This window comes from Calidifontibacter indicus (assembly GCF_003386865.1).
GTDB lineage: Bacteria > Actinomycetota > Actinomycetes > Actinomycetales > Dermatophilaceae > Yimella > Yimella indica.
This window is the reverse complement of record NZ_QTUA01000001.1, coordinates 1,246,046-1,301,844: the sequence shown is the minus strand read 5'-3', so window position 1 is coordinate 1,301,844 and position 55,799 is coordinate 1,246,046. Positions and strand designations below refer to the sequence as shown.

Sequence of the window (55,799 nt, the reverse complement as noted above, 5' to 3'; positions counted from 1 at the left end):
TCGTGGGCTCGGGTGCGGATGCGTTCGGGGTCGGACAGCACGACGTGGGTGTGCTCGGGCAACACGTCGAGCAGGGTCTCCATCTTGTCGCCGAGCAGAATCGGCGACAGCGACTCCATGCCCTCGACGGCGATGCCCTCGCCGACCTTGTGCAGCATGTCGGCGACGCCTGGCAGCTGCTCGGCCAGCACCTTCGCCCGTTCACGCACCTCGTCGGTGATCAGCAGTTCGCGGCATGGCGGCGCCCACAGGCCGTGCTCCGCGATGTCGGTCGAGCGTTGGTCGGCCACCTTGAACCAGCGGATCTCGTCGACCTCGTCGCCGAAGAAGTCGACCCGCAACGGGTGCTGCTCGGTGGGCGGGAAGACATCGAGGATGCCACCGCGGACGGCGAACTCACCGCGCCGCTCGACCAGGTCGGTGCGGGTGTAGGCCGCTGCTGCCAACGCCGCGACGACGTCGTCCAACACGGCTTCCTGCCCCGTGCGCAGGCTCACCGGCGCGAGGTCGCCGAGCCCCTTGGCGATCGGCTGCATGACGGCGCGCACGCTCGCGACGAGCACCTCGATCGGGCCGTGGGTGGAATCGGCGGCGTCGGGGTGCGCCAGCCGGCGCAGCACCGCGAGGCGGCGGCCCACGGTGTCGGAGCGCGGGCTGAGCCGCTCGTGCGGGAGGGTCTCCCAGCTCGGGAACTCCGCGACCGCGTCGTCGCCGAGCAGGGTGCGCAGCGCGGTGACCAGGTCGCCGGCGTCGCGCCCGGTGGCCGTGACCACGAGCAGTGGCGTGCGCTCGCCCGTCGAGTCGCCGTCGGTGCCGCCGTTCATCAGGGCCAGCAGCGGGGCGCGCAGGCCCGGCGCCGAGGCGATGTCGACGAGGTTGGCGTTGCGACGGTGCGCGAGCACCCGCCGAACCGCCTCGTCGCGACCGAGCAGATCGAGCATCGGTTGCAGAGCACTCACGCGCGCAGACCCTTCGACAGACAACACAGAGCACCCCGGATCGGGATCGACCAGGGGTTACGAATGAGGATTCTACGCGCGGCGACCGACAACCGCCGTCCGCCGGAGTCGTTGCAGCCGAGCGGTTCGGTCAGCGGGCGTGCACCTTGTTCTGTGCGTCGGTGAGCCCGAGGTCGACGAGTGTCTGGACGGCGTCTGCGGCGTCGTCGACGAGGAACGGAAGGTCCTTCTTCTCGGTCGAGTTGAAGTCCTTCAGCACGAAGTCGGCTGCGTCCATGCGTCCGGGCGGGCGGCCGATGCCGACGCGCACCCGCAGGTAGTCCTTGCTACCCACCGACGACGTGATGGACCGCAGACCGTTGTGGCCGCCTTCGCCGCCGCCCCTCTTGAGCCGTACGTCGGCGAAGTCGATGTCGAGTTCGTCGTGCACGACGACCAGCTTGTCGAGCGGCACCTTGAAGAAATTCATCAGCGACTTCACCGGGCCACCGGAGACGTTCATGTAGGTGGTCGGGCGGGCGATGATCGCGGCCGGTCCACCGGGTGCGCCGGACGGCTGCGGCAGCCGCACCGACGCCGCGAGGGCCTGCGCCTTGTGCGCCTTGAGGGTCGATCCGGCGCGGCGGGCGATCTCCTCGACCACCATCACCCCGACGTTGTGCCGGTTGCCCGCATACCCGGGACCGGGGTTGCCGAGTCCGACGATGAGCCAAGGTTCCACGGGCAGTCAGTATGCCCGACGACCCGGTCAGCCGAGGACACGCATTTCGCCGCGCTCGCCCACCGCCACGCACCGTCCGACCGCCGGACAGGAGATCGCGTTCGCAGGGATCGCGTCGATCACCGACCAGTCGGCGCCGTCCCATTGGTAGCTCTGCCCGGACGCGTCGATCGCCACGCACCATTCGGCGCTCGCGCACGACAACCGGGTGAGGTCGACGGGTGCCGCAGACGGCTGCGACCAGCCGGCACCGGTCAACCGGGAGCTTCGACCGTCGCCCGTGACGAGCAGGCAGGCGTCTCGTGCGGTGCACTCGATGGCCTTTGCCGAGATGTTCGGCATCGCGGCGACCTGTTGGGTCCAGGAGCGCCCGTCCCACAGGTTGATTCGAGCTCCGTTGTTGCCATCGAGGTCATTGGCTCCGTTGGTGACGGCCAAGCACCAGTTGGGGTCGACGCAATCGACCAGGTGGGCGGTGGGGGTCAACGATCCTCCGACCTTCCGCCAACTCGTGCCGTCCCATGCATAGCTGCCGCGTTGACCGACGGTCATGCAGAAGGTGCTGGTCGCGCATGACACATCGCGGTCGAGGGCGTAGTCCGACGCTTCGCTCCAGACGCCACCGATCATCATCGTCCGGGTGATGATGCCTGTGGCCTGCCCGACGGTGGCGCAATGGTCGACCGATGAGCAGCTCAGCGCGACCGGTCCATCGGTACCGGAGAACACCGGTCCGACCATCGTTCCGTCCACGCGGAATCGGTGTCCCGTGGCATCAGCCATCAGACATGTCCCGACCACCGGACAGTCGACCTGGGTGATGGAGCCTTGGCCGACGTTGACGACATGCGTCAACGACACGGTGCCGTTGGTCTCGGTCGTCACTGCACCCCCCTTGCTGGCGCGAGCGCAGAAGGTGTCGGTTGGGCAGGAAATCGCGTTGAACCCACCAGCACGGGTGTCCGAGGCGGCGAACGTACCGGTCGCCGGCGAGAAGACGAGGCGGCGGTCATCGGCCACAATCGTGCACCGCTGCGGCGAACTGCACGATGCCCTGGGGTTCCAGGCGTAGGGCATGTTGTAGTGCGCCACGATCCGATCACCATTGATACTGACGACGCCATAGCCGGTACCGGTGATCAGGCACACGTCCACGCTCGCACACGACACGCTGGATACGGCGTCGTCGAGGTATTCGGGCGCGTAGCGCCAGCCTGCGTCGACGCCCGTCCACCGCACTGCACCCCCGGTCGTGCTGCCTGCGACGCAGTACTGCGCCGATACGCAGGAGACCACAGTGAGCCCGGCAACGTTCGGGCCAGGACGCTGCACCCACGTCTGCCCGTCGTAGCTGAGCACCACCGACCGACCGGCCTGGCTCCCGACCGCCAAACAGAAGTCCGTCGAGGGACACGACAGGCCGCCCATCGCCGCAGTGCCCGGCAAGGGGCGGCTCGTACTCCAGGTCGTTCCGTCGAACGTCGCGAACACCGCCGCGCGTGCCCCGCCGGTCGCCGGCTTCGTGCCTACGACCACGCAGGATGCAGGAGATGCGCAGGAGACGGCCGTCCATTGGGCGAGCGGATCCAACAGGCGATCGGCCCACCGACTTCCGTTCCGAACGGACACGCCGCCACTGTCGTCGACCGCGGCGCAGAACGACGCTGTCGGGCAGGAGAGGCCGGTGACCTCGGCCCTGCTGCCGAGCTGACTCGGCTCACTCCAGGCCGGCGATCCGGTCGAGACTCCGAACCCGGCGATGTCGACCAGCACGTGAGTGGCCGCCGACACCCGGACGCTGACCGTGCCGTCAGCGCCCACCTTCGCAGTGACGGAGTTGGCGATCGTGCCGCCCTTCACGAAATTGAGGTTGGAGGCAGTCGGGGCGGCGCCGCCGGGGTACACGGTGAGATAACCGCCCTGGGTCGGGGCCACCGCGGTCACCGTGAGCTCGACGACCGAGACACCCGACCGCGGCAACCACGCACGGCCGACGACAGGAACCTTCAAGGTGCTTCCGGCTGTGGGCACCGCCCCCGATCGGGTGTCGAGAAGGCGGGTCGGATAGATCGGCCGGATCGACGACTCGCTGGGGACCCACCCGAGCACGTCGACGATGAGGTGCGTCTTCGCCGCGGTGTAGACGGTGACAGTGCCGTCGGTCGCCACTTTGGCCACCACGAGACCGGCGATGTTCTGACCGGGCCGGTAGTTCACGTTCGAGGCACCCGGGCGATTGCCACCCGGGTAGACGGACAAGTAGCCGCTTGCCATCGGCGAGACCGCGGTGACGTTCAGCACCACGGCTTTGGCCGTGCGGGCCGGGACACCTGCGACACCGGCGACCTTCACCTGCGTCGTCGATCCGGCGGCCGGTGCGGCATCCGAGGAACGCGTGTCGAGGAGCCGGGTCGGTGTCACGCCGGCGAACGATCGCGTTGAGGGGGAGTACCCCGCGACGTCGACGATGATGTTCGACCTGGCCGATGTGTAGATCGCAATCGCACCCGTCGGCCCGAGGTCGACGATGACCTGGTTGGCGATCGTCTGGCCCGTGACGAAGTTGAGGTTCGACGCCGTGGGGCGCGCGCGCCCTGCAGGGAAGACCGTCACGTATCCCGGCGCGGTCGGGCTGACAGCAGTGACGTTGAGCACGACCGCACGTGCGGTCGCCGGCACACCCGACCGTCCGGCGAGCTGCAGTTGGGTGGTCGAGCCGCCCGCCGGTGTGGCGCCCGAGCGCGTGTCGAGCGCGCGCGTCGGGGCCATCGGCACGTAGGCGTCGCCGACGACGGCCGCAGACGCGGTCAGCACGGACGGCGCCACAACGAGCGGGCCAGAAAGCGCGATCAGAACAGCTGCCAGCAGCGACCAAGCCGTCACCTTGCGCACTCGCGCGCGGTCCCCGAGATTCATTCGTTCCCCTTGTACGGCCCGGGCGGGCACAACAGCGACCGGCAGAGAGTAGCGGCGCCGGACCCCGTCGGCAACCGTTGTCACCGGAACGTGATCCGGGGTCCTGCGAGCGAAACATCACCGGCAAACACGAAGGCCCGGCCACCCTCGACGGGTGACCGGGCCTCGCGGTGTAGCTCAGATGAGCGGGACTCAGCCCTCGGCGCCCTCGGCGTCGTCGGCCTTCGCCTCGCCCTCGGCGCTTTCGCCCTCGGCTTCCTCGTCCGACTCCTCGTGCTCGATGCCGGCCTCGGCCTCGGCCTCGGCGAGCTCGGCCTCGAGGGCGTCAGCCGACACCTGCTGGGCGATGTTGACGACGAGGAGCTCCTCGTCGGCGATGAGGGTGACACCCGACGGCAGGGTGACGTCCTTGGCCAGGATCTGCGAGCCGGCCTCGAGGCCCTCGACGGACACGGTGAACGACTCCGGGATCGACAGCGCGTCGGCCTCGACGGACAGCACGGCGTTCTCGACGATGACGTTGGTCTCCGGGCCGGCCTCGCCCTCGACGTGCACCGGCACGTCGATGGTGACCTTCTCGCCCTTGCGGACGATGATCAGGTCGATGTGCTCGATGAACGGACGCAGCACCTCGCGCTGGACGTCCTTGGCCAGGGCCAGCTGCTCCTCGCCACCGGGCATCACGATGGTGAGCACGGCGTTCGGGTTCTTCAGCGCCAGCATGGTGGCGTGGCCCGGGAGGGTCACGTGCACCGGGTCGGTGCCGTGGCCGTAGAGCACGGCCGGGATCTTGTTGTCGCGGCGGATGCGACGGGCGGCACCCTTGCCGAACTCGGTGCGGGTCTCGGCCTCGAGGCGGAGGTCAGCGGTCTGAGCCATGATCAATTCCTTTGCGTACAAACGGTTTTGAGGGCGTTCCCTCGGCACGGGAAACTCGCGCGGGATGCGGGTTTGGGTGACGTGACACGGACGCGTAGAAGGCTCGACCGTGGGCAGGGCCCACAGGAGCTGGTTCCACCGCGTCGATCACGGACCCGCACTGCATACGCACGCGACGTCCCTCGCCGAGGCAACGCCGTCCATCGTAGGGCAGCGGCGACGACCCGCCCAAATCGCGAAAGTTTGCGCGCCACGCGACACAAGTGCGCGATCGCGCAAACTTTCGCGGGAGGGCGTCAGGCGATGGCGTCGAACATCGACGTCACCGAGCCGTCCTCGAACACCTGGCGGATGGCCTCGGACAGCAGCGGTGCGATCGGCAGCGCGGTGAGCTTGTCGAACTGCTTCTCCGAGGCGATCGGCAGGGTGTCGGTCACGATGACCTCGCGGGCCACCGAGTCGCGCAGGCGCTCGGTCGCCGGGCCGGACAGGATCGCGTGCGTCGCCGCGATGATCACGCCGGCAGCGCCGTCGTTCATCAGTGCTTCGGCGGCGTTGCAGATGGTGCCACCGGAGTCGATCATGTCGTCGACGAGCACGCACAGGCGTCCCTCGACCTTGCCGATGACGCGGTTGGCGACGCTCTGGTTGGGACGGGTGACGTCGCGCGTCTTGTGGATGAAGGCCAGCGGCGCGCCGTCGAGCCTCTTGCTCCACTGCTCGGCCACCTTGATGCGACCGGCGTCGGGAGACACGACCGCGAGGTCTTCACCTTCGTACTTCTCCGCGACATAGGCGGCGAGGATCGGCAGGGCCTGCAGGTGGTCGACCGGGCCGTCGAAGAAGCCCTGGATCTGATCGGTGTGCAGGTCGACCGTGATGAGCCGGTCGGCGCCGGCGGTCTTGAACATGTCGGCCATCAACCGGGCGCTGATCGGCTCGCGCCCGCGCGACTTCTTGTCCTGACGGGCGTAGCCGTAGAACGGGATGATCGCGGTGATCCGCTTGGCCGACGCCCGCTTGAGCGCGTCGACCATGATCAGCTGCTCCATGATCCAGTGGTTCACCGGAGCCGTGTGCGACTGGATGACGAAGGCGTCGCAACCGCGCACCGACTCATCGAACCGCACGTAGGTCTCGGAGTTTGCGAAGTCGCGGGCCTCGGTCGGCACGAGGGTGGTGCCCAGTTCGTCGGCGACCGCCTGTGCGAGTGCCGGGTGGGCGCGACCCGAGAAGACCATGAGGTTCTTCTCTGTGGTGACCTTCATGCCGCTCATGCTGGTTCTCAGTTCCCTTCGGTGACGTCGGTGACGTCGGTGACGTCGTTGCTGTCAGTGCTGGAGGTGCCGTCGTCGCTGCTGCTCTGTGCGTCGCGAGCCGCGCGGGCGGCCTCGGCGGTGCGGGTGCCCTCACGGCGCCGCTCGACCCAACCGTCGATGTTGCGCTGCCGCGCGCGGGCCACCGCGATCTGACCGGGCTCGACATCCTTCTCGACGGCCGAGCCGGCACCCACGTAGGCGCCGTCGCCGATGTTGACCGGCGCGATGAGCACCGAGTCGGACCCGACGAACGAGTACGCGCCGACCGTGGTGTGGTTCTTGGTGACCCCGTCGTAGTTGGCGAAGATCGTGCCCGCGCCGATGTTGGCACCGGGGCCGATCGTGGCGTCGCCGCAGTAGGTGAGGTGGGGCACCTTCGCGCCGTCGCCGATGGTGGCGTTCTTGGTCTCGACGAACCCGCCGATCTTGCCACCGACCCCGAGTTCGGTGCCCGGGCGCAGGTAGGAGTACGGGCCTACGTTGGCGTCGGCGCCGATCACCGCGAGGTCGACGTGCGAGCGGACGACGGATGCGCCGTCGCCGACCTCGGCGTCCTTCAGGGTGCTGTCGGGCCCGATCACGCAGTTGTCACCGATGGTCGTGGCGCCGTGCAACTGGCAGCCCGGGTGGATCACGGTGTCGCGCCCGACGGTCACGTCGGCGTCGACCCAGGTGGTCTCGGGGTCGATGACGATCGCGCCCGACTCGCGCATCAGCTTGTCGAGCAGCCGACGGTTGAACTCGCGGCCGAGCTTGGCCAGCTGCGCCTTGTCGTTGACGCCCTCGGTCTGCACGAGGTCGTCGAGCACGTGCGCGACGACCCGACGTCCGCGCGCCACCGCGATCTCGACGACATCGGTGAGGTACTTCTCCCCCGCCGCCTCGTTGACACCTAGATCGGCGAGCACGTCACGCAGCAGGTCGGCGTCGAACGCGAAGATGCCCGAGTTGAACTCGCGGATCTCGCGCTGCTGCTCGGTGGCCTGCTTGTGCTCGACGATCGCGAGCACGTCGCCGGTGGTCTGGTCGCGCACGATGCGGCCGTAGCCGGTGGCGTCGGGAAGGATGCCGGTGATCACGGTGGCGGCCGCGTCGTTGTCGGCGTGGGTCTGGGCGAGGCGGCGCAGCGTGTCGGCCTCGAGCAACGGGGTATCGCCGGTGGTGACGATGACCGTGCCGTGCAGGTCGGCGGGCAGTGCCTGCAGACCGCACTCGGCCGCCCGGCCGGTGCCGTAGACGTCGTCCTGGTAGGCCACCACGATCTCGGGCAGAGCCTCGCGGGCCGCGGCGGCAACCGCGTCGCCCTGCGCACGGACGACGACGGCGACGTGCTCGGCGCCCGCACCCGAGGCAGCGCTCACCGCGTGACCGACCAGCGTCCGACCGCCGATGCGGTGGAGTGCCTTGTTCATGTTCGACTTCATCCGGGTGCCGTCACCGGCGGACATGACGATGACGGCTACGAGCGGTGCGCCCACGCAGAAGCTCCTGGTGCGATCGGGGAAGGCCTGTCGTTCCGGAGGCGATGTTACCGCCACCCACCGACGGCGCAGCCATGCGCGGACGCGACCGGGCCCGCCCTCCGCTGCGGAGGACGGGCCCGGTGGGCGCCGGCGAGGCGTCGCCGGCGTGAGCCTCAGGCGCGGGCCGGGGTCTCGACGCGCTTGGCGTGCCGCAGACCGAGCGCACCCAGCACCAGGAAGACGATGCCGCCGAGGAAGGCGCCGATCGCGGCCCACATCGCGACCGTCGCCATCGTGCCGAAGGCGTACGCGTTGAGCAGGAGGCCGCGCAGGGTGTTGCCCATGAACAGCGACTGACGCAGGTCACCCAGAGCCTTGGTCTCCGCGGCGTCCGGCGCCGTCTTGACCGCCTTCATGTACTCGCCGCTGACCTCCTCGTAGGTCTTGTTGTTCGACTGGGTGTTCATGTGCACGAGGATGTAGTGGTCGGCGAACGCCTTGGCCTGGTCGCCGGTCGTCATCTTCTGGCCGGCGTACTTGGTCAGCGCGTCCTTCTGCGCCTGCGTCGTCAGCTTGTCGGCAGTGGGCATCGTGATGTTCTGCTGGCTCAGCTGTTCCTTGACGTTGTCGCTGATGAACGACGACCCGTACGCGAGCAGCGCGCCCGCGACGATCAGGACGGCGGCGAGGGCGAAGCCGAACCAGGAGGTGAGTCGATCGAGCGCGCTGCGCATGGCAGTTTTCCTTTGCTTCCAGTGTGTTTCCCGGGGTTCCCGGGCCTGAGAACAAGTGAACTACTACCTGTCGTAGTTGACAAGCCAACTACTACGAACAGTAGTGAATTTTGGTCGACGCAAGGCTGCCGACACCGACATCCTCGCTCTCCTCACGAAATCGACTGTCGCCCAATGGTTTTCGCCACCCGGCTCGTCGCCCTTTCCTCGGAATTGGCCACCAGCATTCGAGACGGCCATCTCAATCCCCAGGACGACGCCTCCGGCCGGGCGGCGAAGGTCAGCGCGCTGCCGTCGGCCTCGATCGAACCGTCTGTGCAGCCCCTCGACACCGCCGCCGGTCAACCGGGCCAAACCCGCGATGCGACCCACACCAGCAGTAGGTAAAGATCAACCATCGATCCAGGCACTTCGGAGCGCGAGGTGCTCGGACTGATGGCCGACGGACGCAGCAACGCCGCGATCGCCGGCGCGCTGTTCGTCACCGAGAAGGCCGTGGTGAAACACACCAACTCGATCTTCACCGAGCTCGACCTGCCGGTGTCGGCCGACGACAACCGCCGGGTGCGCGTGGTGCTCGCGTTCCTCGGCGGTTGAGGCGACCGGCTGCCGACCACCGCCTCAGGACAGGTGGGCCACCACGGCGCCCGCCGCGTTCGCGCCCGCGGCGATCGCGTTGGTGACGGTCGCCATGGGCATCGGCAGCGCCGACTGGTGGGCCATGTCGCCTGCGGCGTGCACGCCGGGCAGGCTGGTGCGACCCATCACGTCGACCTCGACGCAGCCGGACGGGTTGAGTGCGAGACCCAACTGGTGCGCGAACGGAGCTCGCTGCCGTAGCCCCGTCGTGACGAACAGGCCCTTGACCTCCACTGTGTCACCGCCAGTGAGGTGCACGGTTGCCCCACCGCCGGCCGGAGTCACCTCGAGCACCTTCTCGGTGCGCACCACGACGTCGGCCGGCACCGCTGCGGTGAGTTCCTCGCCGTCGGTGAACACCGTGATGCCTGCCGCGAACGGCGCGACGATGCCCGGCAGGTGGCCGGCACCCGCGACACCGAGGATGCCGACGCGTCCGCCGGCGAACTCGTGGCCGTGGCAGAACGGGCAGTGAGCGATCACGGAGCCGAACAGTTCGGCGACGCCCGCAGTGGCGGGCAGCTCGTCGACCACACCGGTGGCGAGCACGATGCCCCGGGCCTCGATCTGCTCGTCGCCGATGCGCACGACGAACCCGTCGCCGCTGCGCTCCACCGCGGTGACCGCCGCATCGCGGACAGTGACCGTGTCGTACTGCTGCAGTTCGGCGCGCGCCGCGGTCCGGAACTGTGCGGGCGCGACGCCGTCGTTGGTCACGACGTTGTGCATGTGATCGGTCGGGTCGTTGCGGTAGCTGCCGGAGTCGATCATGAGCACGCGGCGGTGCACCCGCGCGAGGGTGAGGGTCGCCTGCAGTCCGGCGGGTCCACCGCCGATGACAACGACGTCCGGACGGGTGTGTTCTGGCTGGTACATGAGGGTGCCTCTCAAGGTCGGGGTTGCTTCCTGGGACCAGCCTGTGACTTCATGTCGACATGAAGTCAAGTGCGACCGACCTGTCGATCGGTGAACTCGCCGCACGGTTCGATCTGGAGACGCATGTGCTGCGTCACTGGGAGGACATGCAGCTGCTCGAGCCGGCCCGCGACGGTGCCGGACGTCGGCGCTACGACGCCGACGACGTCGTGCGGGTGGCGGTGATCCTGCGGAACAAGGCAGCCGGGATGAGCCTGGAACAGATCCGGGTGATGATCGACGCCGATGCGCCGGGCCGGCACGAGGTGCTCACGGCACACATCGCCGACCTCGACCGGCGTCTGCACGAGATGGCGATCGCGAAACAGATGGCCGAGCACGCGCTGCGCTGCCGGGCGCACGACGTGGGCACCTGCCCGCGGTTCAAGGCCGCGGTGAGTGACCTGCTGGACGGCTCGAGCGAGTCGTTCCGCAGTGGGCTGGTCGCAGAACAGCACATCGACCGCCACACCGGACACCACGACGACGCCTAGGCGGTGGCGGGGTCGTCGGCCTCGTCCTCCAACCCGGCGCAGGACTCGACGGTCTCGGTCTCAGCGGTGGTCGGGTCGGCCGCGATGAACGCGTTGGCCCACCGCGACTCCGGGTCGCCGTCGACGAGCAGCGACTTCACCAGCAGCGTCGCCGGCAGCGCGAGGATCGACCCGAGCGGGCCGAGTGCCCACGACCAGAACAGCAGCGAGAAGAACGACAGGCTGGCGGTGACTCCGACGGCGTCACCGGCCACCTTCGGCTGGATGATCGACTGCACCACGAAGTTGAGCACGCAGTAGGCGACGACCACGATCAGCGCCTGCGCCACACCCTTGTCGAGCAGGGCCATCAGCGCCGGTGGGATGAGCCCGAAGACGAACCCGATGTTCGGGATGTAGTTGGTGACGAAGGCGAGCACCCCCCACACGAGCGCCAGCGGCACGCCCAGCGCGAGCAGCACGCCGTAGTCGAGCACCGCCACGATGAGACCGAACACCGTCGACACGATCCAGTACTTGCGGACGCCGTGACTGAAGGCGTTGAACGCCCGCACCAGTCCGGAGTGGTGCTTGCCCGCGATCTCCATCCGGCGGCTGAAGCCCATCGAGTCCATCGCCAGGAAGAACAGCATGGTGACGACCACCGCGAGCAGCGAGAAGACCCCCGACAACACCGACGCCGCCTGCGTCACCCAACCCATGATCTTGCCGGAGTCGATGCTGCGTAACTGCTCGTCGATCGTGCTCTGGTCGACCCCGAACCGTTCGAGGTACTTCAACCCGTCGCGCTGCAGTTGGTCGAACTTCGAGCCGTAGTGCGGAAGTTCGTTGACCAGCGAGGTGACCGCCCAGACGATCGACCAGAAGAAGAGGATCAGCGCGACCAAGACGGCCAACGTCGCCAGCAGCGCACCGACCCATTGCGGCATGCCGCGTCGCACCAGCGCCGTCTTGATCGGGTAGGCAACGACGATCAGGTTGAGCGCCAGGAAGATCGGGCCGATGATGCTCGAGAGTTCCTTCATCCCGCTGACCGCGATCCAGCCGAACGCAAGACCCGCGAGCAGCAGGATCATTCGTGGCAGCGCCCCGCTCGGTAGCCGCCGTCCACTGGTTCCGGTGCCGGTGTCGGTTGTCACCGGGCCAGTCTGCACGAGGCCCGGCAACGGCCGGATGAACGGCGGTCCACTGTGGGGGTGATTTCGGCAGACCGCCGGCGCCGGTGAACGCGCTGCCCTAGCCTCGTGAGACGGACGGTGCGCCGACGAAGGGGGACACAGGTGGCGGTCGAGCTGGCTCCGATCACGGACGCCGATATGCCTGCGGTCGCACAGTTCCTGCACGAAAACCTCAACACGCGCGTGCCCGTGGCGGCATGGACCCGGGCGATGCGGATGCGATGGGCAGACGATGCACCGAACCACGGCTTCTTCCTGGCCGCCGACGGCCAGGTCGTCGGCGCAAACCTGGCTTTCTACTCGGACCGCACGATCGACGGGCGCACCGAACGGTTCTGCAACCTCGGTGCTTGGTGCGTGCTCGACGAGCACCGGGCCCAAGGCGTGAAACTCCCGCTTGCTCTGCTCCGACAGCGTGGCTACCACTTCACCGACCTGTCCCCCAGTGGCAACGTCGTGGCCCTGAACCGCAAGCTGAAGTTCGTCGACCTCGACACCACCACTGCGATCGTGCCCGCTACGCCTTGGCCGACAGCACACGGCAGCGTGCGAGTCAGTGCCGATGCCGAGGAGTTGGCTGCGTCGCTCACCGGTGCCGATCGGCAGATCTACGACGACCATCGCACGGCCGCCGCCGCCAACCATCTGTTGATCACCGCCGGCCGCGAGTCGTGTTACGTCATGTTCCGCAAGGACACCCGCAAACGGGTGCGCGCCTTCGCGACGGTTCTCCACGTCGGCAATCCCGATTTGTTCCGGCGCGCGGTGCGACCGCTCGGCAACCATCTGCTGCTGCACCACGCAGCGGTTGCGACGCTGGTGGAAACCCGCATCGCCGGCGGTCAGCCGACCGGGGCGACTCTTCTGAGCAACCCGCGTCCGAAAATGTTCCGCAGCGACAGCCTCGACGCCGACAACATCGACTACCTCTACAGCGAGCTCACCTGCCTGCCATGGTGAACGCACCACACCCTTGACTCGCCGGTAACCGGAGGGCACCCTCGAACCCGCACCGGCACGCCCTCGCAGCAAGGGAATCGATAAAACTCGACCTGACCGTCATGGCCATTCCCGCGTTCGTCGGCGCGATGGCGGCGGAGTACGTCTGGCAGCGCAAGCACCCGGTCGCACCGGGCACGCGGGCCGGTGCTGCACCGCATCACCGGGGCGGTCGCCGCGACGGCCGTCGCCTCGACGGCGCTGGTCGTCGCGACCGAGTGGGGCGCCCGGACAGCGGGCGAAAAGCTCTTCGGCGCAACGCCTTTCGATCTCGGCGACGCAGCCGCGGTCGCGGCGCTCGCGGTGCTCGGCTGGGACTTCATCTACTACTGGAACCACCGCCTTGACCACGAGGTGCGGTGGATGTGGGCGATGCACTCGGTGCATCACTCGAGCGAGCGTTACAACCTGTCGACGGCGCTGCGACAACCGTGGGGCGAGACGATCACCCTCTACGTGCCGTACAGCCTGCTCGCACTGATCGGGGTGCGCCCGAAGCACATCATGGACGCCCGCGCGATCAACCTGATCTACCAGTTCTGGATCCACACCGAGGCGGTGCGGTCGATCGGCAGCCTCGAGCGGGTGCTCAACACGCCGTCGCACCACCGGGTGCACCACGGCACCAACAGCGAGTACCTCGACCGCAACCACGGCAGCATCCTCATCGTCTGGGACAAGCTGTTCGGCACCTTCGAGGCCGAGGACGCCCAGCCGGTCTACGGCCTGACGACGAACATCGACACCTTCAACCCGGTGCGCATCGCGAGCCACGAATGGGTCGAGATGTTCAAGGACGTCGCGAGCGCTGACACCTGGGGCGACCGTTGGTCGTACCTGCTGCGCGGACCGGGCTGGGCGTACGACCGGCGCAACGCTCGGCTCGTCGCGGTCTGAGGTCGCCGGGAGGTGATCGCGCGAGCCGTCCGGCGGGCAGATGCGCGCGTTTGGACCCGGCCGGCTCCATGAGCGGTCCGGCCCTTGTGGCTCCCCGGGAAGGAATCGAACCTTCGTCGCTAATCCTGATTCAAAGTCAGGCGGCCCCTGCCAGCAGAGCAACCGGGGAATGCGCTCGGTTCGAGCGCGGCGTCCAGGGTATCCGACGGTGTCAGGCCTGCTGAATCTCGATGCGGTTGCCGCACGGATCGTCGGTGTGGAATCGGCGCACGCCCGGGATGTTCTCGTCGGGTCGCACCTCGCCGCCGGCGGTGCGCACTCGATCGGCGATCGCTTCGAGGTCGTCGACCAGGAGGCACGGGTGGGCCTTCTTCGCGGGGGCGAACCCTGCTTCGACGCCGCAGTGCAGTTCCTGCGGGCCGACTCGGAACCACACTCCCCCACGCACCGCGAGCGCCGGCGGCTTCGGGATCTCCGGCAGTCCGAGCAGCCCGCCGTAGAACGCCCGCAGATCGTCCTCCGCCCCTGCGGGACAAGCGATCTGGACGTGGTGCAGACCGAGCACTGTCATCGCGGGTCTCCCTTCACACCGTCGGCGAAGATGCGCCGGAACGGGAACTGGACGCCGTACGGACGCCGGGGGTAAGCCTCCGCGAGGCGGGCGCCCAACCCGCCGAGGAAGGGGTCGATCTCGTCGGGTTCGAGCCGGTCGAGAATCGGCCGCAGGGCGGTGCCCTTCACCCACTCGAGCACCGGGTTCTGTTGCGCCCCTTCTGGATCGAGGATCTGCACGTACGTCGTCTCCCACGCGTCGACGTGGCCGCACCGGCCGGCGAGCAGGTCGGCGTAGCCCTGTGGGCTGAGCACCGGGTCGTGCCGCAGCAATGGCACTAGGACGGAGGCGCGCGGGTGTTCGTGCACGACTTCGCGAATGATGCGGTGGGACTCGGCGGTGAAGTTGCCGGGCACCTGCATCGCGAAGGCTCCCCCGACCGGCAAGGCGTCCATCCAGCGCTCGATCATCGCCTCGTGGCCGGGCACCCATTGCAGCGTGGCGTTCGTGACGACCAGGTCGACCTCGGCCGTCGGAACCCATTGCGAGACATCCTGATTGACCCATTCAACCCGGCCGTCGGTGTCGTGGTCGCGGGCGGCGGCGAGCATCGGCTCGCTGGAATCGACCCCGGTGATCCGCGCGGCCGGCCAGCGGTCGAGCATCGACAGCGTGGCGAGGCCGTTGCCGCACCCGAGGTCGACGATGCGGGTCGGCGCCTGGAGTGGCACGCGGTTCAGCAGGTCGCCGAACGGCCTGGTGCGGTGATTGTCGAACTTCTCGTACTGCTTGGCATCCCAGCGCATTCCGACCCCTTCGCATTTATCTTGACATCAAGATACTTCACATCGAGTAGAGTTGTCGACATGGCCGAGGAGCGCACCGACGAGGTCGACCTGATCGTCGACGCCTGGCGTCGCGAGCGACCCGACCTCGACGTCGACCCCCTGCTGGTGCTCTCGCGCATCACCCGGCTGGCCCGCCGCCTCGACCAGACCCGCTCGAGCGCCTTCGCCACCCACCACCTCGAAGCGTGGGAGTTCGACGTGCTCTCCGCGCTGCGCCGCGTCGGCACGCCGTACGAACTGTCACCGGGCGCGCTCGGCCAGCAGACCCTGGTGACCAGCGGCACCATGACCAACCGGGTCGACCGGTTGGCCGCCCGCGGGTTCGTCGAGCGCCGTCCGGCGCCGAACGATCGCCGCGGGGTGCTGGTGCGGCTCACGGACGCCGGGAGACAGGTCGTCGACGCCGCGTTCGAAGACCTGTTGGCACAGGAACAGCGGCTGCTGGCGAGCCTGCCCGTGGCCGGCCGCCAGGCCCTGGCGGCCAACCTGCGCCGGCTGCTGACCACCCTCGAAGGCTGACGTCACGCGGGGCGGGTGACGACCGCGCCGATCCGGTCGGACACCCACGCCGCACTCACCGGTGCCGCCTCCTGCCCGTGACACGGGTCGACACCGATGATCGCTCCCCCGCCCAGGCGGCTCACCTCGTGCCGGGTCTGCGGGTCGGCCGAGGTGATGTGGATGACCGCCGCCGAACCCCGCAGCTCTCCGGTCTCCCAGTCGACGATCGAGCTGTGACCGTGCACCTGGCTGAACGGCATCCGGGTCTCGAACCAGCTCGGCACCAGCTCCCGTCCGGCCTCGGCCCACAGCGGTCCCGCAGCGATCGAGGGCCGCTTTCGGTTGACCATCGAGCCGGTGCGGAACAACGCGCCAGCGGTGCGGCCGGCCCACGCGTTCAACCGCGCGGCCGTCTGCGCGGCGGTCACCGGGGTGTCCAGCACGCTGCGCCAGAAACCTGCGGTGAGCCCCGCGTGCGTCACCAGGAAGTCACCGGACGGCGCACGGAACGCGGCCGCGACCACCATCGAGCCGTCCGACCACCATGCCCGTAGCCGGTCGGCCGCCGCGGCAGGCAGTTCCTCGGGCCACTCGAAGACGCGATCGGCGACGTGGTGAGCCTCGTGATTGCCGACGAGTTGCACCCAGCGCCCCTGACCGCCGCGCAGCATCACGTCGACCAGATCGACCACCGCCGCGGAGTCGGGCCCACGGTGCACGAGGTCGCCGAGTTGCACGATCACAAGGTCTTCGGGGATGCGGCCGGTGTCGGGATCGGCACCGAGCCGGACGAGTTCGGCGCGCAGCACCGCGACGTGGCCACCGACGTCGCCGATGACGGCGACCCGGTCAGGAGGTGAAGTCATCGCCGACGAAGTCCGGTCCATTCGTCCGACGATACGAAAGCCGACACGTTCGCCATCCGGCGCTGCACCCCGGTGATCTCCCGCACGGCCTGCGCCAGCAGCGAGCGGTCGATCAACGACATCTGCTGCATGGTCAGCGCGTCGCTGGGTTTCTCCCCTTGTTCGGTCTGCGCGAGTTGGTAGTGCAGGCGCAGCCGCTGCAACAGCCGGAACACCTCGGCCAGGGAGGTCGCCGCGTCGTCGGGCAGCATCGGGGTGCCCGACGCGGCCGCCAACCGTCCCGTGGTCGTCGTCGCGTCGGCACCGGCCGCGAGCGCCGCCCACCGGGCCAGATTGACGACCGGCAGGATGGCATCGCGCTTGATGTCGATGTGCGCCGACCGGCTGACGAACGGTCCGCGCTGCCCGCGATAGCGCGCCTTCGTCGACAACGCCGCACCCAACAGCAGCCGCAGGGTGCCGCTGTGCGTGCGCAGCGGGGTGAAGGCATCGGACAGGTCGGCCAACGTCGGGTCGCCGAGCACCGGACGGGAGTCGAGCAGCAACGAGATGAACATCGCCCCCTCGTTCGTGCCCGGTTGCTCGACCCACCGGTTCGCGGCGGCCAGCCACTCGGCGCGGGTGCGCGAGAACGGCGTGCGGCTGGCGGTCGCGCCGTGCGCGTCGCGATTGAGCCCGATGCGGGCCAGCAGCTCACCCGTCGCGCGCATCGCGGCGCGGGCGATCTGCATCTGCTGCGGTGTCGTGTCGTCGGGGAAGGTCACCGCCGTGTCGAGGTCGGACGACAGCACCGCTTCGCGGCGACCGTTGCTGCCGAGCATCATGAACGTGAGGTCCTCCAGCCGCACCTGCTCCACGTCGGCGAAGGACAGCTCGAGGGCCCGACGCGCGACACCGTCGACCATCGTGGAGTGCACCCGGATCACCCGCGCCGAGGAGATGCCGCCGCGCAACAGATTGCGCAGCAGTTCCGGCACTCGTCGCGACGCGTCGACCAGCGCATCCGCGGTGTCGGCGCGCCGGATCCGCTCGTGCAACGACACGTCGACCGGCAGCGCGGCGACGTCACGCAGATGGACGACGCGCTGCAGGTTGCGCTGCCGATCGGTGATCATTGCCAGCGACGACCCGCTGTCGAGCAGCGCGAGCAAGACCTCGGCCGGCGTCGCGGAGGCGCCCAGTCGGGGTGTTCGGGTATCGATCGCCTCGACCGCCGGTGCGGCCGCCGGGCGTCCGACCGCCAGCACCTCCCGTCGCAACGAGTGGTCGGTGACCAGCGCCGACGAACCGTCGGCCAACCGCACCACCGCGTAGTCGCGTCCGTGCTGCGACATCTGACGCGCGGCGTCCAGCGCACTCGCGCCCGCGGGCAGCGGCGCCGGCGCGGGCTCGACCCGGTCGAGCACCGACTCGGCGGCCACCAGCGCTGAGGTGTGCTCGGACTGCTGTCGCAGCCGGTCGGCCAGGAACCGCGCACCGATACGGGAGGTGAAGGCCACGCTGGCTTCGGCCCCCGGGATCAGCGCGATCCGGCTGTGCCGCGCGGCCACCGCACGCGGACCGATCGACTGCTCGGTGAGCATCGCGGAGAAGCCGAAGATGCCGCCCGTGGTCACTCGTTCGTCGGGCGCCTCGGTCGTCAGGCGCGCGTCGTTCCACAGGTCGACCGCACCCGAGATCACCACGAAGACGTCGACCGAGGGTTGCCGGAAGGCGTCCAACACCAGCTCGCCGACCTCGTACTCCGTCACATGGGCGGAGTCGGCCAACCGCGCCAGTTGCTCGGTGCCGAGCGCGGTGAACGGTTCGTGCCGTCCGAGGAAGGCGGCCAGCGACTCAACCAACGCTGGGCGGACTCGGAATCTTGTAGCCCGAAGGTGTCACCCATTTCTCCAGGGACTTCTTCCACTCGCCCGAGGAGATGAACTCCTTCAGGGCGGCGTTGACCTTGGTGACCATCGCGCTGTCACCCTTCTTGATGCCGACGCCGTAACGCTCGTCGGTCAGGCCCGACCCGGTGAGCTTCAGGACGCCCTTGTACTTCGACTGTGAGGCGAACCCGGCGAGCAGGACGTCGTCGGTGCTCACCGCGTCGACCGTGCCGTCGTGCAGGTTGCGCACGCACTCGCTCCAGGTCGGCACCTCACGCAACGTGATCTTGCCGGCGTAGTGCGACTTGATGTAGTCACCGGACGTCGTGCCGGCCGCCGAGCACAGGACCTTGCCGTCGAGCGTGGTGGCGCCGGTGATCGTGTCGTCGTTGCGCCGGGTGAGCAGCGTCTGGTGGGCCACGAAGTAGGGGCCGGCGAAGTCGACCACCTTTTGCCGCTCCGTCGTGATCGAGAAGGTGGAGACGACCAGGTCGACCGAGCCGTTGGTCAGCGCCTCGACACGTTGGGCCTGGTCGATCACCTTCCAGGTGATGTTGGCGGTGGGCACCTGCAACTTGCCCGCGACGTAGTTGGCGACGTCGATGTCGAACCCGACGTACGACGATCCGCTGGCCAGGCTGAGGCCGGGCTCGTCACCGGCGATGCCGATCGTCAGTTTCGCGGTGCCGCTCGCGCTGTTGGCGGTCGGCGACTTCTCGGAGCTCTGCTCCGACGACGCGCAGCCGGCGAGGCCCACCGCGACGGCCAGCGCTGACGCGGCCAGCAGCCGCCGGCGCCGAATCGGAAGTGCAGTCATCTTCACTCATCCCCCTCGGGGTCGGTCAGTGCTGCGGCCGCGCCGGCACGCGGACCCGAATCGGTCCACACGCTGCCGATCTGTCCACCCGTGTTGCGCAGCACTGCCGGGCGCACCGCCGTCCAACCGAGTTGCAGCAACACCGCCAGGATCGGAACCCCGAGCACCACGACGATGAACTGGGTCTTGTGCCAGAAGTAGGGCGAGGCCTGCCAACCGGAGATCGCCATCCCGACGAGCACCAGGCCGAGGAACACCAGGCCGATGTAGCTGGTCCACGGACTGCCGGGCATCTGGAAACTGCTGGGTGGGATCACTCCCTTGTCGCTGAGCCGGCGCAGCCGCAACTGGCAGGCGAAGATCGTGCCCCAGGTGAACAGCACGCCGATCGCGGCGGCCTCCAGCGCGATCTCGAAGGCCGTGCCCGGCGCGATCGCGTTGAGCACCGCACCGAGGACCAGCACGATCGCGGTCATCACGATGCCGGCCCAGGGCACACCCGACCTGCTCATCTTGAGGGTGAACTTCGGCGCCTGCTTCGCCATCCCGAGGCTGCGCAGCACGCGTCCGGTCGAATAGAGGCCGGAGTTGAGACTCGACATGGCGGCGATGATCAGCACCACCTGGATGAGGTTGCCCATCCAGTCCAGCCCCATCCGTCCGAAGACGGTGACGAACGGGCTGATGCCCGACTTGTACTCCTTGGTCGGCAACATCGAGACCAGCAACAGGATCGAGCCGCAGTAGAAGATCGCAATGCGGAAGATCACCGCGTTGACCGCCTTCGGCACTTCCTTCTTGGCGTCGGTCATCTCTCCGGCGGCCACACCGACCATCTCGATCGCGGCGTAGGCGAAGACGACACCGGACATCACCAGGATCGGTCCGTACCAGTTGTAATCACCGCTGGTCGGCCAGAAGCCGCCCGGGTTGCTCCACAGGTTGGAGAAGCCGGCCTTGTGGTCGCCGACGTTGCGGCCGAGCAGCACGACGAACAGGCCGACCGCGAGGAAGATCAGGATCGCCGCCACCTTCGCGATGGCCGCCCAGAACTCGAACTCACCGAACGCCTTCGCCGACATGAGGTTCACCCCGAGCACGACGGCCAGGGAGACCAGCACCGTCTGCCAGGTCGGCAGGTTGGGGTACCAGTGCTGCATGTAGAGACCGACCGCGGACAGTTCGGCGATGCCGGTCAGCGCCCAGTTGAGCCAGTACATCCAGCCGGTGATGAATGCCCACTTCTCGCCGTAGAACTCACGCATGTACGACACGAACGCACCCGAGGTCGCGCGGTGCAGCACCAGCTCGCCGAGCGCCCGCATCAGCAGGAACGCGATGACGCCGACGAAGGCGTAGCTGAACAGCAGGGCGGGGCCGGTGCTGTTGAGGCGGGAGGCACTTCCGAGGAAGAGGCCGGTGCCGATCGCGCCGCCGATGGCGATCATCTGCACCTGGCGGTTGCCGAGGGACTGCTTGTAGCCGACTTGTTCGGCGTCGAGGCCACCCGGCCCGGGGTCGTTCGCGTCCTTGTCGATGAGCGTGTCGGTCATGAGTTTGGCCCTACCTTCCGCCGCGACCCCCCTCACGGCCGGAAGAACCGCACCTGGGTCGGATCGGCACATAGTGCACCCGGCCGCACGGTGGCCGCAACGCTACTGACGAGTCCTTTGCCCGCTCTTTAAGGTGTGCCGGTCACTCGTCGAGCTGTTCGGCGGCCTCCAGCCACTCCGACTCGAACGCTTCGCGCTCGGCGTGCACCTCCCGCAACTCGGCGTCGAGTTCGGCGGCCTTCACGTGGTCGGTGGCGGCGGCGAGCAGTTGGTCGTGCAGCCGTTGCTCGCGCTCACTGTTGCGCGCCAACGCCTTCTCCAACCGGGCCACCGTCTTCTTCAACTCGCGCACCTCGGCGGCCGATCGCCCCGGCGCGGCCGGTGTGGGCGCAGATGACGAGGCAGTCGCCGGACGGGGCGCCGCCGCGGCGGCGGCACGCAGTTCGAGGTACTGGTCGACGCCCCCGGTGAGCTGTCGGATGGCGCCGTCGCCGAGCAGCGCCACCTGGCGGTTGCACATGCGCTCCAGCAGGTAGCGGTCGTGCGAGACCACGACGAGCGTGCCGGCCCAGCCGTCGAGCACGTCCTCCATCGAGGTGAGCGTCTCGATGTCGAGGTCGTTCGTCGGCTCGTCGAGCAGCAGCACATTCGGTTCCGTCATCAGCAACCGCAGGAACTGCAACCGGCGGCGTTCGCCACCGGAGAGGTCGGACACCCGCGACTGTTGGCGGGAACCGCTGAACCCCAAGCGTTTTGCCAACGACGACGCGGACGTCTCCTTGCCGTCGAGCATGATGTACGACTTCACCTCGGTGATCGCCGAGATCACCGACATGCCCTGCACCTCGTCGAGTTCGCGCAACTCCTGGGTGAGGAAGGCCAACTGGACGGTGCGCCCCTCCTTGCGCTTGCCGGACGACAGCGGCTGCAGCCCGGCGATCGCCCGCAGCAGGGTCGACTTGCCGGCGCCGTTCACCCCGACGATGCCGGTGCGCTCCCCTGGGGCGAGGCGCCAGGTCTGCTTGTGGATCAGTTCGCGGTCGCCCACCTCGATGGACGCGTCGAGCAGGTCGATGACGTCCTTGCCGAGCCGAGTGGTGGCGAAGCGGACGAGTTCGACCTCGTCACGCGGGTCGGGCACGTCGGCGATGAGTTCGTTGGCCGCCTCGATCCGGAACTTCGGTTTCGAGGTGCGGGCCGGGGCGCCCCGGCGCAGCCAGGCGAGCTCCTTGCGCAGCAGGTTCTGCCGGCGCTCCTCGGTGGCGGCCGCCACGCGGGCACGCTCCGCCTTCGCCAATACGTAAGCGGCGTAACCACCTTCGTATTGCTCCACGCGTCCGTCGACGACCTCCCAGGTGAGGGTGGCGACGGCGTCGAGGAACCACCGGTCGTGGGTGATGGTGACCAGCGCGTTGTTGCCGGTGGCCCGGCGGGTCGACAGGTAGGTGGCCAGCCATCGCACGCCCTCGACGTCGAGGTGGTTGGTCGGCTCGTCGAGCAGCAGCACGTCGGGATCGTCAATCAGTAGGCGTGCCAACGAGATTCGCCGTCGTTCGCCGCCCGAGAGCGGACCGACCAACGCGTCGTGACCGCCGACGGCCGACAGCGAGACCCCGCCGAGCAACCCGTCGAGGATCTCGCGGACGCGTGCTTCGCCGGCCCATTCGTGCTCGGCCCGGTCACCGAGCACGGCCTGGGCCACCGTGGTGTCGGCGGCCATGCCGTCCTGCTGGGTCAACAGACCGACGGTCAGACCGCCGGTGCGGGTCAACCGCCCGGTGTCGACGGACTGGTTGCCGGCGAGCACCGACAACAAGGTGGTCTTGCCGCCACCGTTGCGACCGACGATGCCGATGCGATCGCCGGTGCCGACACCGAGAGAAACTTCGTCGAGCAACTGACTTGTGCCGAGCGCCAGCGAAATGCGCTCAGCGGCAATGAGATTAGCCATCTATCCTTCAAACAGGGCGGATTGTGGAAATGACCCGGGCTCCCGGGTGCGGGCCGCTGGCCGACACGACGTCGTCGGCGACCCCGCTGGCGGTCAACGCGACCATGAGGTCGAGCGCCGCCGACCGATCGGCGGTGAGGAAGGCGACGGTCGGCCCGGAGCCCGAGACGATCGCACCGAGTGCGCCCTCGGCCAGACCGGTGTCGATGGTGTCCTGCAAGCGGGGCATCAACGAGACGGCCGCTTCCTGCAGGTCGTTCGAGAGCGCACCGGCGAGCTCACGCGGGTCGCCGCTGCGCAGGGCCGCCAGCAACTCCCCCGGCACCTGTGGGAACCCGATCTTGCGGTGGGCGTTCAGCCGGTCGAACTCGGCGTAGACCTTGGGCGTGGACAGTCCTTCGTGGTGGAGGGCGAAGACCCACTCGTAGCGGCCGGTGGTGAGCACCGGCGCGAGTTGATCGCCACGTCCGGAGCCGAAGGCCGTGCCGCCGGTCAGCGCGAACGGCACGTCGGAGCCGATCTCGGCGGCCAGGTCGGTGAAGTCGAGCTTGGTGAGTTGGAGGTTGAAGAGTTGGTCGACCGCGATCATCGCCGCGGCGGCGTCGGCCGATCCGCCGGCCATGCCGCCAGCGACCGGGATCGATTTGTCGATGGTCATCGACACGGGTCCGGCTTCGTAGCATTCGTCGGCCAGCCGCTGGGCGACCCGCATCGCCAGGTTGGCGTGGCCGGTGGGCACCTTGTCGGCGTAGGGGCCGGTGATCGTGCATTCCCAGTGGCGGGACGGGCGCACGGTGACATCGTCGGTGAGGTCCACGGCGTGAAAGACCGTAGCGAGCTGGTGGTAGCCGTCGCCGTCGGTCGGGCCCACATTGAGGCACAGGTTCACCTTCGCGGGGACGCGGACCGTCACCCCGGGTTGTTTGGCCGCCATGCCTGCACCCTATGCCGAACGGGCCGCCGCGAGCGCCGCGAAGTCGTCGACCGACAACCGCTCGCCGCGCAGGGTCGGGTCGATGCCTGCCGCCCGCAGGATCTCCTCGGCGTGTGCCGCCGAGCCGGCCCACCCGGCCAAGGCGGCGCGCAGCGTCTTGCGGCGTTGGGCGAATGCCGCGTCGACGCAGGCGAACACGTCGACGGCGGCGACGTCGTCGCGGGGCGGGTCGCGTCGCACCATCTTCACCAGGCCGGAGTCGACGTTGGGCGCGGGCCAGAACACGTTGCGTCCGACCTTGTCGGCCAGTCGCACGTCGGCGTACCACGACGCCTTGACGCTGGGCACCCCGTAGACCTTCGAGCCGGGCGTCGCCGCGAACCGCTCGGCGACCTCCAACTGCACCATCACCAGCACCCGGTCGATCGTCGGGAAGCGTTGCAGCAGCGACAGCACGACGGGCACCGACACGTTGTAGGGCAGGTTGGCCACGAGCGCGGTCGGCTGCGGGTCGGGCAGTTCTTCGAGCTTCAGCGCGTCCTGCTGGACGACGGTGAGCCGGTCGACGAGGTCTGGCGCCATGGTCTGCACGGTGATCGGCAGTTGGGCCGCCAGGCGCGGGTCGATCTCGACCGCGACGACCTGCCGCACCTGGGGCAGCAGCGCCAGCGTCAGCGACCCCAGACCCGGACCGACCTCGACCACCACGTCGTCGGCGCCGACCTCGGCCAGTCGCACGATCTTGCGGACGGTGCCCTTGTCGATGACGAAGTTCTGGCCCCACTGCTTGGTGGGCCGCACATCGAGGCCCGCAGCCAGCTCGCGGATCTCGGCCGGCCCGAGCAGCTGGTCGTCGCGGGCGGCACTCTCGTCGGTCACGAGATGACCTTAGTGAAATGCCGACGGGCGGGGCGACCGAGTGGTCGCCCCGCCCGTCCACAGGCGTTCGCTACGCTCACGCAGCTCCAACGCAGCCCCAGGGGGACAGGCCGCGGGAGTCGTAGACCTTGTTCGCGATGGTGATCTGCTGGGCGCGGGAGGCGAGGTCGGCGCGCGGCGCGAACTGGCCGCCACCGGCGCTGAGCCAGGTGCCGATGTCGAACTGCAGGCCACCGTAGTAACCGTTGCCGGTGTTGATCGACCAGTTGCCGGTCGACTCACACATGGCGATGCGGTCCCACATGCCGGCGCGGCGCAGGTCGAGGCCACCGGTGTTGGTCTTCGGCGCGGTGGTGGTGGTCGGGGTCGAGGTGACGCGCGGGGCGGCAGCCTTGGTGCCGACGACGACGATCTTGTTGACCGGCTGCGCGACGGTGACGCGCTTGGTCACGTTGACGTTGGTGATGCGGCCGTTGACGACGGTCTGGGTCACGGTGACGCGCTGCGATCCGGCGACGCCGGCCTGGGCGACACGGGTGGCGCCCTTGGCGAGGGTGGAGTCGGTGCGGGTCACCGTGTCGAACGGGAGCACGCGGGTCTCGGTGAGGGTCTTGAAGACCGGGCGGGCCTCGGAACGGGCCACGCGGGTGGTCTGCGCGGCGCGGGTCGCGGCGGAGGTCTTGGCCGAGCTCGACGGCGCGGAGGTCGCACTGGACGTCGTGCTGGAAGTCGTGGTGCTCGTGGCGGCCGGCGAAGTGGTCGTCGAGGACGACGTGCTCGGCGCGCTCTGCGAGGTGCTGGTAGCAGCGGTGGTGCTGGTGGCGATGGGGGTGTTCGCGGCGGTGTCGCCGGAGCCGGCACAAGCGGTCAGGGTGATCGCAGCCAGTGCGGAGGTCGCGGCGACGGCGGTCAGGCGTGAGTTACGGAAGGTCAAGGGTTCTCCAGATTTCGTACGGTCCCTCCGGCAACGGACGCGCGCGATCAGTGTGGCTGGGGAGCCGTACGTACTCACGCTCTGGGCCTCGTCGAACGAGGCTTTCGGTCACTCGTGACCGGGCGTCCACGGCTTGTCGCCGTCGGGCTGTGCTCATCCAAGGTGACCGACGGACCAAGAAAGGTCAAATTTTGATAACGACGGTTGCGTCACAACCGGTGGGTGTGCCTTGTCGTGACATGCCGACCTACCAGGGGCCGTAGACCTGCTCGCTGTTGTCCGAAACTGCCGCGCACAGCGTCGGCACCGACACGTTCAGAACGTCGGCCATGAGGCGCAGGGTGACCGGCGTCAGGTAGGGCGCGTTCGGTGCTCCGCGGTGTGGGGCGGGGGTGAGGTAGGGGGCGTCGGTTTCCACCAACACGTGCTCCAATGGCGTCACCGCGAGCGCGTTGCGCAGCGGGCGGGCGTTCTTGAAGGTGACGGTGCCGGAGTAGCTGAGGTAATAGCCGCGGTCGACGCATTCGCGGGCCATCGTGACGTCGCCGGAGAAGCAGTGCAGCACGACCTTCTCCGGTGCGCCTTCCTCCTGCAGGATGCGCAGCACGTCGTCGTGGGAGTCGCGGTCGTGGATCTGCAGCGCCTTGCCGGTGCGTTTGGCGAGGTCGATATGCCACCGGAAGGAATCCTGTTGCGCGGCAACCCCTTCGGGACCGGTGCGGAAGTAGTCGAGGCCGGTCTCGCCGATGGCCCGCACCCGCGGGTGCGCGGCGAGCGCCTCGATCTCGGCCAGCGCCTCGGCAAGGTCGCCGCGCTCGTGGTGCTTGGGCGCCTCGTTCGGGTGGATGGCGATGCCACCGAGCAGTTCGGCGTGCTCGTCGATCACCTGCACGGTCCACCGAGCGCCGTCCAGATCGCACCCGACTTGCACCATCCGGTTGACCCCGACCCGCTTGGCAGCGGCGATCGCGGCGGCGACATCGACCGGCTCGTGACCCTCCCGACTGATGTCGAGATGGGTGTGGTTGTCGACGATGGGCAGGGGCAGCGGGTCGGGCGCCGGTGGCGGTGCCGAATGCGTTCCGGAATGCTGCCCCTTGCTCATGCGCAGGTCCCTGCGAGACGCGCGTTCTCCTCCTCGATCACCGACGGATCGAGCTTGGCGAAGATCGGCGTGGGCTTGGCGATCGGTGTGCCGAGAATCACATCGCGCGACTGCCATTTCGGCGTCGCGGAATAGTCGCCGGTGATGATCGGGTAGCTGCGCGCCTCGTCGTCGAGATCGGTCACCTCGTCGACCCGCGGCATCGGCATGAAGTCGTCGATGCCGAAGACCGCGGCCACCTGGTTGGACGAGTGCGGCAGGAACGGCGCCATCATCGTGTTGAGGTCGACCACCGACTGGGCCAGCGTGTGCAGCACCGTCGCCAGCCGCTCGCGCTGGTCGTCGCCCTTGAGCTTGAACGGCTCGGTGTCGGAGACGTACTTGTTGGCCTCGCGCACCAGGCGCATCACCTCGGCGATGGCGGCCTTCTGCCGCTGGCCGACGAGCAGGTCGCCGACGGTGTCGAAGCCGGCGCGCACCTGGGCGAGGAGCGCCTCGTCGATCGGCTCGAGGGCGCCGGGGGTCGGGATCTCACCGAAGTTCTTGGCGATCATCGCGGCGGTGCGGTTGACCAGGTTGCCCCAGCCGGCGACGAGCTCGGAGTTGTTGCGCTGAACGAAGTCCTCCCAGGTGAACGGCGCGTCCTGCTGCTCGGGGCCCGCGGCGCAGATGAAGTAGCGGATCGCGTCGGGGCCGTACCGCTCCAGCACGTCCTTCACGTAGATGACGTTGCCGCGGCTGGTCGAGAACTGACCGGCGCCCAGGTTGAGGAAGCCGGAGGCGACGACCTCGGTCGGCAGCTGCAGGTCGCCGTACACCCCGGGCTCGCCGCCACGCGCGCCCTTGCCCATGTAGCCGAGGAGTTCGGCCGGCCAGATCTGGGCGTGGAAGGTGATGTTGTCCTTGCCCTGGAAGTAGTACGACTTCAGCTCCGGGTTGTTCCACCACTCGCGCCACCGCTCGGGGTCGCCGATGCGCCGGGCCCATTCGATCGCCGCGGACAGGTAACCGACGACCGCGTCGAACCACACGTACAACCGCTTGTCGTCCCACCCGTCGACCGGCACCGGGATGCCCCAGTCGATGTCGCGGGTCATCGCGCGCGGGTGCATGTCCTGGGCGATGCCCTTGGCGAAGTTGATGACCCCCGGACGCCAGGTGCCGGCGGAGTCGACCTCGTCGAGCCACGACTGCAGCGCCTCGGCGAGCGCGGGCAGGTCGAGGAAGAAGTGCTTGGAGTCGACGAACTTCGGGGTCTCGCCGTTGATCTTGCTGCGCGGGTCGATCAGGTCGGTCGGGTCGAGCTGGTTGCCGCAGTTGTCGCACTGGTCGCCGCGCGCGTCCTTGTAGCCGCAGATCGGGCAGGTGCCCTCGATGTAACGGTCGGGCAGGGTGCGGCCGGTGGTCGGGCTCACCGCGGTGCGGGTGGTCTGCTCGATCAGGTAACCGTTGCGCAGGTTGCCGAGGAACAGCTCCTGGGTGACCGCGTAGTGGTTGCGCGTCGTGGTGCGGGTGAACAGGTCGTAGGAGAGACCGAGGTCGGTGAGGTCTTCGACGATCACCCGGTTGTACTTGTCGACGACCTCCTGGACGCCGAGCCCCTCCTGATCGGCCAGCACCAGGATCGGGGTGCCGTGCTCGTCGGTGCCGCTGACCATGAGCACGTCGTGCCCGGCCATCCGCATGTAACGACTGAAGACGTCGGACGGGACACCGAAACCGGCCACGTGGCCGATGTGTCGGGGCCCGTTGGTGTACGGCCAGGCGACAGCGGACAGAACCTTCATGATCGGCAATCCTAGGAGAGTCACAATCCGGTCTCCGGCCCGGATTCCCGGAATGCCGACCCGGGGGGTCTACGTTGGCCGGAACGGTTGTCCGACCGGTGCGGTTTGCCGGTCACCTGATCCCGGGAGGGTCTGCGAGGATGTTCGCTGCACTCACCGGTGCCGGCCTGTCGGCCGCCGCCGGCCTGAACGCGTACGTGCCGTTCCTGTTGGTGGCGTTGATCGCACGTTTCACCGATGTCATCACGCTGCCGTCGAGCTTCGACTGGATCGAGTCGCCGTGGGCGATCGGCGGCGCAACCTTGCTGTTGGTCGCCGAGGTGGTGCTCGACAAGATCCCTGCGGTCGACAGCCTCAACGACATCGTCGGCACCGCCGTCCGCCCGACGATCGGCGGTGTGGTGGCTGCCGCGACGGCGTCGGCCGGAACGCTCGACAACTCCGGGTTCATGGCCGACAACCCGTGGATCTCCGCGATCGGCGGCGGACTCATCGCCGCCGTCGTGCACGCCGGCAAGGCCAGCGCACGCCCGGTGATCAACACCGCGTCCCTCGGCATGGGCGCACCGTTCGTCTCCACCGCCGAGGACATCGGATCGGTCGGGCTCTCGCTCGTCGCGATCTTCATCCCGGTGCTGGTGATCGTCGGTTTGGCGCTGCTCGCGTACTTGATGTGGCGGATGATCCGACGGGTGCGCCGGTTCGCCCGCAAACGCCGCGACTCCGAAGCCCTTGCGTAACCCGCGCCTGCCGCTCGCACTCCTGGCCGCGGGCATCGTGCTGCTCGCCTGGGGTGGGTTCCGGTGGTGGCAGCACTCGCAGCAGCCCGACTACCGATCGATGACCGAAGGCACCGTCACGTCCCGCGCCGCCGACGGCGGCGACCTGCAAATCACCGTGAACTATCGCGTCGGCTCCGGCACACACACGGTGAAGGGCACCGTCGACGCCGACGCCTTCGAGTTCCAGGGGCGCGCGGTGTGGGTGTGTTACTCCCCCGACGACCCCACCGACGCGAGCCTGCGGTTGCCCTACGACCCGTGGTGCAACCAGAAGTAGCCCGCACGACACCCGTAGTAAAGGGAAGTGGTCGCTGCAGCGACCACTTCCCTTTACTACGGGTGTCGTGCGGCAAGCGCCGCGTCGTACAGCTTCTTCTTCGACAGCCCGGTCTGCTGGGCCACCTGACCGACGGCGTCCTTGAGCCGGGTGCCCTGCGCGACCAGTTCGAGCACCCGCGGCAGGGAGTCGTCGACGGTGGCGGCCACCGCGGGCGCACCGGCGACGACGATCGTGATCTCACCGCGGGCGTGCTCCACCGCCCACTCGGCCAGCTCGGCGAGCCCGCCGCGCTTCACCTCTTCGTAGGTCTTGGTCAGCTCACGGCAGACCGCGGCCTTGCGGTCGCCGCCGAACCCCTCGGCGAGGGCGGCGAGCATGTCGGCCAGCCGGTGCGGCGCCTCGAAGAACACCATCGTGCGCCGTTCGTCGGCCAGGGCGGCCACCTGGCGTGACCGCTCCCCTGCCTTGCGGGACAGGAAGCCCTCGAAGCAGAACCGGTCGACCGGCAGCCCCGACACCGCGAGCGCCATGAGCACGGCCGACGGCCCGGGCACGCAGGTGATCCGCAGGTCGCGCGCGACGGCCTCGGCGACGACCCGGTAGCCGGGGTCGGAGACCGACGGCATCCCCGCGTCGGTCACCACCACCACGCGTCCGCCGCGGGCGACCGTGTCGACGAGTTCGGCCGACCGGGACGCCTCGTTGTGTTCGTGGTAGCTGACCACCTTGGCGGACGGCTCCACGCCGAGCGCGTCGAGCAGACGCCGCAACCGGCGCGTGTCCTCGGCGGCGACGATGTCGGCCGCGAGCAGTTCCTGCGCGAGCCGGGGTGCGGCATCGCGCGGGTCGCCGATCGGGGTCGCTGCCAGGATCAGGATTCCTTCGGCCATGCACGGCAGCGTATTGCGCGGGCGCTGTCGGCGCTCCAGCGAGCCGGACGGCGTTCCACCCATCCGCGCGTAATACCCTCACCGGGTGCCTTCCCTGACCGATGAGCGCGCGGCGCTGCGGCGTCGCCTGCTCGGGCGACCCCGCACGGCGCAGGAGAAGTTGTGGGCCTGGCTCGGCCCGGCGATCGTCACGGTGATCGGCGGGTTCCTGCGCTTCTGGCAGCTCGGCCGCCCGCACCAGCTGGTCTTCGACGAGACGTACTACGTCAAGCAGGGCTGGTCGATGATCGAGTACGGCTTCGAGATGAAGCCGACCCCCGCCGTGCAGGACGCCAAGGCGGCCGACTCGTTGTTCACGATGGGCCACTGGCAGCAGGGGGTCTACGGCAACGAGGCCGACTTCGTCGTGCACCCGCCGCTGGGCAAATGGGTGATCGGCGCCGGCGAGTGGTTGTTCGGCATCGACAACAGCATCGGGTGGCGGTTCGCGATCTGCCTGCTCGGCACCATCGCGATCTACCTGACCGGACGCGCCGCGTGGCACCTGTTCCGGTCGGCGCTCCTGGCCACCGTCGCGGCGATCCTGATGGCCGTCGAAGGCATGGAGTTCGTGCTCTCGCGCACGGCGATCCTCGACATCATGGTGATGTTCTGGGCGCTCGCCGCGTTCGTCGCCCTCCTCGCCGACCGGGAACGCACCCGGCGGATCCTCGCCGACAAGGTCGCGGCGTTGAAGGTCGAGGGCACGTGGGACGACGCGTCCTGGGCTGGGCCGTTCCTCGGGTTGCGTCCGTGGCGCTGGGTGGCGGGCCTGTGCATCGGCCTCGACATGGCCACCAAGTGGTCGGGCGGTTTCTTCCTGGTCTTCTTCGGCCTGATGAGCGTGTGGTGGGACCTCGGCGCGCGGCGCGCGGTCGGTGTGCGTCGCTGGATCAGCGCCACGGTCATCAAGGACTCCGTGCCGGCGATGATCTACATGGTGCCGATCGCGCTGATCAGCTACCTGGTCACCTGGTGGGGCTGGTTCGCCTCGAAGGACGCCTGGGGCCGGCAGTGGGCAACGCTCAACCCCGCCGACAAGGACACCGGTCTGTCGCCGGACAGTTCGCTCTTCTCCTGGATGCCCGACTCGCTGCGGTCGCTGTGGCACTACCACGTCGACATGTACAACTCCGCGGCCAGCATCAAGAGTCCGCACAACTGGGAGTCGAACCCCTGGTCGTGGATGATCCAGTCGCGGCCCACCCTGTTCTTCATGGAGTGGCCGACCAAGGGCACCGAGGGCTGCGAAGTCGCCAAGTGCGTCAAAACGATCAACCCGATCGGCAACCCGGCCATCTGGTGGCTCGGCACCATCGCACTGGTCGTGCTGATCTTCCACTGGGTGTTGCGCCGCGACTGGCGCGCACCGGCGATCCTCGCCGGCATCGCGGCGGCGTGGCTGCCCTGGTTCACCTACCAGGAGCGCACGATCTTCACCTTCTACGCCGTGGCGTTCTCGCCGTACGTCGTGCTGGCGGTGGTGTTCGTGCTCGGGCTCGTGCTCGGCCCACCGGACGCCGATCCGCGCCGCCGGCGGTTCGGGATGATCGCGGTGAGCACCTACGTGGTGTTGGCGGTGGCGCTCTTCGTGTTCTTCTGGCCGGTCTACACCGCCGAGGTCGTGCCCTACAACGTGTGGCACATGCGGATGTGGTTGCCGACCTGGTCGTGACCGAGCGGTCAGCGACGCAGGGCCCGCTCGAGGAGGTGACCGGCGAGCGCCTCGGCCTGCGGGTCGAGTAGGTCGATCACGGTGTAGCCCTGTGCCCCGGCACCCAGCGCGAGCTCGACCGTGGCGATGCCCGCGCGCCGCTGGAAGAAGCTGCGGCGCACGGTGACCGCCGCCGTCCCGTCGAGGGCGACAATGCTGCGCTGGGCGGCGAGCGACCCGCTCTGGGTGACGAGGTAATCGGGGGTCACCGCGTGTCCGAGCATGCGTGCCCGGGAACGGCCGAGCAGCACCGCGCCGACGAGCGGCACGACCGCGAGCACCACACCCGACAGCAGCAGGTCGAGCCACAGCCCGAGCGCGAGCCCGACGGCCGCGAGCACGGCCGCCGGCGCGACCGCGCGGGTGTAACGCCGCCGGGTGGCGGTGGCGCCGTGCGGCTGTACCGGTAGGTCGACGACCGCCGTCCGCAGCACCGCGTCGCCGGTGCGGGTCACCACCGGCAGCGGCGACGACGGCGCCAACAGCGTGCTGGCCGCGGTGCTGGGCTCGCCGCGCTGCACCCCGGTGACGATGGCGTTCAGCCGGGCGGCGCCGGCCGCGCGCAACAGCAGCGGACGGCGCACCTCCAGCCCGCGCAGCCGTCGCACCTCCAGCGAGATCGACCGGGTGGTCACCAGTCCGTGCCGCAGGTGCAGCGTGCGTCCCGCCCGGTCGCGGCCGAGGGTGAACCCGTAGTAGGTGAGGGCCGCTCCGGCGACCGAGAAGAACGACACCGCGACGATCGCCACGACACCGACGAGCGCGATCAGGAAGAGCACGCCGAGGCCCTCCACCCGGTTCAGTGCTCCCGGCAGGTCGGCGCGGCTCGGCCGAAGGCCGAGTTGGTCGACGGCCTGCACCGTGAATCCGAACACCACACCCGCGGTGGCGAGTCCGGCGAAGCCGAGCGGCGCGTAGCGCAACCACTTGCGCTCGAACCGGTAGAGCACATCGTCGACTGCCGCCACGTACTCCGGCTGGTCATCCCGACCGTCGGGGTTTGCTTGTGCCGCAGCGGTTTCGGTGGGGGCGCTGCGATGCAGCAGGTCGGCGCGCAACCGGGCCGCCTCGGCGGCACCGAGCCCGTCGAGCTTCACCGCCTTCTCCCCCGCGCCCGTTCCGATCTCGACCGCCGCAAGACCGAGCAGGCGGTGCAGCAAGGGCGCGGTCACGTCGACCGCACGCACCTTCTCGGTCGCGGCCGCGAGGGTGTTGCGCCGCACCAGCCCGGTGCGCAACTGCACCTGCTCGGAGGTGAATCGATAGGTGGTGGTGAACCAGCGCAGCACACTGAAGCCAATGACCGCGCCGGCACCGACCAACGGCCAGAGCCACTGCCGCTCACCGTCGCCGAAGCTGCTGCCGGCGATGAGCACACCGAACAACCACGGCACCGCTTGCACGATCTCGCGCACCGGATGGATGAGCAGCATCCGCGGGTCGAGGCGGTGCCACTGCGCGTCGGCGGGAGTCGGCTCGACCGGTGCCTGCGACCGCGCGGGCGGCTCGTCGGTCATGTGCCGTCGCCGCCGTCGGCCGCGGCGATCGTCGTCAGTTCCGCCACGATGCGGTCGGCGTCGGCGCGTTCCAGCCCGGCGATCCTGAGTTCGCCCCTCGACGACGCAGTCGTGATCGTGACCGTGGACAGCCGCAGGAGTTGGGCCAGTGGTCCGCGTTCGGTGTCGACGGTCTGGATCCGTGGGATCGGCGCCACCCGACGTTCCTGGCTGAGCCACCCGTGCTGGGTGTAGACGGCTTCGGGTGTGATCTCCCAGCGGTGCACCCGGAAGCGCCACTGCGGCACGACGACGATGCTCACGGCAGCTTCGACCACGGTGAGCACGAGCAGCACGGTGTCCCACGGCGCCGGGATCCAGTCGCGGGTCCACAGCCAGAACGCGAGTCCGGCGATGATCACGCCCCCGATCGCTTCGGAGATCGTCCACATCACCTTCGCCCGGGGTGACACACGATGGGCCGGCTCGCGCTGCAACAGCGCCGCCGGCCCGTCGGGGTAGCTCATTCCTACTTGTCGTTCCAGCGCTGGATCGACTCGTGGATGACCTCGATGGCCTCCGCGACGTCGCCCCAGTGCTCCACCTTGGTGGAGCCCGGCTTCTTCAGCGCCTTGTAGTTGTTGAAGTGGAACTCGATCTGCTTGATCAGCTGCGGCTGCACCTGGTCGAGCGAGGTGATCGCGTCGCCGGTGTTGCGGTCGTCGGACGGCACGACGACGACCTTGTCGTCGACCTCACCGTCGTCGACGAACTTCATGACGCCGATGACGCGGCCTTCCATCACCAGGCCGGTCGGCAGCGGCTCGTCGGTGAGGATCAGCACGTCGAGCTCGTCGCCGTCCTCGTCGAGGGTCTGCGGGATGAAGCCGTAGCTGGTCGGCTTGGCGAAGATCGCCGGTTCGACGCGGTCGAGCTTCATCACCTTGTTCTCGCGGTCCCACTCGATCTTGAGGCTGCTGCCCTTGCCGATCTCGACGACGACGTTGATGAGGCCGCCGTCGACATCGCCCGGTCCGAAGGCCTCGTTGAAGTCCACCACTTGTGTCTGCTCCTGGAATCGCGCCGAAAGTGCGGGCTGAGCGTATCAACCGCACGGGCCCGCCCGAACCACGTCAGGACGAGGCGAACCAGCCGTCCGGGCCGAGCGGTGAGTTCATCCGGGGCACGTACTGATCGAAGAAGATGCGGGCGATCAGCTCGCGACGACTGTGCACGCCGGCCTTCTCGAAGACCGACTTGAGGTGGTCCTGCACGGTGTAGGTCGACAGGAACATCGCGGCGGCGATCTCCTTGGTGTCCAGGCCCTGGATCACCCGTTGCACGACGTCCCGCTCGCGTTCGGTGAGGTCGAACGCCGAGATGACGAGCGGCACGATCTCGGGTGGGCTGGCCTCGTCGATGGTGATGGCGACCTGTCCGCGAGCGCCGTCGCGGCCCTGCATGGTGGTGGCGTAGAGCACCAGCCAGGTGCCACTCGCGCCGCGCACCCGGCACCGCGGCGGACGGTCGATCTCGCCGGCGGAGTACCGGCGCGCCGCGCCGATCAGGCCGGAGACGATGGCCGCCGAGCTGACACCGTCCGGCGACATCATGAGCTCGCCGAGCCGCACCTCGGCCGCCTCGCTGACCATCACCGGTTGGTCGTCGGCGTCGACGACGATGACGGCGGGCCCGGCGATGACCGCCGGAGCGTTGACGACCGCGGTGAGGATGCCGGAGCGGATGCCCCGCGCGAGCAGCGGCGACAGGGCGGCGCCCAGATCCACGTCGTCCTGCGTGAAGTGCGGTTCGCCGACGTCGCGGTGCAAGGCGATGCCACCCCAGGCGGCGTTGCCGTCGCGCGCGATGACCCGCAACTCGTCGCCGAACCCGTAGACCGGTCGCAGGAACCCCGCCAGCCGGCGCGAGTCGGGCGACTGCAACTGCACCGCCATCGCCGGCACCTCGGCGTGCGCGAGCGCCTCGAAGGACGACTCCTCCCGGGTGCCGAACTCCACCAGCCCCCACTGGTGGTCCTGCTCGTCGAACCCCTTGAGCCGTCCGGTCTTGAAGGTGCCGGTGAGCAGCAGGGTGCTCGGGTCGAGGGACGACTGGCAGGCGGCCGAGTGCGGGATGGCGCGCGCGATCGAGTCGGCTGCCTCGTCGAGGAAGGTCTCGAGATCGAGACCGGCGCGGGAGAGCACGTCAACGTCCCGCATGACGCGGGTGGCCATCAGGGCGGGCACCATACCCCCAGTGTGCGTCGATCGGGGCGTCGCCGCTATCCCAATGTTCTGGGGGTGCGTGTGCCCCCGCGCACGCGGTGCCGCAACCACCCGACCGCGCGGGATGGTGGCCGGTGGGTCACCGGCCGGATCGTTGACGATGTTCACCACTCACGAACCGAAAGGCAGCGGTCGGCACATGACCATCGCATCCGTCCATTCCTCGGCCTCCTCGTTGCAGGCCGAATTCCCCGGCGTCGTCCATCTACCGGGTGGCCCCGAGTACGACGCCCTGACCACCCCGTGGGACCTCGCGGTGCGGCAGGCCCCGGTGGCCGTCGCCGAACCCGGCGACGCCGCCGCGGTCGCCGCGATCGTGCGCGCCGTCGTCGGCCTCGGGCTGCGCATCGCGCCGCAGACCACGGGGCACGCCGCGGCTCCCCTGGTGCACCACCAGGACCTCTCCGACGTCGTGCTGCTGCGCACCGGTCGCCTGACCGAGGTGCACATCGACGCTCCGCGACGCCTGGCGCGCATCGGCGGCGGCGCCATCTGGGCCGACGTCATCGGCGCAGCGGCCGAGCACGGGCTCATGGTGCTGCACGGTTCGGCGGCCGACGTCGGCGTCGTGGGCTACACGCTCGCCGGTGGTCTCAGTTTCTACGGACGCCGGTACGGCCTGGCGGCCAACAGTGTGCGGGTGATCGAACTCGTCACTGCGGCAGGCGAACTCATGCGTGTCGACGCCGAGAGCGACCCCGAGCTGTTCTGGGCGCTGCGCGGCGGGGTCGGGGCGAACTTCGGCATCGTCACCGCGGTGGAGATGGAGTTGTTTCCGCTCGCGACCGTGCACGCCGGGATGATGCTCTGGGACATCGGGCACGCCGACCCGGTGCTGCGCACCTGGGCAACGTGGGCGAAGACCGCCCCGGAGGAGGTCACCACCTCGCTGCGGATCATGCGCTTTCCGCCGCTGCCCGAACTGCCGCCGTTCCTGTCCGGTCGCCGGATCGTGGTCATCGACGGGGCGGTGCTCGGCAGTTCCGAGGATGCCGCGGCGGTGCTCGCGCCGCTGCGGGCGGTCGCGCCGGAGATGGACACCTTCGCCGACATGCCGACGACCGTCCTGACCGACGTGCACATGGACCCGCCGGAACCCACGCCGAGTGTCGCGCAGGGGGCGATCCTCGACGAGCTCGGTGAGGAAGGGGTGCGCGCGTTGCTGCAGGAGGTGGGTCCGTCGGCCGAGTGCGCGCTGACCTTCCTGGAGTTGCGGCAGCTCGGCGGCGCGATCGGGCGTTCGCCCGAGCACGGCGGTGCGATCTCGGCGCTCCCCGGTTCGTTCGCGATGTTCGCCTGCGCGATCGCGCCCTTCCCCGAAGCGGCGGCCGCCGGCCAGGCTGCCGGGCAGTCGGTGCGCCGGGCCATGACCCCGTGGACCAACGAGCGCAGCTTCCCCAGCTTCAACCACGGGGAGAGCCAGGTGGGCACCGGCTACTCGGCCGGCGACTTCGCCCGGCTGCGGGCGGTGCGAGAGCGGGTCGACCCGGATCGGGTGCTCGCGGCGCACCACCCGATCTACTGAGGAAGGACTAGCGGACACCCGCGCTGCAACTCAGCACCCGTCGAGTCGAGATTCCCCGCAATTGCGCGGATCTCGACGGGGGCGACGGTCGAGTTGCAGCGCGGATGTCCGCTGCGCTGTTGCCTCAGATCCGGTGGACCCGCTCGGTCGTCACCGGCAGCGGCCCCGTACGGTCCGAGGCAACACTGATCGGCGCTCGGCTCCTCGACGCGACCGGCGCGTACCGGCGCGTCTGAAGGAGCGACGCAATGCGAGTGACCAAGGACATGCTCGACGAGGAACTGCGCGGCCGGTACTGGGTCGGCGAGCTCATCGGCGCCGCGGTCGCGCACGAGCCGACGTCGCGCCTGATCTCGCGTCTCGGGGCGAGCGCAGCGTTTGCGGGAGAGGTGTGGCAGGGAATGCAGCAGGGACCGGCACCAACGTGCCGGTCCCTGCTGCATCTTGTGGAGCTAAGGGGATTCGAACCCCTGACCTTCTCATTGCGAACGAGACGCGCTACCAACTGCGCCATAGCCCCAAGAGCGAGGAACACGATAACACTCGGCGTCGGTCGGCCACCAATCGGCCGGGATGCGAACGGCACCCGCCCCGAGGTGGGACGGACGCCGTCGGCGAAAGCTGTGAGTGGCTCAACCGGCGCGGTAGACCGCGGGCAGTTCCTCCAGGTCTTCGTCGAGCGCGAGGCCGTCGAACGGGAGGTCTTCGACCGTCGGGGCCGGGGCCACCTCGGTCTGCGGGGCCCGCTCCTTCATCGCGTAGGTCGGACGCGGCACCTGCGTCGGGCGCCAGCCGTCGGCGTCGTTGTCGCGGGCGTCGAACACCACGTCGGACTCGGCGACGACGGTCTCGGCAACCGGGGCCTCAGCCTGCTCCTCGAAACCGAACGGCGCTGCGGCGTGGACCGATTCGGTCGTCGCGGCTGCTTCCTCGGCCTCGAGGGCCTCGAACGCGGCGGTGTCGGCCGGGGCGGCGAACGACTCGGTGCGCACCGTGCGACGGGGCGCCCGGTGCACCGGAGCGGCGCTGCGTGCCCGCTGCTGGGCCACGACGCTGCTGCGCAGCCACGCGACCACGCCGACGGTGGCGAGCAGGCCGACCAGGGGCACGAACCAGGAGACGACACCGAACGGAGCCAGCACGAGACCGACAGCGGTGAGGGCGAGCGCGCCGAGCAGCGAGATGCCGCGCACCTGCCGCCCGTTCAACCCGCGCACCTTGGCCAGCGCCTGCTTGCCGCCGGTGGCGATGCCGGCGAACCGCTCGCGCGCGGGCGTCTGCTTCGGCGCCTGCGTCCCGGCCTGCTGTGCGTCGTTCATCTCGTCTCCCACGGTCGGTTGTCCGGCGCGCAACGAGGTGCGCGCGGTCTTCACACTGACCTGCGGCGGCGGAGCCGAGGTCGGACGCGACCGCACCATCGGGGCGATGCCCTGCGGCAGCGGGTCGCGCTTGGCGAGCACTCGCATCGCCTCGGAGAAGCGGTCGACCGACCGAGCGGTCGCCATCGCCTCCCGCCGACGAATCCAATGCTGCAACAGGTAGGCAGCCCAGATCGCGACGACGAGGAGGATGAGCAAGCTGGTGGTCGGCACGAACCCGACGGTAGTTGCGCGGTCGGCAACGATCGTGGACCTAATCGGTGTGTCGCGGAAGTGATTGCCCCGAAAGGCGATTGAGGCGGTCGACGACGCGCTCCCCGGCGAGGTCCTCGGTGGTGAGAGCGAACGTACGGTGGTCGCGCCAGGCGCCGTCGATGTGCAGGTAGGCGCGGCGCACTCCCTCGTCGCGCATCCCGAGCTTGGCGACCACCCGCAGGCTCGGCCCGTTGTCGGGCCGGATGTTGACCTCGACCCGGTGCAGCCCCTCCCGCTGGAAGGCGTGGTCCATGGCCATCGCCAGGGCGAACGGCATGATCCCTTGTCCCGCAACGCTTTCGGATATCCAATACCCGGCGGACGCCGACAGCAACGCACCGCGGGAGATGCCGAACAGATGCACCTGGCCGACGAGCGCCCCGTCGACCTCGAGCGCGAACGGGAGCAACCGGCCGGCCTTGCCCTCGCGATCCTGCTGGCGCACCATCTGCGCGAACGAGATGACGCCGGGTGTCGGATTCGGCGGCGAGGAGTCCCACGGACGGTTCCAGTCGGCGTTGGCCCGGCGCAGCGTGAGGTACTCCACCCGGTCGGCGCGAGTTCGCAACGGCCGCAACTTGATCCGATGTCCGTCGTTGCGTGCTTCGACCGCCGCCGGCCAGTGCCGGTCACTCATCGGGGGTGGTCACCACCACGGATCTGATCAAGGGCGTGGGCGATCACCGGTGCGAGCACGGCGAGCGCGTCCTTCACCCCGCCCGACGAGCCGGGCAGGTTGATCACCAGCGTGCGGTCGGCGACACCGGCGACGCCACGCGACAGCATCGCCCCGGGAATGCCCTTGGCCACCCCCGGCGCCCGGAGGGCTTCGGGGATGCCGGGCACGAGCCGGTCGAGCAGCGGTGCCGTCTCCTCCGGGGTGCGGTCGGTCGGGTTGAGCCCGGTGCCGCCGGTGGTCAACACCAGATCGACCCCTGAGGCAAGCGCGGCCCGCAACGCCTCCCCCACCGGTGCGCCGTCGGCGACGACAACCGGCTCGGCGACGGCAAAACCCCACTCCCGCAACGCACTTGCGAGCAGTTGGCCCGAGGTGTCCGGGTAGACCCCGGACGCCGCCCGGGTCGAGCAGGTGATCACGACGGCGTCAGGCATCCTCGCTCCAGTCGCCCGAGCGTCCGCCCGACTTGGCGGTCACCCGGATGTCGGTGATGCGCGCGTGCTTGTCGACGGCCTTGACCATGTCGACGAGGGCGAGCGCCGCGACGCTGACGCAGGTGAGCGCCTCCATCTCGATGCCGGTGCGGTCGGCGGTGCGCACGGTGGCCTCGATGTCGACCCGGTCGTCGCGCACCACGAGGTCGACGGCGACGGCGTGCACCGCCACCGGGTGGGCCAACGGCACCAGTTCCGGAGTGCGCTTGGCAGCCTGGATGCCGGCGATCCGGGCGACCGCGAGCGCGTCACCCTTGGGCACCGTGTCGGAGCGCAGTGCCTCGATCGCCGCGTCGCAGAGCCGCACCGACCCACGCGCCTGCGCCTGCCGTGCGGTGACCGGCTTGGCGCTCACGTCGACCATATGCGCCGTGCCGTCCGACCGCACGTGGGTCAGACCGGAACCCTTGTCGCTCACACGAACTCACCGTCCAGCCCGATGATCCGGATGCGGTCACCGGCGCGCACCTCGTCGACCTCGGCATCGATCCAGGCGAGTCCGTCGGCGGTCGAGAGTCCACCCATCAGGTGCGACCCCGGGCCTCCGCTGGCGGTGGCGAAGTGGCCGTCGCCGCGGTGCTCGAGCCGCACACGAGCCAGCTGGGTGCGCTCGTCGGGGGTGCGCCAGCCGTCGGCGACCGTTGCGGTCATCCAGCCGATCTGCGGCGAACGCCCCGCCATCACCCGCAGCGCCGGCGCGACGAACACGACGAACGACACCAGCGACGACACCGGATTGCCCGGCAGCGCGAACAGCGGGACGTCGGTGCGCACGAACCCGAAGCCCTGTGGCTTGCCCGGTTGCATGGCGATCTTGCTGAACTCGACCTCGGTGCCGCCCTCGAACGCCGCCTTCAACGGTTCGAACGCACCCGCGCTGACCCCGCCGGAGGTGATGATCGCGTCGGCGCCGGCAGCGAGCGCTGCGTCGACCGCGTCACGCACGGCGTCACCGGTGTCGCCGCAGCGGTCGACCCGGGCGACCTCGAAGCCGGCCTGGCGCACCAACGCGGCGAGCATCGGTCCGTTGGTGTCGATGATCTGCCCGTGGTCGAGTTCCTCGCCGGGAGAACGCAGTTCGTCACCGGTGCTGATGAGCGCGACCTTCGGCAGGGGCACCACGGGCACCTCCGCGCGTCCGGACGCGGCAAGCACCGGCACGTGCCGGGCACCGATCCGGGTGCCGGCCGGGAGCACCAGCGCACCGGCCTGCACGTCGCCACCCGCGGCGCGGATGGACCTGCCGGCGACGGCCGCGACTTCGAACCGCACCTGCTCGGTGCCGCCGTCGGTGTGTTCGACCTGCACGATCGCGTCGGCGCCGTCGGGCACCGCGGCGCCGGTCATGATCTGCCAGGCCGTGCCCGGTTCGAGCCGCACCTGCCGGGTGTCACCGGCCGGGATCACACCCGCCACCGGAAGGGTCGTGCCGGGCGCCGGCACGTCGGCGGCACGCACGGCGTAACCGTCCATCGCCGAGTTGTCGAACCCCGGCAGCGAATACCTGGCGGTGACGTCTTCGGCCAGCACGCGTCCGTGGGCGTCGCCGATGGCGATCGGGGTCGACGGCAACCGGTGGACGGCGCCGACGAGCCGGTCGGCGTAGTCCTGCGGGGGCAGCAGACGGGTCGCCGCCATCAGTGCCTCAGCTGGCGGTCCTCGAGCCGACCCGCCCCTTCGTCGGTGTCGACCCATTCGGCCAGCCAGGTGCGGAACTCGGCGCCGATGTCACGGTGACGCACCGCGAGGCGCACCACCGCCTTGAGGTAGTCGAGTCGGTCGCCGGTGTCGTACCGGTTGCCCCGGAAGACCACACCGACCACCCCGCCGCCCGGCGCGCCGCTCTGCGCCTGCGTGAGCAGCGCGTCGGTCAGCTGGATCTCGCCGCCGCGTCCGGGCGCCGTCTGCGCCAGCACCTCGAAGATCGACGGGTCGAGCACGTAACGCCCGATGACCGCGAGGTTCGAGGGCGCCTCGGCGGGGTCGGGCTTCTCGACCATCGACGTCACCCGCACCACGTCGTCCTCACCGTCGAGCGCCTCCACCGCGGCGCAGCCGTACAGGTTGATCTGGTCGCGCGGCACCTCCATCAGCGCCACGACCGAGCCGCCGTAGCGTCCGCGGGCGGCGATCATCTGCTGCAGGAGGGTCTCGGTCTCGTCGATGAGGTCGTCGCCCAACAACACCGCGAACGGCTGCTGCCCGACATGCGCCTTGGCCCGCAGCACCGCGTGACCGAGACCGAGCGGCTCGCCCTGACGCACGAAGTGCACGTTGCCGAGGTCGGCCGACTTGCGCACCCGGCGCAGCTTCTTGTCGTCGAGCTTGCGCTCGAGCGCCGCCTCCAACTCCCAGTGCCGGTCGAAGTGGTCCTCCAACGCGGCCTTGTTGCGTCCGGTGATCATCAAGACGTCGTCGATGCCGGCCCGTGCGGCCTCCTCGACGACGTACTGGATGGCCGGCTTGTCGACGACCGGCAGCATTTCCTTCGGGATCGCCTTGCTCGCCGGCAGGAAACGGGTGCCGAGACCGGCCGCCGGGATGACGGCCTTGACAACGTCACTGGGTGCGGACTCACTCATGGGTGTCAGGCTAGTGGAGCCGCATTGCATTCTGCCGTGGGTTGCGCCGGGCTCACCTGTGGCTCGCGCACTCGGCCCGTCACACTGGACGGATGAGCACGTCGCGCGCCCTGCCCGAACTTCCGGCCGACAAGCAGGCGGCGCGGGCGGCGGTGCGCGCGGCGCGTCGGCAGTGGCGCGACGACCCGGCCACCGATCGCGGCGCCACCGCGGCGGCCTTCCGCGACCGTCTGCTCACCTGGCTGGCACCCCGCACCCCCGGCACCATCACGGCGTACGAGTCGTGGGCGACCGAGCCGCCCACGCAGGCATTGATCGCCGGGCTGCAGGACGCCGGGTGGCGGGTGCTGGTGCCCGACACCCTTCCCGACCTGCGATTGTCATGGCACGATGTCGCCGGGCCCGGGGTCGACCTCGGCATCGACGCCGTCGCGTCCGCCGACGTGCTCCTCATCCCGGGCCTCGCCATCGATCGGGACGGATACCGGCTCGGGCAGGGCGGTGGGTGTTACGACCGCACTCTCCCGTTGCGCAGGCCCGGCACGCTCGTCGTCGCGATGGTGTTCGAGCAGGAGATCGTGCGACAGGTGCCCCGCGAACCGCACGATCTTCCGGTCGACGCGGTGCTCACGACGCAAGCGGTGCGCGAGCGCGATCCAGCAACTGGAAGAATCCAGCCCGGGGACAACTGAACCGGCCGCGCACGGCCTGACCGGAAGGAGCGCTCGATGCACCTGACGGACGTCGCTGCGTTCGCCGGTTCTCTCGGCGCCGTGCCCAAGTCGGGCGCCTACGACCTCGACGACCTCACCCGCACCCTGCTCATCGGCAGCGCGGTGCTGCTGGTTGCGGTCGCCGCGGTGCGCCTAGCGAACAAGTCGGGGCTGCCGACGCTGCTGCTCTATCTCGCGATGGGCGTCGTGCTCGGCGAGGCGGGGTTCGGCCTGGAGTTCTCCGATCCACTGATGACCGAGGTGCTCGGTTACTCGGCGCTCGTGCTGATCCTGGCCGAAGGTGGTTTGACCACGCAGTGGTCGGCGATCAGGCGCAGCGTGGTGCCGGCGATGTTGTTGTCCACCGTCGGTGTGCTGATATCGGTCGCGGTCGTCGGTGTCGCCGTCCATTACCTGCTCCACTTCGACTGGACCACGGCGTTCCTGCTCGGCGCCATCGTCTCCTCGACCGACGCCGCGGCCGTCTTCTCGGTGCTGCGCAAGGTGCCGCTGCCCCACCGTGTCACCGGTGTGCTGGAGGCGGAGTCGGGCTTCAACGACGCCCCCGTCGTGCTGCTGGTCTCGGCGCTCGCATCGGCGGCGGCACCCGGACGACCCGACCCGAACTGGCTGTCCGTGGGGTTCCACGCCGGCTTTGAACTCGCCGTCGGCGCCGCGATCGGCCTGGCGCTCGGTTATGTGCTCGGCACCCTGATGAAGCGCGCGGCCCCCGGGTCGTCGGGTCTGTTCTCGATCGGCGTGCTCGCCGCGTGTGTGCTGGCGTTCGCGGTGGCCGATGCCGTGCACACCAGCGGCTTCATCGCGGTCTACCTGTGCGCGCTGGTGCTCGGCAACCTGGGTCTCCCACACCGCCAAGCCGTGCGCGGCTTCGCCCAGTCGTTCGGTTGGTTGGCCCAGATCGGGCTGTTCGTGCTGCTCGGTCTGCTCGCCGCGCCGTCCCGTCTGCAGGACCAGCTGTTCCCGGCGCTCGTCGTCGGGTTGGTGCTGCTGCTGGTGGCCCGCCCCCTGTCGGTGTTCGGGTCGATGCCCGGGTTCGGCATCACCACCCCCGAGAAGCTGTTCCTGTCGTGGGCCGGCCTGCGCGGTGCGGTGCCGGTCGTGCTGGCCACGGTGCCGCTCACGCTCGGCAGCCAGGGCCTGGAGTGGATCTTCGACCTCGTGTTCGTGCTGGTCGTGGTGTTCACCCTCGTGCAGGCCCCGACGCTGCCCTGGGTGGCGCGCCGGCTCGGCATCGTCGACGAGTCGCACGTGGTCGACGTCGAGTTGGAATCGATGCCACTGGACGAATTGAACGCCGAGATGCTGCAGGTGCGGATCGGCCCGCACTCGCTGCTGCACGGGGTGGAGGTGCACGAGTTGCGGCTGCCCAAGGGCGCGAACGTCACGCTGGTCAAGCGCGACGACGAATCGTTCGTGCCGACCCGCCGCTCGGTGCTCCACCGCGGCGACCAACTGTTGATCGTCACCCCGTCGGCCGCGCGCTCCTGCGTGGTGCGCAGGGTGCGCGCGATCAGCGACCACGGACGGCTCGCCGGCTGGCGTCGGTCGGGCGCTCGGGACGCCGCGACGGACGTGCGACCGGGATGACCCGCGACCTGACCTAGAATCTGCGTCGTGCCCACCTACTCCTACGCCTGCAAGAACTGCGGCCATCAGTTCGACATCGTCCAGGCATTCAGCGACAACGCCCTGACCGACTGCCCCGAGTGCGGCGGCCGGTTGCGCAAGGTCTTCAACTCGGTCGGTGTCGTCTTCAAGGGGTCGGGCTTCTACCGCACCGACAGCCGTGGCGGCTCTTCCTCGAGCACGCCGGCCAGCACCACCTCGAACGACTCGAGCACCTCGAGCTCGAACGGCTCGGGCGACAGCGCCGCGAAGCCCGCGGCGAGCTCCGACTCCAAGCCGGCCGCCTCGACGGCGACCAAGTCGGCCGACTGACCACCCGCCTGACCACCCGGCTGTCCACAGCCCCCGCACGGCTGCGGACGGTCCACAGCGGCACCCGTTGCCGCCACGACCCGGTCGGTGCAGCGGACTAGTCTCACCGCCATGACCACCGCTGCCCACACCGCTGCACACGCCTTGTCGCCCACCGACTCCCCCCGTGCCGAGATCGGCGTGATCGGCGGCTCGGGGTTCTACACCTTCCTCGACAATGCGCGCGCGGTGCGCGTCGACACCCCGTTCGGCGCGCCGAGCGACGACCTCGTGATCGGCACGGTGGCCGGCCGGTCGGTGGCGTTCCTGGCGCGGCACGGTCAGGGGCACCGGTTCCCCCCGCACCGGGTCAATTACCGCGCCAACCTGTGGGCGCTGCGTTCGGTGGGGGTGCGTGAGGTGCTCGCCCCGTGCGCGGTCGGCGGGCTCGACCCACGCTTCTCCCCCGGCACCGTGGTGGTGCCCGATCAGGTCGTCGACCGCACCTGGGGCCGCGAGCACACCGTCTACGACGAGCCCGGCCCGGTGGTGCACGTCGGCTTCGCCGACCCCTACTGCCCGACCGGGCGCTCGGCCGTGCTCGGTGCCGCCGCCGGTCAGAGCGAGCTTCCCGCCGTCGACGGCGGCACGCTCGTCGTCATCAACGGCCCGCGCTTCTCCAGCCGCGCCGAGTCGCGCTGGCACCAGGCCGCCGGGTGGTCGGTCGTCGGCATGACCGGCATGCCGGAGGCGTCCATCGCCCGCGAGTTGGCGATGTGTTTCACCAGCATCTGCCTGGTGACCGATGCCGACGCCGGCGTCGAAGGCGACTCCGGCGTCACCCACGACGAGGTGTTGGCGGTGTTCGCGACGAAGGTCGAACACCTCAAGGACCTCGTCCGGGCGAGCATCGCCGCCCTGCCCACCGGGGCTGCGACCTGCGAGTGCCAGCACGCGCTCGACGGCATCACCCTCCCCTTCGAGTTGCCGTGACCGGCGCGCGGCGCGGCGGGTCGGCGCGCTTCGAGGCGTTGCGCGGCCCCGGCCGGCAGGCCCGGTGGCAGCGGGCCAGGCTGCGCCGCATCGCCGCCGCCGCGCTGGTCGCCGTCGCGGTGTGCGCGGCGTGGGGGCTGCTGCGTCCGGCACCGGAAGCGACGGTGGCCGTCACCGTGGCAGCCCGCCCGATCGCGGCCGGCGCCAAGATCTCGGCGGCCGACCTGCGCACCGCGCAGTGGCCGTCGAGCGTCGCTGTTCCCGGCGTGCTGCCGCTCTCGACCGCGGCGGGACGCACCGCGACCGCCGCCATCGCGGCCGGCGAACCGGTCACCCAGTCACGGGCGACCCGCTCCACCTGGGGTGTGCTGCGCGCCGACGAGCAGGCCTTCACGATCCCGCTCGCCGATCCGGCGCTGGCGGGATTGCTCTCCCCCGGTGACCTGCTCGATCTGTACGACCCGGGCGATCACCGGGTGGTGGTGAGTGCGGCTCGTGTCGTGATGTCCACCACCCCAAAGGTTGAACCAATGGGCGGCTCCGCGACGGCCGACGTGATGGTCGTGGTCGCCGTTCCGCGCCGCAATTCCGCGGAATTGGCGGGTTCGCTCGCCACGGCGGCGACGCTCGGCACCGGATTGGTGGCCGCCGCGCGTCCCCGCGGCTAGCACACAATTTGGGCGCTGTACGGCGTTTTCAGTTTTTGCTGATCCGCGCCCTCCGCTACTGTTTCGGCGATTCATGCAAGGTACGCAATCCCCCGAAAGAAGGAAACTGCCATGAGCGGCTTCAAGAAATTCCTCCTGCAGGGCAACGTCGTCGAGCTCGCTGTTGCGGTTGTCATCGCGGGCGTTTTCGGCGAGGTCGTCAAGGCATTCGTCACGATCATCATGGACCTCATCGGTAAGGCCGGAGGCACCCCGAACTTCTCCGGCTACACGCCGGGTGGCGTCCACGTCGGCGCATTCCTGACCGCGCTCGTTGCGTTCATCATCGTCGCCGCGATCGTCTACTTCGGTGTTGTGAAGCCGTACGAGGCCTTCAAGGCTCGCTTCGTCAAGCCGGAGGAGGAGAACGCCACCGAGCTCAGCGTTCTCACCGAGATCCGCGACGCGCTGCGCGCCGGTCGCTGATCCATCGCATGTTCGAAGGAGCGGGTGCCCCTCACGGGGCATCCGCTCCTTCGTTTTTGGGCTACTTCCGGCCTACTTTCCGGGACTCAGCCCCAGTGCGGCGGACGCTGCTCGTGCAGCCACCGCTCGTGATCGCGCTCCCCGCCGCCTTCGGCCGCGGTGTCCGGCGTGGCCGGCTCCTCGCGCGGCTCGGGGCCGTCGTCGCCGCCGGTCGCAGGTCGCACCACGCGGCGGTGCCGTCGCCCGCGACGCGGTGATGCATCGTCCGGTCGGTCGGCGGGCACTGACGTTGCTGACGTTTCGGACCCGGCTGACCGGCCATGTGCGTCCGAGCGATCAGACATCGTCGCCGTCACCGACCAGGTCGGCCAGGCGGGACACCTGTCTGGCCGGGTCGCGGAACATCTCGTCGAGACAGACCCGTTCGTAGCGCCAGCCCCGCTCGCGCAGCTGCTGCGGACGCACCAGGTCGCGATCACGCACCTCCGCCTCGGCCGCGAGGGTAGAACCGTCGGTGTCGAGGGCGACCAACTGGTCGGGGCCGTCCGGGTCACCGAGCACCAGATCGAGTCCGGGTTTCCCGAGGCCCGCGCCCGAACGCACCGTGACACCGCTGTCGCGCAGTCGGCGGGCCAGTTCGGCGACGAGCGGGTGTTGCGCCGCGGTCGGCTGCACCGGTGCGGGACGGTCGAGCACGCTGCCGGCCGAGGCGGTGCGCCGACGGCGCGCCTTGCGGCCGGGCTGTCCGGGCTGCTGCTCGGGCTGCACCGAGGAGTCGTCCTCGCCGCCCGGCCGGCCGGCCGTGCCGGTGCCGGCATGCACCAACAAGTCGCGGAACATGTGGGCGCCGCGGGTGCGCAACGACGACACCGCGATGTCTCCGGGGCGCAGCGAACTCACCACCACCGTGCGCAGGCGGGCCCGGGTCGAGGCCACGAGCAGAGCCTGCTCGCCGCGGTCGGCCAGGGCGGCGGCGGCAGCACCGACCAACTCGCCCTTCTCGTCAACGCGGGCGGCGACCGTCACCACGGCCACGTCGCGGGTGAACCCTTGTGCGCGGCGGGCGCTGCGCACAAGCAGCGGCTTGGGGTCGTCGGACTGCAAGTACCGCGTCAGCGCGGGGTCCGTGCTCGCCCGCCGGGCCAGCGCCGTCGAGACCCGCTCGGCGTGTTCGTCGGTGAGGGTCACCACCATCAGCGAGCCGCGGGCCGGGTCGGCGGCATGGGCGGCCACCAGGTCGACGACCCGATCGATCTCGTGGGCGACGCCGCCCTGCCCGCTGACGACGTCGAGACGGAACGGCCGCTCGTCGCCCGGACGCGGGAAGGTGCGGATGGCGCCGCCGTACGCCTGCGCGTTCGCGAAGTCGAACAGGCGCCCGTCGCTGGACCGGTAGTGCGTGCTCAGTTGCTGCCGCGGCACCAGCGGCCCGAGTTCGTCGACGATCGACGCCGGGCGCCGGGAGGTGTCGACGGCACGGCCGACGTCGACCACGAACGGGTGCGGGCCGGTCTGGCGCCGGTCGCCGAACAGCACCGTCTGTGCCGCGCGGCGGACGGCGGGCACGACCTCGGCGGTGCCGACCTGGGATGCCTCGTCGACGACGACCACGTCGAACCACACACCGGCGGGCACGTGCGAGGGCACCAGTAGCGGGCTCATCGCCCAGCACGGCATCAGCGCCATCATCAGCTCGGGTGCCACCGGCAGCAGGTCGCGCAGGCTCGCACCACGAGCGAGCCCCTGCTGCACCGCGCGCACCTGGTCGGGCAGGTTGCGCACCACGGACTGCAGTCGCGCATCGACGGCGGTGCGCACCGCCTGCACCCGCGCATCGCGGCGGTGCTGCTCGTCGTCGGCATACTGCGCGAGCAACTCCCGCACACTGTCACCGGTGGAGGTCGCGCCGGGAGCGCCGTCGTCCGACTGTTGGCAAAGGTGCTCGAAAACCGATGTCCACCAGACGAATTCGAGCTCAGGAACGACCTGCTCGGTGGGCACCTGACGGTTGGCCAGGTCGTCGACGAGGTCGCCGAGCCCCTTCGCTCGGAGCGCCTCGATGTCGTCGGCGACGGTCGGAATCACCTCGAGCCGGTCGGTCGCGCGGGCCAATCGGGTGAGGCGCGCCTGCAAGGAGTCGAAGGACTTGTCGAGCAGGTCACCTCCGGCAGCGGTGCCGGCCAACCGGTCACCGAGCCATTCGAGCTCGGAGCGCAGCCGTTCGTGTTCGGTGAGTGCCTCCGCCAGGCCCTTCGGGGCCGACGGGCGCGAACCCTTGCCGGCGATCCGGCGCCACTGGGTGCGCTGCCGGTGGGCCCGCACCAACACGCCGTGCAGGTCGGGACGCGGTCCCGGACGCAGGAGGTCCTGGGCCTGGGAGGTGAGTCGCCGCCGGTCGAGCAGGCCGAGGTGCACGTCGTTCTCGCGACGGTAGTCACGTCCGCCGGTGGCGCCGGCGAGCTCGCCGAGCGGCGCCTCGAACACTTCCGGCCGGAACACCTCCAAAGTGCCGGTGACCTGCTGGAGCAGTTCCAGCCCGTCTTCCTCCTCGCGCATGTCGACCGGCGAGGGCAGGCCGACGGAGTCGAACATCTCGTCGATCAACGACCGGTGCGCGGCGAGGCGGTCGGCCGCCAGTTCGCTCACGGTGGCCCGGGCGCGCTCGGCCTGCTGCTCGCCGACGATCGATGCGCCGTACCACGGGTCGTTCTCCCCCGTCGTGGTCCACCCGCCCTTGCGGGCGACGTCGAGCAGGCGTCCGGCGGCTTCGTCGCGCTGGGTCGGCGACAACGCCAGCAGGTCGGCGCTGTCGATGCGGGCGTGCGAGCGCGGCACCGGGCGCTGTTGGCCGAGGGCCGCGATCTGCTCGATCACCTGGGCCAGCGACACACCCCAGGGCTGGTGCAGTTGATGCACGGCCTCGTGATGCGCCTGCAGCGCGGTCGCGAAGGGCGACGGATTCTCTTGTGGTGCACCCGCATCGGTCGGTGCCGCGATCGCTTCCTGGATGCGCCGGTTGAACAGTTCCTCGAACTCCGGGCCGGGGCGTCCGTCGCTCATGTGCGCGACGAGGTCGCCGAGTCCGGCTTCTTCTAGCCGGTGCTGCACCGCGTCGATCGCGGCCCGCTTGTGGCTCACGAACAGCAGCGGACGTCCCTGTGCGGCGAGCGCCGCAGCCAGGTTGGCGACGGTCTGGGTCTTGCCGGTGCCGGGGGCGCCGTCGACGGTGAGGTGTGCCCCGGCGAGCACCGCGTCGATCACGGCCTCCTGGGAGCTGTCGGACGGCAGCACGCCCCGTGCGGGAGCGGTGTTCTGACGCTCCGGCGGGAGCGCGCCGACCGCGGTCGCGGCGTCCGGTGCGCCGGCGAGGGCGTCGAGCACCGGGTGGCCGTCGGCGTGCTCGTCCATCAGGTCGGCGACCAGGTCGGACTTGCTGAGGTTGAAGGTGCTGATGAACTGGCGCCGGGCGATCTCGAACCCGGGCACGTCGACACAGGCGCGGCGCAGTTCGTCGAACGCCTGGCGCGGGTCGGACGGCGCCCCGGCGCGGGCCAAAGCGGTGACTGCGTCGACGTCGAGTTCGATGCCGTGCGCTTGCCGCAGGTAGCTCGCCAGCACCGGGTTGAGGGTGGCGTCGCCGACGATCTCGATGAAGAGGTCGTCGGGGTGCCCGGGCACCCGATCGAGTCGTACGCGGCGCAGGAACACCGGCGCGTGCGGACGCTGTCCGTCACCGCGCAGCGTCCAGGTGGCCAGGCCGATGCCCATCCAGCAGGAGTCGATGCCGCGGTCCTGCTGCAGTTCCTCCACCTTCGCGTGGATGCCGCGCAGCCGACGCGACGCCTCCGCGTAGGCGTACGACTCGCGTACGACCTGCGACAGGTGCGCACTGCCGGCGGAGAACAACCGCGCGAAACCGGCGGGGTGCGCGGTAGTGAGCTCCAGCGAGCCGCGTCCGGACGAGTCGAACCAGAGCAGGGTGTTGGGACCGCCGATGCCGGTGAGCTCCTCGCGCCACCGGGCGATCGCGCGGGCGGTCAGGTCGTGTTCCTGTGTGTCCGTCATCGTCAGCTGCGGTGCAGGAAGGCGTCGATGAACACGGTGGCGATCTCGTCGGGGGTCTTCGTGACGTAGGAGAGACCGTCGGTGGTGGTCGCGATCCGCTTCATCGCGGCCGGGTCGGTGTCTTCGCCCATCGAGATCGCGACGATCTTGATCGGCTTGTCGGCCTTGTACGCACCCTTGAGGTTCGCCAACAACTGCTGCAGCGACAGGCCGCCGCCCGGGTCGTCGTTCTTGCCATCGGTCATGATGACGATCGAGTTGATGTAGTCGGGCTGGTAGCTCTTCGTCGCCGACTGATAGGCGGCCCAGATCGAGTCGTAGAGGCCGGTGTCACCGTTCTTGGCCACGAGCCCCGGCAACTGGTCGAGCTTGGTGATGAGGTCCTTCTTGTGGGCCTTGCCCTTGGCGGTGAACCCGATCGGTGCGATGTCCGGGGCCATCTCCAGGTAGTCCTTGCCCTTGCCGTCCAGGTCGGTGCTGAACCCCCAGGCACCGATCTGGGTGGTCGGCGGCAACGCGTCGAGCGCCAATTTGGCTGTGCCCGAGAGCAACTGGATGCGCGACTGGCCGGGCTTCACCTCGGCCGACATCGAGCCCGACACGTCGATGAGCACGAGCATGCGCGCGTCCTTCGCCAGGTCGGCCCACGACTTGACCGCGCTGACTTTCTCGGTGGCGCTGAGCGGTTCGACCGTCTTCAGGTCGGTCGGGAGCGGGCTGCCGGCGGGTGCCGAGCCGCCCGGCACCCGGAACCCCGCGGTCGACAGCGCCGACTTCGTGTCGGCCCCGCGCAGCGCGGTGAGCAGCGCCTGGATGACGGCGTCGGGTGCCGACCGTCCCTTGACCGGGCGGACGAACGGGTAGTCGAGTTGCGGGGCGCCTTCCTGCGGGACGAGCGCGTGCAACTGTCGGGTCGGGTTGGACTTGTTGAACGCCATCAGTTGCGCTTCGGACAGCGGGTAGGCACGTGCCACCTCGGCGTCCTGCACGGCGAACGACGCCAGCACGTCGGGTTGCAGCGTGGAACGGCTGAGCCGGACGATCGAGCGCAGCAGGTCGGTGCGGTCGCCGTGGTCGGTCGCGCTGCGGTTGGCGATGCCCATCGCCACCAGCGCGGACGAGGAGGAGTCGAGCGCCTGGACGCTGACCGGCAACTTGTCGGCGGTCAGGAAGTCGGCCCAGGTGGCGGTCTTGTCGAACCCGGTCACGCCCTCTTGTGCTTTCGGCACCCCGACCACGATCGGGCTGGAGGCGATCGAGCCGGAGTTCGTCGCCCAGTCCTTGCCGAGCTTGGAGTCGACGTCGTCGACCCAGATCGAGGAGTCGGGGATCCAGACGTCCGGGACGTCGCTGCTGCCCAGCTTGATGGCCTTGCCGACCGACTCGCCGGCGGAGCGCGTGACGGTGTAGTCGGCGCACAGGGCCGGGTTCTTCTCCAGCACGCTCACCTGTTGCGCCACGACGGGGTAGATCTCCGGCGCGACAGCGACCTGCACATTGGCCGGATCGGGGCAGCTCGCGGTGTCGTCGGACCCGCCGACCATCGCCTTGACGCCCACGCTCGTGCCGAGCAGGAGGGCGAGCAACCCCGCGCCGGCGGCGATGCGGCGGTTACGTGGGGTGGACGGGGTGGTGGTTACCGAGGAGTCACTCATCGTGCCGGTAGATTACCCGCCGCAGGCGCGCAGATTCCCGTTCGTCTCCGGAAGCTGGTTGAGTATGACGACGCCCGGGAGTGCCGGCGTCGCTCAGCCAAGGGAGAACAATGCTCAACCGTCTCGGCCTGTCGCGCCTGACCGACAAGATCGCGGGCACGAACAAGGAACCGACGCGTCCGCCCCGGGAGGACGAGGAGTCGGAGGAGACGCCCACCCCACCCAAGCGGAAGCGCGCACCCCGGGCCGAGGTGGCCAAGGCTCGCACCCCCAACGACGGTGTCGACCGCGCGATGGTCATCGGACGCGGGATGCGCTGGAGCGCCGGTTGGGCGTTGCGTGGCCTGCTGATCCTTGCGGGCCTCTGGGCATTCCTGAAGATCGTGGGCATCTTCTGGTCGGCGTTGCTGCCGGTCTTCCTGGCGCTCACGATGGCGACGGTGCTCTGGCCGCCGGCCCGTTGGCTCCGGTCGAAGGGGTTCGCTCCGGCGGCCGCCGCGGCGGCCAGCCTGCTCGGTGCCGTCGCGGTGATCGGTGGAGTGATCGCGCTCATGGCGCCGATGGTCACCTCGCAGTGGCCCGAGCTGACCGACAAGGCGATCGGCGGCGTCCGCAAGATTCAGGACTGGTTGCAAGGCCCGCCGTTCAACGTGCAGCCCGAGCAGATCGACAACGCGGTCAAGGCGATCACCGACAAGATGCAGGCGTCGGGCGACAAGATCGCCAGCGGCGTGTTCTCCGGTGTCACCACCGCGAGCCACATCCTCATCACGCTCGTCGTCGCGCTGATCCTGTGCTTCCTGATGGTCAAGGACGGCCCGCAGTTCCTGCCCTGGCTGCGGTCGGTGGCCGGCCGCAGCGCCGGCGCCCACCTCACCGAGATGCTGACCCGCGTGTGGCAGACCCTCGCCGGGTTCATCCGGACGCAGGCCATCGTGTCGGCGGTGGATGCCACCTTCATCGGCATCGGCCTGGTCGCGCTGCGCGTGCCACTGGCGGCCCCGCTGGCGGTGATCACTTTCTTCGGTGGCTTCATCCCGATCGTCGGTGCGTTCGTCGCGGGCACCCTCGCCGTGTTGGTGGCGCTTGTGACCAAGAGCGTCACGACCGCGTTGCTGGTGTTGCTCATCGTGCTGCTGGTGCAGCAGATCGAGGGTCACGTGCTGCAGCCGCTGCTGCAGAGCCGTTCGATGTCGTTGCACCCCGCGTTGGTGCTGCTCGGCATCGCGCTCGGTGGCGAGTTGTTCGGCATCGTCGGTGCGTTCTTCGCCGTCCCGGCGGTGGCGACGCTGGCGGTCGCGCTCCGATACATCGGCGAGCAGATCGACCTGCGCACCGGCGACCTCAAACCCTCGGACGTCAGCCCGCTCACCTCGGAGGGCCGGTATGCGGCGGAGCAGGCGGCCAAGGACGTCCATCCGGACACCGAACCCGACCTGGCCGACAAGCTGATGAAGCTCTGAGCGCCGACGGCCCGGCCGATTCGGCCGGGCTGTTGCCGCGAACTAGACTGCAGCGGCCGGGAAACCGGCCCCCGCCCTCGTAGCTCAGGGGATAGAGCACCGCTCTCCTAAAGCGGGTGTCGCAGGTTCGAATCCTGCCGGGGGCACCATCGTTGAGGCCCGTCATTCCGCCTGGAATCCGAGCCTCCATTCAGCAGACGCTCGCGACTCCCCCGAGTTCTTCCCAGGCGACCTTCGCGCCCTTGGCCGGTGAGCGACAGTCCCTTCCTGGTGGCGTTGCTGCAGAAGACGAAGTCGACCTCCACCCTGCTCAACCCGACGACGCTGACCGGCATCCTCAACGCCACCAAGGACAAGATGGTCATCGACTCCGGGCTCAGCCCGTTGGCCCTCGTGCGACTGGCGAGCAACATGAGCGGCTCGAAGATCCACTTCTACACATTGCCGGTGCAACGGTTCGGCACCGACCCGATCGGGCAATCGGTCAATATCGTCGACGTCCCGGCGGTGCGGGCAACCGTCCGCCGGGTGTTCGCCGGGCCGGCGACACCGTCCGTATCGCCTTCGCCGACCAGCAGCACCGCGGCGTCGAGCACGACGAGCGCCACGGCCGCGGGATCGAGCGGGGTCGCGGCCACGGGCGGTGGGCGGACGGGTCCCCCGCCGACCGTGCTCACCGATCTGCCGGCCGTCGGGGTGCCCTGCGTGAAGTGACCGCGGCGCTCAG

The 55,799-nt window shown here is 69.5% G+C and carries 54 protein-coding genes and 3 tRNA genes (1 of these 57 cut by a window edge); 20 read left to right on the top strand and 37 right to left on the bottom strand.

Annotated elements, in window-relative coordinates:
* The 7 genes from mfd to DFJ65_RS06225 form a co-directional block, all read right to left on the bottom strand.
* On the bottom strand, positions 1–941 hold the 5' portion of the coding sequence (gene mfd, locus DFJ65_RS06255) for a transcription-repair coupling factor (protein WP_115922284.1). It extends 2,632 nt beyond the left edge of the window; only the first 941 of its 3,573 coding nucleotides appear in the window; it begins with the start codon at positions 939–941; its stop codon lies beyond the left edge, outside the window.
* 148 nt (positions 942–1,089) lie between these two features.
* Positions 1,090–1,686 carry an aminoacyl-tRNA hydrolase gene (gene pth, locus DFJ65_RS06250; RefSeq protein WP_115922283.1) on the bottom strand — a complete coding sequence of 199 codons (597 nt, stop codon included), beginning with the start codon at positions 1,684–1,686 and terminating at the stop codon, positions 1,090–1,092.
* Positions 1,687–1,707: 21 nt separating this feature from the next.
* Positions 1,708–4,596 carry a hypothetical protein gene (locus DFJ65_RS06245; protein ID WP_147301326.1) on the bottom strand — a complete coding sequence of 963 codons (2,889 nt, stop codon included), beginning with the start codon at positions 4,594–4,596 and terminating at the stop codon, positions 1,708–1,710.
* A 192-nt stretch (positions 4,597–4,788) separates the two neighbouring features.
* A complete protein-coding gene (locus DFJ65_RS06240; RefSeq protein ID WP_115922281.1) occupies positions 4,789–5,475 on the bottom strand; it encodes a 50S ribosomal protein L25/general stress protein Ctc in 687 nt (228 codons plus the stop codon).
* 296 nt (positions 5,476–5,771) lie between these two features.
* The gene (locus DFJ65_RS06235; protein ID WP_115922280.1) at positions 5,772–6,752 is read right to left on the bottom strand and encodes a ribose-phosphate diphosphokinase; all 981 of its coding nucleotides are present in this window, start codon (positions 6,750–6,752) and stop codon (positions 5,772–5,774) included.
* Positions 6,753–6,760: 8 nt separating this feature from the next.
* Positions 6,761–8,272, bottom strand: a complete 1,512-nt coding sequence (glmU, locus tag DFJ65_RS06230) for a bifunctional UDP-N-acetylglucosamine diphosphorylase/glucosamine-1-phosphate N-acetyltransferase GlmU (RefSeq protein WP_281269860.1) — start codon at positions 8,270–8,272, stop codon at positions 6,761–6,763.
* Between the two features lie 158 nt (positions 8,273–8,430).
* Positions 8,431–8,991: a hypothetical protein gene (locus DFJ65_RS06225; RefSeq protein WP_115922279.1), complete on the bottom strand. Its 561-nt coding sequence runs from the start codon at positions 8,989–8,991 to the stop codon at positions 8,431–8,433.
* A gap of 174 nt (positions 8,992–9,165) precedes the next feature.
* On the opposite strand from DFJ65_RS06225, the gene DFJ65_RS06220 reads away from it, so the two are divergent.
* Together DFJ65_RS06220 and DFJ65_RS06215 are read left to right on the top strand one after the other, a co-directional pair.
* Positions 9,166–9,378 carry a hypothetical protein gene (locus DFJ65_RS06220; protein ID WP_115922278.1) on the top strand — a complete coding sequence of 71 codons (213 nt, stop codon included), beginning with the start codon at positions 9,166–9,168 and terminating at the stop codon, positions 9,376–9,378.
* A gap of 36 nt (positions 9,379–9,414) precedes the next feature.
* Entirely contained in the window at positions 9,415–9,588 is a 174-nt protein-coding gene (locus DFJ65_RS06215; RefSeq protein ID WP_245950055.1) for a LuxR C-terminal-related transcriptional regulator, read from the top strand.
* A gap of 24 nt (positions 9,589–9,612) precedes the next feature.
* Here DFJ65_RS06215 and DFJ65_RS06210 read toward each other — a convergent pair whose 3' ends face one another.
* The gene (locus DFJ65_RS06210) at positions 9,613–10,521 is read right to left on the bottom strand and encodes an NAD(P)/FAD-dependent oxidoreductase (protein ID WP_245950054.1); all 909 of its coding nucleotides are present in this window, start codon (positions 10,519–10,521) and stop codon (positions 9,613–9,615) included.
* A 44-nt stretch (positions 10,522–10,565) separates the two neighbouring features.
* On the opposite strand from DFJ65_RS06210, the gene DFJ65_RS06205 reads away from it, so the two are divergent.
* Complete coding sequence (locus DFJ65_RS06205; protein WP_115922276.1) at positions 10,566–11,039, top strand: MerR family transcriptional regulator; 474 nt, start codon at positions 10,566–10,568, stop codon at positions 11,037–11,039.
* Here the strand turns inward: DFJ65_RS06205 and DFJ65_RS06200 are convergent.
* Entirely contained in the window at positions 11,036–12,178 is a 1,143-nt protein-coding gene (locus DFJ65_RS06200) for an AI-2E family transporter (protein ID WP_147301325.1), read from the bottom strand. The genes DFJ65_RS06205 and DFJ65_RS06200 overlap by 4 nt on opposite strands.
* 177 nt (positions 12,179–12,355) lie before the next feature.
* Between DFJ65_RS06200 and DFJ65_RS06195 the strand changes: the two genes are divergently transcribed.
* Together DFJ65_RS06195 and DFJ65_RS06190 are read left to right on the top strand one after the other, a co-directional pair.
* Positions 12,356–13,177, top strand: a complete 822-nt coding sequence (locus DFJ65_RS06195) for a hypothetical protein (protein WP_211308378.1) — start codon at positions 12,356–12,358, stop codon at positions 13,175–13,177.
* 186 nt (positions 13,178–13,363) lie between these two features.
* Positions 13,364–14,113: a sterol desaturase family protein gene (locus DFJ65_RS06190; protein ID WP_115922273.1), complete on the top strand. Its 750-nt coding sequence runs from the start codon at positions 13,364–13,366 to the stop codon at positions 14,111–14,113.
* Positions 14,114–14,200: 87 nt separating this feature from the next.
* Here DFJ65_RS06190 and DFJ65_RS06185 read toward each other — a convergent pair.
* From DFJ65_RS06185 to DFJ65_RS06175, 3 genes are all read right to left on the bottom strand, one after another.
* A tRNA-Gln gene (locus DFJ65_RS06185) sits at positions 14,201–14,282 on the bottom strand.
* Between the two features lie 42 nt (positions 14,283–14,324).
* On the bottom strand, positions 14,325–14,684 hold the full coding sequence (locus tag DFJ65_RS06180) for a VOC family protein (RefSeq protein ID WP_115922272.1): 360 nt from the start codon (positions 14,682–14,684) through the stop codon (positions 14,325–14,327).
* Positions 14,681–15,472, bottom strand: coding sequence for a methyltransferase domain-containing protein (locus DFJ65_RS06175; protein WP_115922271.1), 792 nt, complete (start codon positions 15,470–15,472; stop codon positions 14,681–14,683). Before DFJ65_RS06175 ends, DFJ65_RS06180 begins: the two co-directional genes overlap by 4 nt.
* 60 nt (positions 15,473–15,532) lie before the next feature.
* Between DFJ65_RS06175 and DFJ65_RS06170 the strand changes: the two genes are divergently transcribed.
* Positions 15,533–16,033: a MarR family winged helix-turn-helix transcriptional regulator gene (locus DFJ65_RS06170; RefSeq protein ID WP_115922270.1), complete on the top strand. Its 501-nt coding sequence runs from the start codon at positions 15,533–15,535 to the stop codon at positions 16,031–16,033.
* A gap of 2 nt (positions 16,034–16,035) precedes the next feature.
* Here DFJ65_RS06170 and DFJ65_RS06165 read toward each other — a convergent pair whose 3' ends face one another.
* From DFJ65_RS06165 to DFJ65_RS18245, 8 genes are all read right to left on the bottom strand, one after another.
* Positions 16,036–16,881 (bottom strand): metallophosphoesterase, encoded by an 846-nt coding sequence (locus tag DFJ65_RS06165; protein WP_170144007.1) that lies wholly within the window; start codon positions 16,879–16,881, stop codon positions 16,036–16,038.
* A complete protein-coding gene (locus DFJ65_RS06160) occupies positions 16,878–18,725 on the bottom strand; it encodes a putative nucleotidyltransferase substrate binding domain-containing protein (protein WP_115922268.1) in 1,848 nt (615 codons plus the stop codon). The genes DFJ65_RS06165 and DFJ65_RS06160 overlap by 4 nt, the downstream gene beginning before the upstream one ends.
* Positions 18,718–19,569 (bottom strand): glutamate ABC transporter substrate-binding protein, encoded by an 852-nt coding sequence (locus tag DFJ65_RS06155; protein WP_115924140.1) that lies wholly within the window; start codon positions 19,567–19,569, stop codon positions 18,718–18,720. The genes DFJ65_RS06160 and DFJ65_RS06155 overlap by 8 nt, the downstream gene beginning before the upstream one ends.
* Before the next feature lie 2 nt (positions 19,570–19,571).
* Positions 19,572–21,122 carry an amino acid permease gene (locus DFJ65_RS06150; RefSeq protein WP_211308377.1) on the bottom strand — a complete coding sequence of 517 codons (1,551 nt, stop codon included), beginning with the start codon at positions 21,120–21,122 and terminating at the stop codon, positions 19,572–19,574.
* A 142-nt stretch (positions 21,123–21,264) separates the two neighbouring features.
* Positions 21,265–23,073, bottom strand: coding sequence for an ABC-F family ATP-binding cassette domain-containing protein (locus DFJ65_RS06145; protein ID WP_115922267.1), 1,809 nt, complete (start codon positions 23,071–23,073; stop codon positions 21,265–21,267).
* 7 nt (positions 23,074–23,080) lie between these two features.
* Complete coding sequence (locus DFJ65_RS06140; protein ID WP_115922266.1) at positions 23,081–24,007, bottom strand: 4-(cytidine 5'-diphospho)-2-C-methyl-D-erythritol kinase; 927 nt, start codon at positions 24,005–24,007, stop codon at positions 23,081–23,083.
* Between the two features lie 9 nt (positions 24,008–24,016).
* Positions 24,017–24,886, bottom strand: a complete 870-nt coding sequence (gene rsmA / locus DFJ65_RS06135; protein ID WP_115922265.1) for a 16S rRNA (adenine(1518)-N(6)/adenine(1519)-N(6))-dimethyltransferase RsmA — start codon at positions 24,884–24,886, stop codon at positions 24,017–24,019.
* A gap of 76 nt (positions 24,887–24,962) precedes the next feature.
* Positions 24,963–25,529 (bottom strand): resuscitation-promoting factor, encoded by a 567-nt coding sequence (locus DFJ65_RS18245; protein ID WP_115922264.1) that lies wholly within the window; start codon positions 25,527–25,529, stop codon positions 24,963–24,965.
* 37 nt (positions 25,530–25,566) lie between these two features.
* On the opposite strand from DFJ65_RS18245, the gene DFJ65_RS18005 reads away from it, so the two are divergent.
* Positions 25,567–25,938, top strand: coding sequence for a hypothetical protein (locus tag DFJ65_RS18005; RefSeq protein ID WP_147301324.1), 372 nt, complete (start codon positions 25,567–25,569; stop codon positions 25,936–25,938).
* Positions 25,939–26,067: 129 nt separating this feature from the next.
* Here DFJ65_RS18005 and DFJ65_RS06120 read toward each other — a convergent pair whose 3' ends face one another.
* Together DFJ65_RS06120 and metG are read right to left on the bottom strand one after the other, a co-directional pair.
* The gene (locus tag DFJ65_RS06120) at positions 26,068–26,925 is read right to left on the bottom strand and encodes a TatD family hydrolase (RefSeq protein ID WP_115922262.1); all 858 of its coding nucleotides are present in this window, start codon (positions 26,923–26,925) and stop codon (positions 26,068–26,070) included.
* Entirely contained in the window at positions 26,922–28,715 is a 1,794-nt protein-coding gene (gene metG / locus DFJ65_RS06115; RefSeq protein WP_115924138.1) for a methionine--tRNA ligase, read from the bottom strand. Before metG ends, DFJ65_RS06120 begins: the two co-directional genes overlap by 4 nt.
* Before the next feature lie 137 nt (positions 28,716–28,852).
* Between metG and DFJ65_RS06110 the strand changes: the two genes are divergently transcribed.
* Together DFJ65_RS06110 and DFJ65_RS06105 are read left to right on the top strand one after the other, a co-directional pair.
* A complete protein-coding gene (locus DFJ65_RS06110; protein ID WP_115922261.1) occupies positions 28,853–29,452 on the top strand; it encodes a DUF4126 domain-containing protein in 600 nt (199 codons plus the stop codon).
* Positions 29,445–29,771 (top strand): DUF3592 domain-containing protein, encoded by a 327-nt coding sequence (locus DFJ65_RS06105; protein WP_115922260.1) that lies wholly within the window; start codon positions 29,445–29,447, stop codon positions 29,769–29,771. The genes DFJ65_RS06110 and DFJ65_RS06105 overlap by 8 nt, the downstream gene beginning before the upstream one ends.
* A gap of 56 nt (positions 29,772–29,827) precedes the next feature.
* Here the strand turns inward: DFJ65_RS06105 and rsmI are convergent, their stop codons facing one another.
* Complete coding sequence (rsmI, locus tag DFJ65_RS06100; protein WP_115922259.1) at positions 29,828–30,664, bottom strand: 16S rRNA (cytidine(1402)-2'-O)-methyltransferase; 837 nt, start codon at positions 30,662–30,664, stop codon at positions 29,828–29,830.
* A gap of 85 nt (positions 30,665–30,749) precedes the next feature.
* Between rsmI and DFJ65_RS06095 the strand changes: the two genes are divergently transcribed.
* Positions 30,750–32,378, top strand: a complete 1,629-nt coding sequence (locus tag DFJ65_RS06095; protein ID WP_115922258.1) for a dolichyl-phosphate-mannose--protein mannosyltransferase — start codon at positions 30,750–30,752, stop codon at positions 32,376–32,378.
* A gap of 8 nt (positions 32,379–32,386) precedes the next feature.
* Here DFJ65_RS06095 and DFJ65_RS06090 read toward each other — a convergent pair whose 3' ends face one another.
* The 4 genes from DFJ65_RS06090 to DFJ65_RS06075 form a co-directional block, all read right to left on the bottom strand.
* Positions 32,387–33,934 carry a PH domain-containing protein gene (locus DFJ65_RS06090; RefSeq protein WP_115922257.1) on the bottom strand — a complete coding sequence of 516 codons (1,548 nt, stop codon included), beginning with the start codon at positions 33,932–33,934 and terminating at the stop codon, positions 32,387–32,389.
* Entirely contained in the window at positions 33,931–34,440 is a 510-nt protein-coding gene (locus DFJ65_RS06085; protein WP_115922256.1) for a PH domain-containing protein, read from the bottom strand. The genes DFJ65_RS06090 and DFJ65_RS06085 overlap by 4 nt, the downstream gene beginning before the upstream one ends.
* A gap of 2 nt (positions 34,441–34,442) precedes the next feature.
* The gene (locus tag DFJ65_RS06080; RefSeq protein WP_211308376.1) at positions 34,443–34,970 is read right to left on the bottom strand and encodes an inorganic diphosphatase; all 528 of its coding nucleotides are present in this window, start codon (positions 34,968–34,970) and stop codon (positions 34,443–34,445) included.
* Between the two features lie 76 nt (positions 34,971–35,046).
* The gene (locus DFJ65_RS06075) at positions 35,047–36,162 is read right to left on the bottom strand and encodes a helix-turn-helix transcriptional regulator (RefSeq protein ID WP_115922254.1); all 1,116 of its coding nucleotides are present in this window, start codon (positions 36,160–36,162) and stop codon (positions 35,047–35,049) included.
* Between the two features lie 175 nt (positions 36,163–36,337).
* Here DFJ65_RS06075 and DFJ65_RS06070 point away from each other — a divergent pair, with 175 nt between their 5' ends.
* Positions 36,338–37,723 carry an FAD-binding oxidoreductase gene (locus DFJ65_RS06070; RefSeq protein WP_115924137.1) on the top strand — a complete coding sequence of 462 codons (1,386 nt, stop codon included), beginning with the start codon at positions 36,338–36,340 and terminating at the stop codon, positions 37,721–37,723.
* Positions 37,724–38,170: 447 nt separating this feature from the next.
* Here the strand turns inward: DFJ65_RS06070 and DFJ65_RS06065 are convergent.
* From DFJ65_RS06065 to galU, 7 genes are all read right to left on the bottom strand, one after another.
* Positions 38,171–38,243: transfer RNA gene (locus DFJ65_RS06065), tRNA-Ala, on the bottom strand.
* A 112-nt stretch (positions 38,244–38,355) separates the two neighbouring features.
* Positions 38,356–39,315 carry a hypothetical protein gene (locus tag DFJ65_RS06060; RefSeq protein ID WP_115922253.1) on the bottom strand — a complete coding sequence of 320 codons (960 nt, stop codon included), beginning with the start codon at positions 39,313–39,315 and terminating at the stop codon, positions 38,356–38,358.
* A 40-nt stretch (positions 39,316–39,355) separates the two neighbouring features.
* Positions 39,356–39,994, bottom strand: coding sequence for a GNAT family N-acetyltransferase (locus DFJ65_RS06055; RefSeq protein WP_115922252.1), 639 nt, complete (start codon positions 39,992–39,994; stop codon positions 39,356–39,358).
* Positions 39,991–40,470: a MogA/MoaB family molybdenum cofactor biosynthesis protein gene (locus tag DFJ65_RS06050; protein ID WP_115922251.1), complete on the bottom strand. Its 480-nt coding sequence runs from the start codon at positions 40,468–40,470 to the stop codon at positions 39,991–39,993. Before DFJ65_RS06050 ends, DFJ65_RS06055 begins: the two co-directional genes overlap by 4 nt.
* Positions 40,463–40,894, bottom strand: a complete 432-nt coding sequence (gene moaC, locus DFJ65_RS06045; protein ID WP_245950388.1) for a cyclic pyranopterin monophosphate synthase MoaC — start codon at positions 40,892–40,894, stop codon at positions 40,463–40,465. Before moaC ends, DFJ65_RS06050 begins: the two co-directional genes overlap by 8 nt.
* Positions 40,895–40,944: 50 nt before the next feature.
* Positions 40,945–42,168, bottom strand: coding sequence for a molybdopterin molybdotransferase MoeA (locus tag DFJ65_RS17165; protein ID WP_170144005.1), 1,224 nt, complete (start codon positions 42,166–42,168; stop codon positions 40,945–40,947).
* Positions 42,168–43,112: a UTP--glucose-1-phosphate uridylyltransferase GalU gene (gene galU / locus DFJ65_RS06035; RefSeq protein ID WP_115922249.1), complete on the bottom strand. Its 945-nt coding sequence runs from the start codon at positions 43,110–43,112 to the stop codon at positions 42,168–42,170. Before galU ends, DFJ65_RS17165 begins: the two co-directional genes overlap by 1 nt.
* Before the next feature lie 92 nt (positions 43,113–43,204).
* Here galU and DFJ65_RS06030 point away from each other — a divergent pair, with 92 nt between their 5' ends.
* From DFJ65_RS06030 to DFJ65_RS06005, 6 genes are all read left to right on the top strand, one after another.
* On the top strand, positions 43,205–43,804 hold the full coding sequence (locus tag DFJ65_RS06030) for a 5-formyltetrahydrofolate cyclo-ligase (protein ID WP_115922248.1): 600 nt from the start codon (positions 43,205–43,207) through the stop codon (positions 43,802–43,804).
* Between the two features lie 36 nt (positions 43,805–43,840).
* Positions 43,841–45,433: a potassium/proton antiporter gene (locus tag DFJ65_RS06025; RefSeq protein ID WP_115922247.1), complete on the top strand. Its 1,593-nt coding sequence runs from the start codon at positions 43,841–43,843 to the stop codon at positions 45,431–45,433.
* Positions 45,434–45,460: 27 nt separating this feature from the next.
* Positions 45,461–45,784 (top strand): FmdB family zinc ribbon protein, encoded by a 324-nt coding sequence (locus DFJ65_RS06020; protein ID WP_115922246.1) that lies wholly within the window; start codon positions 45,461–45,463, stop codon positions 45,782–45,784.
* Positions 45,785–45,895: 111 nt separating this feature from the next.
* Entirely contained in the window at positions 45,896–46,756 is an 861-nt protein-coding gene (locus DFJ65_RS06015) for an S-methyl-5'-thioadenosine phosphorylase (RefSeq protein ID WP_115922245.1), read from the top strand.
* Positions 46,753–47,424: an SAF domain-containing protein gene (locus DFJ65_RS06010; protein WP_170144004.1), complete on the top strand. Its 672-nt coding sequence runs from the start codon at positions 46,753–46,755 to the stop codon at positions 47,422–47,424. Before DFJ65_RS06015 ends, DFJ65_RS06010 begins: the two co-directional genes overlap by 4 nt.
* A gap of 111 nt (positions 47,425–47,535) precedes the next feature.
* Complete coding sequence (locus DFJ65_RS06005; protein WP_115922243.1) at positions 47,536–47,889, top strand: MscL family protein; 354 nt, start codon at positions 47,536–47,538, stop codon at positions 47,887–47,889.
* A gap of 86 nt (positions 47,890–47,975) precedes the next feature.
* Here DFJ65_RS06005 and DFJ65_RS06000 read toward each other — a convergent pair whose 3' ends face one another.
* From DFJ65_RS06000 to DFJ65_RS05990, 3 genes are all read right to left on the bottom strand, one after another.
* Positions 47,976–48,116 carry a hypothetical protein gene (locus DFJ65_RS06000; RefSeq protein WP_245950053.1) on the bottom strand — a complete coding sequence of 47 codons (141 nt, stop codon included), beginning with the start codon at positions 48,114–48,116 and terminating at the stop codon, positions 47,976–47,978.
* A 109-nt stretch (positions 48,117–48,225) separates the two neighbouring features.
* Positions 48,226–51,954 carry an ATP-binding protein gene (locus tag DFJ65_RS05995; RefSeq protein ID WP_115922241.1) on the bottom strand — a complete coding sequence of 1,243 codons (3,729 nt, stop codon included), beginning with the start codon at positions 51,952–51,954 and terminating at the stop codon, positions 48,226–48,228.
* A 2-nt stretch (positions 51,955–51,956) separates the two neighbouring features.
* On the bottom strand, positions 51,957–53,609 hold the full coding sequence (locus DFJ65_RS05990) for a substrate-binding domain-containing protein (RefSeq protein ID WP_115922240.1): 1,653 nt from the start codon (positions 53,607–53,609) through the stop codon (positions 51,957–51,959).
* A gap of 110 nt (positions 53,610–53,719) precedes the next feature.
* Here DFJ65_RS05990 and DFJ65_RS05985 point away from each other — a divergent pair, with 110 nt between their 5' ends.
* From DFJ65_RS05985 to DFJ65_RS05975, 3 genes are all read left to right on the top strand, one after another.
* The gene (locus DFJ65_RS05985; protein WP_115922239.1) at positions 53,720–55,072 is read left to right on the top strand and encodes an AI-2E family transporter; all 1,353 of its coding nucleotides are present in this window, start codon (positions 53,720–53,722) and stop codon (positions 55,070–55,072) included.
* A gap of 73 nt (positions 55,073–55,145) precedes the next feature.
* Positions 55,146–55,221, top strand: a tRNA-Arg gene (locus DFJ65_RS05980).
* 100 nt (positions 55,222–55,321) lie between these two features.
* Entirely contained in the window at positions 55,322–55,786 is a 465-nt protein-coding gene (locus DFJ65_RS05975; RefSeq protein WP_115922238.1) for an LCP family protein, read from the top strand.
* The last annotated feature ends 13 nt before the right edge of the window (positions 55,787–55,799 follow it).

What these genes read in the sequence shown, in the direction of transcription:
- DFJ65_RS06245 (WP_147301326.1), bottom strand. Translation starts at nt 4,596, where the DNA reads ATGAATCTCGGGGACCGCGCGCGAGTGCGCAAGGTGACGGCTTGGTCG.
- DFJ65_RS06240 (WP_115922281.1), bottom strand. Translation starts at nt 5,475, where the DNA reads ATGGCTCAGACCGCTGACCTCCGCCTCGAGGCCGAGACCCGCACCGAG.
- DFJ65_RS06235 (WP_115922280.1), bottom strand. Translation starts at nt 6,752, where the DNA reads ATGAGCGGCATGAAGGTCACCACAGAGAAGAACCTCATGGTCTTCTCG.
- DFJ65_RS06225 (WP_115922279.1), bottom strand. Translation starts at nt 8,991, where the DNA reads ATGCGCAGCGCGCTCGATCGACTCACCTCCTGGTTCGGCTTCGCCCTC.
- DFJ65_RS06220 (WP_115922278.1), top strand. Translation starts at nt 9,166, where the DNA reads ATGGTTTTCGCCACCCGGCTCGTCGCCCTTTCCTCGGAATTGGCCACC.
- DFJ65_RS06205 (WP_115922276.1), top strand. Translation starts at nt 10,566, where the DNA reads ATGAAGTCAAGTGCGACCGACCTGTCGATCGGTGAACTCGCCGCACGG.
- DFJ65_RS06195 (WP_211308378.1), top strand. Translation starts at nt 12,356, where the DNA reads ATGCCTGCGGTCGCACAGTTCCTGCACGAAAACCTCAACACGCGCGTG.
- DFJ65_RS06180 (WP_115922272.1), bottom strand. Translation starts at nt 14,684, where the DNA reads ATGACAGTGCTCGGTCTGCACCACGTCCAGATCGCTTGTCCCGCAGGG.
- DFJ65_RS06175 (WP_115922271.1), bottom strand. Translation starts at nt 15,472, where the DNA reads ATGCGCTGGGATGCCAAGCAGTACGAGAAGTTCGACAATCACCGCACC.
- DFJ65_RS06170 (WP_115922270.1), top strand. Translation starts at nt 15,533, where the DNA reads ATGGCCGAGGAGCGCACCGACGAGGTCGACCTGATCGTCGACGCCTGG.
- DFJ65_RS06165 (WP_170144007.1), bottom strand. Translation starts at nt 16,881, where the DNA reads ATGACTTCACCTCCTGACCGGGTCGCCGTCATCGGCGACGTCGGTGGC.
- DFJ65_RS06155 (WP_115924140.1), bottom strand. Translation starts at nt 19,569, where the DNA reads ATGACTGCACTTCCGATTCGGCGCCGGCGGCTGCTGGCCGCGTCAGCG.
- DFJ65_RS06150 (WP_211308377.1), bottom strand. Translation starts at nt 21,122, where the DNA reads ATGACCGACACGCTCATCGACAAGGACGCGAACGACCCCGGGCCGGGT.
- DFJ65_RS06145 (WP_115922267.1), bottom strand. Translation starts at nt 23,073, where the DNA reads ATGGCTAATCTCATTGCCGCTGAGCGCATTTCGCTGGCGCTCGGCACA.
- DFJ65_RS06140 (WP_115922266.1), bottom strand. Translation starts at nt 24,007, where the DNA reads ATGGCGGCCAAACAACCCGGGGTGACGGTCCGCGTCCCCGCGAAGGTG.
- DFJ65_RS06120 (WP_115922262.1), bottom strand. Translation starts at nt 26,925, where the DNA reads ATGAGCAAGGGGCAGCATTCCGGAACGCATTCGGCACCGCCACCGGCG.
- DFJ65_RS06110 (WP_115922261.1), top strand. Translation starts at nt 28,853, where the DNA reads ATGTTCGCTGCACTCACCGGTGCCGGCCTGTCGGCCGCCGCCGGCCTG.
- rsmI (WP_115922259.1), bottom strand. Translation starts at nt 30,664, where the DNA reads ATGGCCGAAGGAATCCTGATCCTGGCAGCGACCCCGATCGGCGACCCG.
- DFJ65_RS06090 (WP_115922257.1), bottom strand. Translation starts at nt 33,934, where the DNA reads ATGACCGACGAGCCGCCCGCGCGGTCGCAGGCACCGGTCGAGCCGACT.
- DFJ65_RS06085 (WP_115922256.1), bottom strand. Translation starts at nt 34,440, where the DNA reads ATGAGCTACCCCGACGGGCCGGCGGCGCTGTTGCAGCGCGAGCCGGCC.
- DFJ65_RS06075 (WP_115922254.1), bottom strand. Translation starts at nt 36,162, where the DNA reads ATGGTGCCCGCCCTGATGGCCACCCGCGTCATGCGGGACGTTGACGTG.
- DFJ65_RS06070 (WP_115924137.1), top strand. Translation starts at nt 36,338, where the DNA reads ATGACCATCGCATCCGTCCATTCCTCGGCCTCCTCGTTGCAGGCCGAA.
- DFJ65_RS06055 (WP_115922252.1), bottom strand. Translation starts at nt 39,994, where the DNA reads ATGAGTGACCGGCACTGGCCGGCGGCGGTCGAAGCACGCAACGACGGA.
- DFJ65_RS06050 (WP_115922251.1), bottom strand. Translation starts at nt 40,470, where the DNA reads ATGCCTGACGCCGTCGTGATCACCTGCTCGACCCGGGCGGCGTCCGGG.
- moaC (WP_245950388.1), bottom strand. Translation starts at nt 40,894, where the DNA reads ATGGTCGACGTGAGCGCCAAGCCGGTCACCGCACGGCAGGCGCAGGCG.
- DFJ65_RS17165 (WP_170144005.1), bottom strand. Translation starts at nt 42,168, where the DNA reads ATGGCGGCGACCCGTCTGCTGCCCCCGCAGGACTACGCCGACCGGCTC.
- galU (WP_115922249.1), bottom strand. Translation starts at nt 43,112, where the DNA reads ATGAGTGAGTCCGCACCCAGTGACGTTGTCAAGGCCGTCATCCCGGCG.
- DFJ65_RS06030 (WP_115922248.1), top strand. Translation starts at nt 43,205, where the DNA reads ATGAGCACGTCGCGCGCCCTGCCCGAACTTCCGGCCGACAAGCAGGCG.
- DFJ65_RS06025 (WP_115922247.1), top strand. Translation starts at nt 43,841, where the DNA reads ATGCACCTGACGGACGTCGCTGCGTTCGCCGGTTCTCTCGGCGCCGTG.
- DFJ65_RS06015 (WP_115922245.1), top strand. Translation starts at nt 45,896, where the DNA reads ATGACCACCGCTGCCCACACCGCTGCACACGCCTTGTCGCCCACCGAC.
- DFJ65_RS06005 (WP_115922243.1), top strand. Translation starts at nt 47,536, where the DNA reads ATGAGCGGCTTCAAGAAATTCCTCCTGCAGGGCAACGTCGTCGAGCTC.
- DFJ65_RS05995 (WP_115922241.1), bottom strand. Translation starts at nt 51,954, where the DNA reads ATGACGGACACACAGGAACACGACCTGACCGCCCGCGCGATCGCCCGG.
- DFJ65_RS05990 (WP_115922240.1), bottom strand. Translation starts at nt 53,609, where the DNA reads ATGAGTGACTCCTCGGTAACCACCACCCCGTCCACCCCACGTAACCGC.
- DFJ65_RS05985 (WP_115922239.1), top strand. Translation starts at nt 53,720, where the DNA reads ATGCTCAACCGTCTCGGCCTGTCGCGCCTGACCGACAAGATCGCGGGC.